Source organism: Enterocloster sp. HCN-30185, from assembly GCF_037890305.1.
Taxonomy (GTDB): domain Bacteria; phylum Bacillota; class Clostridia; order Lachnospirales; family Lachnospiraceae; genus Enterocloster.
On record NZ_JBBKBT010000016.1, the window covers coordinates 1 to 56430 of the forward strand.

The following is a 56430-nucleotide window of genomic DNA, read 5'->3' on the forward strand; positions in this document are numbered from 1 at the left end:
CCGCCAGCTACCCTTTTGTGGACTTGCCATCTGGGGACACCTTGCCTTGCAAGCTGTTCCCAGCCGACAAGTTTCATAAAATATGCTATCTTTTCGATAGCCAATGAAGTATAATGAAGATGACAACAAATCGGAATTTGGAGGAACTTATGATGAAAAAAATGATAATGGCATTATGTATATTCATTTGTGCGTTTACTTTAGTTGCGTGTTCTGGACAACAAACAAACGAACCACTTACTTTAGGTGTCAATGCGATAATAACAGAAATTGATAAAGAAAATAAAATCATAACCACAAAAGATAGCGGAGAAGAAGGTGTTTTAGGGGATGATTGCCTTATTGATTGTTCCCAAATTCCTATGATTTATTGTAATTATGATACACAAGATGTTATAGATATAACACTTGATGATTTACAGGTGGGGGACGAAATCATTTTGACTATTCGGAGTTCAGAAATAGAAAATCTTCAAAAGGAAGATGACAATAAAGCAAAAATAGCAGTTGAACAATTACAATTAGGTACACAGAGAATTAAATAATTCCCAGTTTGTTATTCCACACACATCGGGTCAACTTGCCCCGAACTTTTACAACTAAATACCCGCCGCCCACACAGCGGCACACCGAGCAGGAAATCTGAAAAAAGGTCTCCTGCTTTTTTTTGCCCAAAATGAGGTGGTAAAACGCCACCCCATCCACCAAGCGTAGAAAGGAGGGACACGAAATGCCCTGTCCACACAATGAAATCACGATTGTGCAGCGCAGCCAGCGACAGTCTGCGGTTGCCGCCGCTGCTTACCAGAGTGGCGAAAAGCTGTTCTGTGAATACGACCAGCAAGTGAAGCACTACCCGGAAAAGCGTGGCATCGTCCACAATGAAATCCTGCTCCCGGCAAATGCCCCGCCGGAGTATGCAGACCGCAATACCCTATGGAACGCCGCCGAAGCGGTGGAAAAGCAATGGAACTCCCAGCTTGCAAGGAGGTGGGTGCTTACCATCCCAAGAGAGATACCACCCGACCAGTACGCTGTCCTTGTCAGGGAGTTTTGTGAACAGCAGTTTGTTTCCAAAGGCATGATTGCTGACTTTGCCATCCATGACCCCCATCCGCCGGGACACAACCCCCACGCCCATGTCCTGCTCACTATGAGGGCAATGGACGAACATGGAAAATGGCTTCCCAAGAGCCACAAGGTTTATGACCTTGATGAAAACGGGGAACGGATAAAGCTGCCGTCCGGCAGGTGGAAAAGTCACAAGGAGGATACGGTTGACTGGAACGACCAGAAGTATTGTGAAATCTGGCGGCATGAATGGGAGGTTATCCAGAACCGCTATCTGGAAGCTAATAACCGCCCGGAGCGTGTGGACTTGCGTTCCTATGCCAGACAGGGGCTTGATGTTGTCCCTACTGTCCATGAGGGGGCTGCTGTCCGGCAGATGGAAAAGCGTGGTATCCAGACGAATATCGGCAACCTGAACCGGGAAATCAGAGCCGCCAACAGTCTGATGAAGTCCATCCGGCAGCTTATCCAAAACCTCAAAGGCTGGATTACCGAGCTGGGCGAAAAACGGAAAGAGCTGCTTGCACAAAAAGCGGAGGAGGAAGCGACACTTCTTCCCAATCTGCTGATGAAGTATATGGAGATACGCAAGGAAGAACGGAAGGACTGGACAAGGGCTGGACAAAACCGGGGGACTTCACAGGACTTAAAGGCAGTCAGCGAATCCCTGTCCTATCTCCGGCAAAAGGGGCTTTCCACTGTGGAGGACTTAGAAGCATTTCTGGAATCTTCCGGGAAATCAGCCGCAGATTACCGCAATCAGATGAAGCCAAAGGAAGCCCGAAGCAAAGTGATTGACGGGATTCTTGCCAGCCGGACAGACTGCAAGGAATGTAAGCCTGTCTATGAGAAGTACCAGAAGATATTTTTTAAGAAAACAAAGGAGAAATTCAAACAGGAACACCCGGAGGTTGCCCGGTATGCGAAAGCCGCTGCCTACCTTGCCAAGCACCCAGATGATAAGGACAGTACCCAAAAGGAGCTGCAAGAGGAGCAGGAAACGCTTCTTAGCGAAATCGCAGAGCTGAAAGTACCGCTGACCGAGGTACAGGCTGATTTGAAGAAGCTGCGGGACATCCGCTACTGGGTACGGAAAGCCACCCCCGGCACAGAGGAAAGCAAAGAGCTGCCCAAGAAACAGCCTATCAAAGAAGTCTTGCAGGATAAGGCTGACGAGAAAAAAGCACAAAGAACTGTCCCGGCACAGACAAAACACAAACAACAGGATATGGAACTTTAACAGGCACTTGCCATTTTCAATCAGAGAATGTCAGGTGCTTTTCTTTTTTTCAAGGAGGGATAGATTTGAATGTATTTGAAGCTGTGAAGCAGTCCGTTACAACAAGACAGGCTGCGGAGCATTATGGAATCCATGTAGGTCGAAACGGGATGGCTTGCTGCCCGTTCCATAACGATAAGACCCCAAGCATGAAGCTGGATCAGCGTTACCACTGCTTCGGCTGCGGTGCAGATGGGGATGTGATTGATTTTATCGCCGCCCTGTATGGGCTGGGAAAGAAAGAAGCCGCCATACAACTGGCACAGGACTTCGGGCTTTCCTATGAAGACTGGAAACCGCCGGGAAAGGCAAAAAAGCCCAAGCCTCGGCAGAAATCCCAGGAGGAACAGTTTCAGGAGGCAAAGAACCGATGTTTCCGTATTCTTGCCGATTATCGCCATCTGCTGATGGCATGGAGAACGGACTACACCCCACACTCGCCAGAGGAAGTCTTTCATCCCCGGTTTGTGGAAGCCTTACAGAAGCAAGCCCATGTGGAATATCTGTTGGATGTGCTGCTGTTCGGGGAAACAGAGGAAAAAGCGGCTTTGATTACGGACTACGGAAAGGATGTGATACAGCTTGAACAGCGAATGGCAGAGCTTGCAGCCGCAGACGCAGCAAGAACTAAAAAACACCATGAACGCCATGCAGCCGCCCCAGAGCGTTGAGGAAATCAAGGCGGGGCTGGAAACTACCGAGAAAGGCGGTGTCCGTCAGAGCATACGGAACTGCCTGACCGTATTCCAGCGTGACCCGCTGCTTTCCGGGGCTATCGCATACAACATCCTGACTGACCGCAAGGACATCATAAAGCCCATCGGCTTCCACAGAGAAAGCACCACCCTGAACGATACGGACATGAAGTATCTGCTTCTTTATCTGGAAGAAACCTACGGGCTTACCAATGAGAAAAAGATTGATAATGCCATCGGGATTGTGGCGAATGAAAACAAGTACCATCCCATCCGGGACTATTTAAGCGCCCTTGTGTGGGACGGTACAGAACGAATCCGTTTTTGCCTGCGACATTTTCTGGGGGCTGACGCAGACGATTACACCTATGAAGCGTTGAAGCTGTTCCTGTTGGGTGCAATCTCACGAGCCTTTCAGCCGGGGTGCAAGTTTGAAATCATGCTCTGTCTGGTAGGCGGTCAGGGGGCTGGCAAGTCCACCTTCTTCCGTCTGCTGGCAATCCGGGATGAGTGGTTCTCCGATGATTTGCGGAAGCTGGACGATGACAATGTGTACCGCAAGCTACAAGGTCACTGGATTATTGAAATGTCGGAAATGATGGCAACCGCAAACGCCAAGAGCATTGAGGAAATCAAGTCATTTTTAAGCCGGCAGAAAGAGGTTTACAAGATACCCTATGAAACCCACCCGGCAGACCGCCCCCGTCAGTGCGTGTTTGGCGGCACTTCCAATGCCCTTGACTTCCTGCCTCTTGATCGTTCCGGCAACCGCCGCTTTATCCCGGTCATGGTGTACCCGGAGCAAGCCGAGGTTCACATTTTGGAGGACGAAGCTGCTTCCAGAGCCTATATCGAGCAGATGTGGGCGGAAGCGATGGAGATTTATAAAAGCGGCAGGTTCAAGCTGGCGTTCAGCCCTGCCATGCAGCGGTATCTCAAAGAACACCAGCGGGATTTTATGCCAGAGGACACCAAAGCCGGGATGATACAGGCGTATCTTGATAAGTACACTGGGAGCATGGTCTGCTCCAAGCAGCTGTTCAAGGAGGCGCTGAACCACCCCTTTGACGAGCCGAAGCAATGGGAAATCCGGGAAATCAACGAGATTATGAACCAGTGCATTGACCGCTGGCGGTACTTTCCGAACCCAAGAATGTTTTCCGAATATGGCAGACAAAAGGGCTGGGAGCGTGAAAACCCGGCAACGGACTCCAGCAACCCGTCTGAAAAAATAATGGACGGTTTTGTGGAGGTCACAGAACAGATGGAGCTTCCATTCTGAAAATGACAGCCCGTTGCACCCCCTGTTGCTATCCCGTTGCCGAGCCGGTTGCCGGGGAAAAACCCTTATTTCCGGGATTTTCTCCCTTATAACAACCAAAACAACAGAAAAATAAAAGAAAAGTATAAATAGTAACCATCGCCAGATTGAGATTGTTTGCAAGATCTTTTGAAGCCCGTTGCCGGACTTCGTTGCCGACACCCTCTGTCTGGCTATTTTCATGTATGGAGGATAACTGCCTATGGCGAATAATAAGCTGAATATTGAAGGAAAAAATTACTCGGATATTCCGGTGTGGCGTAGATATACGCTTACCATTGAGGAAGCAGCCAGATATTATCATATCGGCGAAGGAAAATTGAGAACGCTTATTGACACACATCCCAATGAGGATTTTTATGTGATGAACGGCAATCGTGCCCTCATTAAGCGTGAGAAATTTGAGAGGTATCTGGATCAGGCTACTGCTGTGTAAACAGAGCTGACAGATTTACCGATTTCACATGATATAACTATGCGGAGAGCTGGATTTGTGCTATGATAAGAGTGCAAGTCTGGCTCTCTTTTTTTGAAAGGAGAGTTCACGATGAGTGAGAAAAGACGAGATAACCGTAATCGGATTTTGCGAGAGGGCGAGTACCAGCGTAAAGATGGGAGGTATCGGTTCCGCTATATTGATGAGGACGGAAAAGAGAAAAATGTATACAGTTGGCGTTTGGACAAGAATGACCCAATGCCAAAAGGGAAGAAGCGGGAGCCTTCCCTGCGTGAGAAAGAAAAACAGATTGAAGCGGATTTGTTTGACCGTATCGTAACCAACGGTGGCAACTATACTGTTTTGGAACTGGTAGAAAAGTATGTTTCATTGAAAACAGGAGTTCGTCACAATACGGTTGCCGGATATAAAACGGTCATCAATATGCTGAAAAAAGAGAGTTTTGGGAATCTGCGAATTGATAAGGTGCGTTTGTCAGACGCCAAGGCATGGTTGATTAAGCTCCAACAAATTGATGGGCGGGGATACAGTTCCATTCATTCTATCCGGGGAGTCCTCAGACCAGCATTTCAGATGGCGGTAGACGATGATTTGCTTCGTAAAAATCCATTTGAATTTGAGCTTGCATCTGTCATTGTCAATGATTCTGTTACCAGAGAAGCGATTACCCGAAAGCAGCAGCGAGATTTGTTAAAGTTTATTCAGGAGGATAAGCATTTCAGCAGATACTATGATGCAATCTATATTCTTTTTCACACAGGGCTTCGTATCTCAGAGTTCTGTGGGCTGACGGTTTCAGAAATCGAGTTTGGAGAAATGCGTATCAAGGTAGACCATCAGTTACAGCGTACTGCACAGATGCAGTATGTAATTGAAGAACCAAAAACAGATAAAGGCATCCGCTATGTGCCGATGACGGAAGCTGTCGCAGCGTGTTTTCGAAGAATCATTGCCAACCGAAAGACACCAAAAGTTGAACCGATGGTGGAAGGATACGCTGGATTTTTATTTTTGGATAAAAACGATATGCCGATGGTTGCCCTTCACTGGGAGAAGTACATGGAGCATATCATTCAGAAATACAACAGGATTTACCGTATCCAGATGCCGAAAGTTACCCCTCATGTATGCAGGCACACCTTTTGCTCTAATATGGTAAAATCCGGGATGAATCCGAAAACCTTGCAGTATATCATGGGTCACGCAGACATCAGTGTAACCTTGAACACTTACACCCATGTGAATTTTGATGATGCAAAGGAAGAAGTATATCGGATAGCGAATAGTTAAAAAAGCCCGTTGGTAAGGACGCTTGCTTTACCAACGGATTTACCAAGATTGCAGGGAAAAACACAAGAAAATACGAGAAGATTTGAGAAGATACCTTGAAAAGAAAGGAAAACTCAAAAGTCGGAAAACCCTGAAATATCAAGCGTTTGAGAAGAAATACAAGACTTAAATGGAGATATAAAAAGATGATTAAAGTATTATTTATTTGCCACGGCAACATCTGCCGCTCCCCCATGTGTGAGAGTGTCTTCACCCACATGGTTAAGGAAGCCGGTTTGGCAGATCGATTTCTGATCGACTCAGCTGCGACCAGCACAGAGGAAATAGGAAATCCGGTTCATTGGGGAACGGTAAACAAACTAAAGGAGGTTGGGATTCCGTTAGTCCCCCACAGGGCAAAGCAGATCCAAACAGCAGATTATGATAAATTTGACTATATCATAGGTATGGACACAGCAAATATACGCAATCTCAACCGGATGTTAAAAGGAGATCCAAAGGGAAAGATATACAAGCTCCTTTCCTTTGCAGGTTCAGGAAGAGATATTGCAGATCCGTGGTATACGGGTAATTTTGATGAAACGTATTTAGATATAATGGAAGGCTGCAAGGGATTTCTGAAATATCTGAAAGACAACAGAGAAATTGTTTGAGTTTTTTACGCTGTATTGTATCCTGCACCTTGGCTTCCATCAATCAGTGGATAAGGGAAAACGTGTATCCCTTATCTGCTGATGGCAGCATACTGCAAAATGCGGAAACCCAGGAGAAATTGAAAGACGAAGAGAGCACTGCAAAATCATCAGATTCAGGTGATTGAGCAGTGCTCTCTTTTATAAAATTCAGATAGAGAAAATACCAAACATTCCGCAGTGATTACTCTTCCAATGCTCTGAGCGCCTTCTTAAACTGGAAGAAGAACAGCACAGCAGTGAAGCTGACTGCAAAGAAATCAGCGATCGGCTCTGCCAGATATACGGCAGTAGTCGGATCGGAAGGCATAAACTTAGGAACCAGATAGATCAGAGGCAGCAGCAGGATGAACTTACGCATAACAGCGACCAGGATGGAAGCCTTTGCATTGCCGATAGCAGTGAAGGTCATCTGGCAGGCCATCTGGATGCCGAAGAGGAACATACAGGCCATATAGATCCGCAGTGCATGCTTGGTAAAGTCGATCAGAGCCGGGTCTGAGGTGAACATGGCGGCAAATGCCTGAGGAGCAAGCATGACGCCCAGCCACAGCAGGGATGCATAGGATAAGCTCAAGGCGAGAAGCAGTTTATAGGCTGAGCGTACGCGCCCAGTGAGCTTTGCGCCGTAGTTGTAGCTGATGATGGGCTGTGCGCCCTGGCCCAGGCCCTGTAAGGGCAGCATGGCAAACTGCATGACGCTGGTTAAGATGGTCATAGCGCCGACTGCGATGTCGCCGCCGTACTTTAACAGGGAGGAGTTAAAGCATACGGAGATTACGCTTTCACTGGACTGCATGATAAAGGTGGACAGTCCCAGCGCAAGGCTTGGCATGATAATGGAACGGGTAAGCTTTAAATTGGAAGCTTTGATCTTTAAGAAGGTCTTTTTTCCGAAGAGGAAGGCCAGCACCCAGGTACAGGATAATGCCTGTGATAAGATAGTTGCCAGAGCCGCGCCGCGTACTCCCATTCCAAATACAAAAATGAAAATCGGATCCAGGATAATATTTGCTGCCGCACCGATCATAACGGAGAGCATGCCTGTTTTTGCAAAGCCCTGGGCTGTGATAAATGCATTCATACCCAGTGTGAGCTGTACGAAAATAGTTCCCAGAGCGTAGATATTCATATAGGCTACGCCGTATTCTACGGTATTTTCACTGGCGCCGAAAGCCAGAAGAAATTCACGGTTCCACATTAAAAGAACAGCGGTAAGAACAGCGGAGATAATCAGCTGAACGGTAAAGCAGTTGCCCAGTGTTTTTTCAGCCGCTTGTTTATCGTCCTGTCCCATAAAGATCGAGGCTCTGGGAGCGCCGCCGTTTCCAACCAGAGCAGCGAATGCGGACACGATCATAATAAGGGGCATGCAGACACCTACTCCTGTAAGGGCCAGAGCGCCGTTTTCAGGAATGTGTCCTATGTAAATGCGGTCTATGATGTTGTAAAGCATGTTGATGATCTGAGCAGTAACAGTAGGAAGAGCCAGCTTTAAAAGAAGCTTTCCCACAGGCTCTTTTGCCAGAAAATCTTTGTTGTCATTCATGTGTACTCCTGCCTTTCATAGCATTTTTTGCGTTTTCCATGAGCCGTTTTGAAAGAATCTGGTAGCAGGCAAACTCTTCTTTGGAAAATCCCTGAAACAGATATCCTCTGTATTCATCCATAAGCGTATCTACATCAGCAGTAATGGAGTGTGAGGCGGGCAGCAGAGCCAGGTGGATCCGGCGTCTGTCATGGAGATCCGGGATTCTCTTTAAGAGCCCTTTCTGTATCAGGCTTTCCACAGCCTGGGAGACATTTCCTTTTGAGAGCATCCGAAGCTCCGTGATGTCGGCCGCAGTATCTTTCCCCGGATTATTGTGGAGAAATGTGATGACATTTGCCTCGATCAGAGTCAGTCCATAGGTTTCAGAGAGCTGTTTTAGCAGGCTGTCCTGAAACTTCATGGCAGCCCGGATACCTAAAAGAAAATCAGTGTTTGAGGTCATTGGATCCTCCTTTTACATAATAAAAGGTTCTAAATAAAAAGGTTTTAAAAAGAACTGTTCAGAAAAATAATTATACACTCTACAGTCTATTTGTCAAGAGGGGGAAGACATGGTATAATAGAGCAAAACGCCAGGGCAGGGAGTGACAGACAGCGTATGCAGATATTAAACCAGGATATAAAGGACGGTTCATTTAAAAAGGCCTACCTTCTGTTTGGTGAAGAGGCATTTTTGAAAATGAGCTATAAGAACCGTTTAAAGGATGCAGTGACAGCTGGAGATACCATGAACTTTAACCATTACGAGGGAAAGGGAATGGATATAAATGAGATTATCGGCATTGCAGATACCATGCCTTTTTTTGCAGAGCGCAGGCTGGTGCTGATAGAGGACAGCGGCTGGTTTAAGGGCGGAGCAGGAGGAGAGGAAATGAGCGCTTATATGGAGCATATTCCCGATACCACCTGTCTTGTGTTTGTGGAAACAGAGGTGGATAAGCGCAGCAAGCTTTTTAAAGCCGTGAAAAAATACGGTTATACAGCGGAGCTTGGCCGTCAGGATGCGTCGCAGCTTGGCCGTTGGGCTGCCGGCATCCTGTCAAAAAATGGGAAAAAGATCACCGGGCGCACCATGGAGTTTTTTTTAAGCAAAACAGGGGATGATATGGAAAATATCAGCTCAGAGCTGGAAAAGCTGATCAGCTATACCCTGGGTCGTGATGTGATCACTGAGGAGGATGTGGAGGCTATCTGTACCACTCAGGTGAGCAACAAGATTTTTGACATGATTACGGCTATTGCCAACCGTCAGACGCGAAAGGCTATGGATCTTTATGAGGATCTGCTTACCTTAAAGGAGCCGCCTATGCGGATTTTATTTCTGATCGCAAGGCAGTTTAACCAGATCCTGCAGGTGAAGGAGCTGATGGGGCAGGGCATGGATAAGAGTACCATTGCTTCTAGGATGAAGCTTCAGCCCTTTGTGGCAGGAAAAATCATGCTGCAGGCAAAGACATTTTCAAGGGAACAGATCCTTTCCTATGTAAATCTTTGTGTGGATGCAGAGGAAAGCGTAAAGACAGGCCGCCTGACAGACCGTCTGGCAGTAGAACTTTTGATTGCAAAAACGTATTAAAGGAGGAAAATGGAATGGAAGAACTTCAGTTAGATGCGATTAGAAAACAGACAAAAGATGTTTTGAGGGAGCTTATGGAAAAGGCAGATCTGAAGCAGGGGCAGATTCTGGTTGTGGGCTGTTCCTCCAGTGAAATCGGGAGCTTTAAGATTGGCTCTCATTCCAGCGGAGAAATCGGGCAGGCGGTTTATGAAGCTCTTTATGAGGAGCTAAAACCTGCGGGCATTTATCTGGCCGCCCAGTGCTGTGAGCATTTAAACCGGGCGCTTATATTAGAGGAGGAGGCCGCGTTAAAATACGGATATGAGCCTGTCAATGTGGTTCCTCAGCTAAAAGCAGGAGGCTCCTTTGCTACGGCGGCTTATCATACCCTGGAGCATCCGGCGGCAGTGGAGCATATCCGAGCTCATGCGGGAATCGATATCGGAGATACCCTGATCGGGATGCATTTAAAGGATGTGGCAGTTCCAGTGCGGATTTTAAACAGAGAAATTGGAGGCGCCCATGTAGTTTGTGCCAGAACACGCCCTAAGTTTATCGGCGGAGAAAGAGCACGTTATGATGAAAGGAAGCTGTAAGCAAAAAAATCCCTCCGGTGGGTTAATCCGGAGGGATTTTAAATATCTCTATAAAATTAAGCCAGAGTGTTAACAGCCTTGGTCACGCGGGACACCTTGCGGGCAGCATTGTTCTTGTGATATACGCCCTTAGTGCAGGCCTTGTCGATCTCTGTGATAGCAGCCTGTAATGCAGTCTGAGCAGCAGCCTTATCTCCAGCAGCAACAGCAGCCTCTACCTTCTTGATCGCAGTCTTAACCTTGGATCTGATTGCCTTGTTTCTTGCAGCCTTAGTCTCGTTTACTAAGATTCTCTTCTTTGCAGATTTAATGTTAGCCAATGAAATACACCTCCGTTCGGTTTTCTCTTCTTAATCGTTGTGTTTTCCATCAAAGCCTGGACACGGACAGTTCAATGTAAACATACTATTACATTTTAGCGAATGATTTTGGGAATGTCAAGCGGAATTTGGTGTTTTTTGAAGTTTTAGGGAATATTTTTTTGAAATGAGTGGAAAATAAGATGGATCGCAGTTTCTCTTTTTGCGCCGTACCCGCAGCTGAGGGTGGATGGCCTTTGGAAATACTGCAAAATGTGGAAATTCAAATGGATCGAAGAAAAAGACAGGAGGCACAGGAATGGGAAGTTCCGAAAATAAGCAGGCTGCAGCCACATTTTCCTTTCAGATACGCACAGATCTGGCTCTGGAAGATAAAGAAAGTTTTGAAGGTGATGGGGGTGAGATCCCGGGGGTTGTATTAAAGGAAAGAACCAGAAAAGAAGGTGCGGTCAGAATGACAGAAGTGAAGATACTGAATGCTCAGGGAGCCAGAGCGATGGGAAAGCCGGAAGGAACGTATCTAACGCTGGAAGCAGATGAGCTGCAGACGCCGGATGAGGATTGTCACAGCAGAGTGGTGGATGAACTGGCCATGCAGTTGAATGAGCTGATGAAACGGGCAGGATGGGAGAAAAAGGAAAATCCGTCCCTGCTGGTGGTCGGCCTTGGAAACCAATCCGTAACCCCGGATTCTTTAGGACCCCGAACCGTGGGAAATCTCAGAGTGACCGGCCATCTTCTTTCGGACAGGACAGAGAAGAAACAGCCCTATCCATGCCTTTGCGCCATTGCTCCAGGCGTTATGGCCCAGACGGGGATGGAAACGGCTCAGATTCTGCATGGGATCATAGGAGAGACATCACCTGATCTGGTGATTGCCATTGACGCATTGGCAGCACGCAGCGTCCGCCGCCTGTGCACAACCATACAGCTTACAGATACGGGAATCCATCCGGGCTCCGGAGTAGGCAATCATCGTCACAGTCTCACAAAAGAGAGCCTGGGAGTACCGGTGATCGCTATTGGAGTGCCGACGGTGGTGGGGGCGGCTGCCATTGTGCAGGATACGATTTCAGCCCTTCTTGCGGTTTTGGAGGAAAATGAATGCGCAAAAGGCACAGGATCGTGGATACGCCAGATGGATACAGAGGGGCAGTATGAACTGATCCGGGAGCTTCTGGAGCCGGAATTTGGGCCTATGTATGTGACGCCGCCGGATATTGACCAGTCTGTTCAGCAGCTAAGTTTTACCATTTCGGAAGGTATTCACCGGGCTGTGTTTGAGCTGTGATTCCGGCGGCAGATGCTGTCATTTTTTTCTTTGTTTTGGCATACCATAGGATACAGCACTTTGGCAAGGTGTAAAAAGGACAGGCGGGACCGGGTATGGGGATGAAAAGGAACGGAAGGAGAGGGCCGGTGAGGATATGTCTCATGGGCCTTGCGGCTGCGGGAACCGTATGGGGAGCCGTCTATATGATAAAAAACAGCAGAGCCGTCCTTACGGCGGTTCCCTGGGAGCAGCAGGTTCGGATGGCCGGGGAAGAACTGGCAGCGCTTCTGTGGCATCAGGCTGCGCCTTATGAGATGACGGGGAAAAATTCCAGGAACATAACGGAGCAGGACGGCAGTAATACGGATCAGGCTGTAAAGATCGCCTGGGAAGATGCAGACCCTGTTTTCAGGAATCATATGCAGGCACGTTTATTTTACAGGGAGCACCAGTATCTTGACCGGTACGGAGATGAAACAACAGGGGAGAAGCAGCATGAAGAAAGAAAAAAGGCCTCGCAGGGGAGCATGGCTCACGGCTTAGAGGAAAGCCCCGCAGAAAGCTTCGGGGAAGCGTTAGAGGAAACCGCAGCCAGTGTTTCAGGCTCTGCCCTTTCCCTGGCAGGAAGCCTTCCTCTGCCGGTAACAGGAACACTTTATCAGCTTCAGCAGCTGGAGGATTTTGACTTTCTCATGAAGCATTTTTACAGCGTACATACCTCTACCACAGCAGGCCGCGATCTGTTTAACGGTCCGGCACTTTTAAGCCATGATGTGACATTAGATAAAGAAGGGGAAGGGCCGCAGATCCTTATTTACCATACCCATTCTCAGGAGGCCTTTAAGGATTCCGGCCCTCAGGGGCGGACCATTGTGGAAGTGGGAGATTATCTGGCAGAACTTTTGACGCAGAAGGGCTACCGGGTTTACCATGACACGTCGGTTTATGATCTGCAAAGTGGCGTTTTGGATCGGAGTAAGGCCTATAATTATGCACTGGAAGGCGTAAACCGTATCCTGCAGCAGAATCCTTCCATTCAGGTAGTTCTGGATCTTCACAGGGATGGCGTTTCGGAAAATCTCCACATGGTTTCCGACATCAATGGAAAGCCCACGGCGCAGATCATGTTTTTTAACGGCCTCAGCCGTACGCCGGAGGGAAAAATTGCCTATCTTCCCAATCCTTATCTGGCAGAAAACCTTGCATTCAGCCTGAAAATGCAGCTGGGAGCACAGGCGTATTTTCCAGGATTTGCCAGAAAGATCTATTTAAAGGGACTGCGCTATAATCTCCACCTGCGGCCTAAGTCTGCTCTTATTGAAGCGGGGGCTCAGACGAATACATTTGAAGAGGTAAAAAACGCCATGGAGCCCCTGGCACAACTTTTGGATATGGTGTTGCAAGGGGAGTGAAAAAAAGGTATAATGGCAGATATATTTTAATTTGAAAGAAGACGAGGATAAAGAATGGCAACGATTGACCAGAGTAAAATACGAAATTTTTGTATCATCGCCCATATTGATCACGGCAAGTCCACCCTGGCTGACCGTATTATTGAAAAAACAGGGCTTTTAACAAGCAGAGAGATGCAGGAGCAGATCCTGGACAACATGGACCTGGAGCGGGAGAGAGGCATTACCATCAAATCTCAGGCAGTGCGTACCGTATATAAGGCAAAGGACGGGGAGGAATATATTTTTAACCTGATCGACACTCCCGGACATGTAGACTTTAATTATGAGGTTTCCCGCAGTCTGGCAGCCTGCGACGGAGCCATCCTGGTAGTGGATGCGTCCCAGGGCATTGAGGCTCAGACGCTGGCAAATGTCTATCTGGCTCTGGATCATGATCTGGACGTATTTCCGGTTATCAATAAAATCGATCTTCCAAGCGCCGACCCGGATCATGTGGAGGCGGAGATAGAGGATGTGATTGGTCTGGAGGCTCACGATGCGCCCCGTATTTCCGCGAAAACAGGACTGAATATCGAAGATGTTCTGGAGGCCATTGTGCACAAGATCCCGTCTCCCAAGGGAGATCCCGATGCTCCTCTTCAGGCGCTGATCTTTGATTCTATTTATGATTCTTACAAAGGTGTAATTATTTTCTGCCGTGTGATGGAAGGCACGGTAAAGAAGGGAACCCGTGTGCGGATGATGGCCACGGGGGCAGAGGAAGAGGTAGTAGAGGTCGGATACTTCGGCGCAGGCCAGTTTATTACCTGCGACGAGCTCAGCGCGGGAATGGTAGGCTATATTACCGCCAGTATCAAAAATGTCCGCGATACCCGTGTGGGCGATACGGTTACAGATGCCGTCCGTCCCTGTGAAAGCCCCCTTCCGGGCTATAAAAAGGTAACGCCTATGGTTTACTGCGGACTTTATCCTGCAGACGGTGCCAAATACAATGACTTAAGAGACGCCCTTGAAAAGCTTCAGCTAAATGATGCTTCGCTTTTCTATGAACCGGAGACCTCTGTGGCTCTTGGCTTTGGCTTCCGCTGCGGTTTTTTAGGCCTGCTTCATCTGGAAATCATTCAGGAGCGCTTAGAGAGGGAATATAACCTGGATCTTGTGACAACGGCTCCGGGCGTAGTATACCGGGTATATAAGACGAATGGTGAGATGATCGAGCTTACCAATCCATCCAATCTGCCGGATCCCAGTGAAATTGAATACATGGAGGAGCCTATTGTAAGCGCGGAGATCATGGTAACGACCGAATATGTGGGCTCCATTATGACTTTGTGCCAGGAGCGCCGGGGCGTATATCTGGGAATGGAATACATTGAAACCACCCGTGCCCTTTTAAAATACGAGCTTCCCTTAAATGAGATCATCTATGACTTCTTCGATGCCTTAAAGTCGCGGTCCAGAGGATATGCCTCCTTTGATTATGAGTTAAAGGGCTATGAACGGTCTGAGCTTGTGAAGCTGGATATTCTGGTAAACAGAGAGGAAGTGGACGCTCTTTCCTTTATTGTACATTCTGCCTCGGCCTATGAAAAGGGACGCAGGATGTGCGAAAAATTAAAGGAGGAGATTCCGCGCCACTTGTTTGAAATCCCCATTCAGGCAGCCATCGGTGGAAAGATAATTGCCAGAGAGACGGTAAAGGCAGTCCGTAAGGACGTGCTTGCAAAGTGCTACGGCGGCGATATTTCACGAAAGAGAAAGCTTCTTGAAAAGCAGAAGGAAGGCAAAAAGCGGATGCGCCAGATCGGAAATGTAGAGATTCCGCAGAAGGCGTTTATGAGCGTTCTGAAGCTGGATGAAGAGTAAGAGAAAAAGCGAGACAGTCACCCTATGATAAATGCAAATAAAAATACCATTGAGCTGTATATCCATATCCCGTTTTGCGTGAAAAAGTGTTTTTACTGCGATTTTCTCTCCTTTCGGGCTCTGGCTGCAGACCATGAGGCTTATGTGGATCAGCTGGTAAGAGAAATCCGGGCCAGAGGAGCCTTCTGCAGTGAGCTTACGGTATCCACGGTTTTTATCGGCGGCGGTACCCCTACGGTTATGGAACCGGAACTGATCCGGCGGATCATGGAGGCCGTAAAGGAAAACTTTACATTGGAGCCGGATGCGGAGATTACGATCGAGGCCAATCCGGGTACTCTTTTATACAACAAGCTTCCTGTGTACCATGACTGTGGCATCAACCGCGTAAGCATCGGCCTTCAGTCGGCAGATAATCAGGAGCTTAAAAACCTGGGCCGGGTTCATTCTTTTGAGGAGTTTTTAAAGAGCTATCAGAGCGCAAGAATGTCTGGCTTTACCAATATAAGCGTGGATCTTATGAGCGGGATCCCTGGCCAGACGCTTGAATCGTGGAAAAATACCTTAAAAAAGGTAACGATGCTCAAACCGGAGCATATTTCCGCATACAGCCTGATCATAGAGCAGGGAACGCCCTTCTGGGAACAGTATGGGCCGGGAATGGGCGGCTGCCGGAGAGAAAATGTCCTTCCTCTTCCGGATGAAGATACGGAAAACAGGATTTACCATCTTACAAGGGATTTTCTGGGAGAGATGGGCTATCAGCGCTATGAGATTTCAAACTATGCAAAGCCTGGAAAGGAATGCCGCCACAATATAGGCTACTGGACAGAGGTGTCCTATCTGGGACTGGGCCTGGGGGCATCTTCTTATATGGACGGCTGCCGCTTTTCCAATGAAAAGGATCTGAGGCGTTATCTGGCCCTGGATCTGGAGCATGACTGTGGGGAAGGTCTGAGAGAACTGGCTGGGCCGGTGGAGCAGCTTTCAAGAGAGGCCCGTATGGAAGAATTTATGTTTCTGGGCCTTCGGATGACGAGAGGGGTATCGGAAATGGATTTCGTAAGACTGTTCGGAGTGAAAATGGAAACGGTCTATGGAGCGGTGATCGAACGGCTTATGGCCAATGGTCTGCTGAAAAAAGAAGGAGTATGGCTGTCACTTACAGAATGGGGCATGGATGTGAGCAATTTCGTACTCAGCGAATTTTTGTTGTCTTAGAGAAGGGAGCATATGTATGGGGAAATATATCATGGCTCTGGATGCGGGGACTACCAGCAGCCGCTGTATCCTGTTTGATCAGAACGGGGAGGTCTGCAGCCTTGCTCAGAAGGAATTTACCCAGTATTTTCCAAAACCCGGCTGGGTGGAGCATGACGCCAATGAAATCTGGTCGACTCAGCTGGGAGTGGCAGTGGAAGCTATGTCAAAGATTGGCGCCTCGGCTGGCGATATTGCTGCTATTGGCATCACCAACCAGAGGGAGACAGCCATTGTATGGGATAAGGCTACCGGAGAGCCCATTGGTCCGGCAATCGTGTGGCAGTGCCGTCGGACTGCGGCTTATTGCGACGAATTAAAGGCAAAGGGACTGACAGAACTGATACGCCAAAAGACCGGTCTGGTCATTGATGCCTATTTCTCTGCTACCAAGCTGAAATGGATCCTGGATCATGTGCCCGGAGCCAGAGAGAGGGCCGGGCGGGGAGAACTGCTTTTTGGAACCGTGGAAACCTGGCTTATCTGGAAGCTTACAAAGGGAGCCGTTCATGTGACCGATTACTCCAACGCTTCCAGGACCATGCTGTTTAATATCAATACGCTTACCTGGGATAAAGAAATCCTGGAGCTTTTTGACATACCGGAACAGATGCTCCCAAAGCCAAAGCCCTCCAGCTGTATTTACGGCATGACAGGCCGGCAGTTTTTTGGAGATCCGATTCCGATAGGAGGCGCGGCGGGAGATCAGCAGGCCGCTCTTTTCGGCCAGACCTGTTTTGAGCCGGGCGATGCGAAAAATACATACGGCACAGGCTGCTTTCTCCTTATGAATACAGGAGACCGGCCGGTATTTTCAAAGAGCGGCCTTGTGACAACGATCGCGTGGGGGCTGGAGGGAAATGTAACCTATGCGTTGGAGGGGTCTATTTTTGCTGCTGGAGCAGCGATCCAGTGGCTGAGGGATGAGCTGAGGCTGATCGGATCAGCGGCAGATTCAGAATATATGGCCGAAAAGGTAAAGGATACCAATGGCTGTTATGTGGTGCCGGCTTTTACGGGTCTGGGAGCACCGCATTGGGATGCCTATGCCAGAGGCGCCATTCTGGGCCTTACCCGCGGGGTGAATCGGTATCATATTATCCGCGCGACTCTGGATTCCCTCTGTTACCAGACCAATGATGTGCTGGAAGCCATGAAGATGGATCTGGGACAGGAGGTGAAACGGCTGAAGGCAGACGGAGGGGCCAGCGCCAACAACTATCTGCTGCAGACTCAGGCAGATTTAACCGGCGTCCAGGTAGACCGCCCGGCCTGTGTGGAAACAACCGCCATGGGAGCTGCCTATCTGGCAGGTCTTGCAGTGGGATTCTGGAAAAATAAGGAAGAGATCGCCAGAGGATGGAAAGCGGATCGCAGCTTCTTCCCAAAGATTGAAGAGGAAGTCCGGTGCAGGATGCTTAAGGGCTGGCAGAAGGCGGTACGCTGTTCCTATGGCTGGGCAAAAGACGGGATTTAAGAAGTTCAGATAAAAAATTCCAGTAAAAATACAGCTGTGCAGGCTGCAAGGGATACATGAAAAAGACTTTTTCCCTTCCAGGCCAGCAGGACGGCCACGGCCAGAGCTGCGGCTCCGCCTGCCGCAGAGCGGGTGGCATAGAGGATGGCCGGAAAGGTCATGACGGAGAGCGTCACATAGGGAACATAATATAAAAAAGAACGAAGAAAGGTATTTTTGATTTCTTTTCGTATCAGTGTGAGCGGCAGCAGTCGGATCAGATAGGTCACTGCTGCCATTACTGCTATATAGACATAAATATTCCGATTCATTTAAGCTTCCTCCTTTACAGGGCAGATCAGGGCGGCTCCTCCGGCGATAACAAAGGTCAAAAGGATGATCTTAAATCCGGATGAAATGGTATTTAATACCGGGATCAGGGTAAATACAAAGCTGGCTGTCATGGAGAGCAGGACCACAGCCCGAAGGATCCTGTTTTCTCTTGCCGGAGGTACGATGATCGCCAGAAACATTCCATAGAGGGCCACGCCCAGGGCATTTAAAAGCCGTTCCGGAAGCAGACTGCCGGAGAGCGCGCCTAAAAGCGTTCCTAAAGTCCAGCCCGGCACAGCGGCGCTCATCAGCCCGTAGCTGTAAAAGGGGCTTAAGGTTCCAGGATGACAGACCGACACGCCGAAAATTTCATCCGTCACCCCATAGGCCATGAGAAAACGATGGAATAAAGGCATCTTATGATCCAGCTTCTGGGAAAGGGAGCAGGACATAAGGCAGTAGCGCAGGTTGATCACAAGCTGCACCGCGGCCATTTCCAGATAAGAGGAGCCGGCGGTTATGATGCCAAGGCCGGCAAACTGGCCGGCGCTTGTAAGATTGGTAAGGGAGATAAGCACAGACTGGAAAACAGAGAGGCCGGAGCTTACCGCCATGATGCCGAAGGTAAAGGATACAGCCAGATAACCGAGGCCGATAGGGATGCCGTGGATCAATCCGGAATAAAAAGGACGTTTCTGCTGATTCATACTCCTGTTCCCCTCCCTTATATCGATTTCCAGAGGATATCCCGGTTGACGGTCTGATAAAACAGGCGCCGGATTTCCTTTGGATCCTTTGTTTGTCCCAGAATCCACATGGTCTTTGTCACTGCTGCCTCCAGAGTCATGTCATAGGCTTCCAGCAGGCCGAATTCCTGCTTGATATTTTTGCCTACCTCATATACGGACATATTGCTGCCCTCATTTGTGACCTGTGTGGTCATGATTACCGTTTTTCCCAGGCTGGTCCAGCGTCCCACGGCCCGATGGTAATCTCCTCCGTCATAGGAGGGAAGGCCGCCTACGCCGAAGGATTCAATGATAACAGCGTCATAGTGTTCTGCCATATAGTCAAGAAGGGAGGCGTCCATGGAAGGAATCAGCTTTAAAAGCCCCACATTGGGATTTAAATGGCAAAAAAACTGCACCGGCTCTTTTAAAAGCTCCTTGTCATCCAGATAAAAAAGGATATGCTCCTCCTGGATCGTGGCAATATAGGGAAAATTGATACTGGAAAAGGCGTTGTAGCTCTTGGTGCGCTCCTTTTTTCCGCGGGTGCCTGCGATCACCTTGCCGTCGAATACGATATTGACCCCATGTGCGTTTGGGTGAGAGGCGAAGCGAAGGCTGTCCGCAAGATTGGTTCTGGCGTCTGTGTTTTCCATATCGATAGGCTTTTGGGCTCCGGTGATCACAATGGGCTTTGCAGAATTGCGGATCAGATAGGAAAGGGCAGCGGCCGTGTAAGCCATGGTGTCTGTACCGTGGGTGATCACAAAGCCGTCATAATCTTTGTAATGTTCCTCAATGGCCTTTTCAATGGTAAGCCAGTGGGAGGGCTGTATGTTAGTGCTGTCAATATTTAATACCTGGATCGAATCAATGCTGCAGAACGTCCGGCTGTCCGGGACAAAGGAAAGGATTTCTTCTGAGGAAAGAAGGGGCATTAACCCATGGGACGTACGTTTGCAGGCAATGGTGCCTCCAGTGCCAAGAAGCAGGATGCGTTTCATAAAATATAAATCTCCTTATCAATAACCGGCCGGCCTTTAAAGCCCAAACCGGAGAGTCTGTCTGTATTCTAACGATTCTCTTACGATTTGTCAATTTTTTCATTCCCTTATTTGAATATGACAGTAAATATGATACAATAAAGATATCTTTCCTCAAAAGCGGGTACAGCCAGCTATAATGGGGAATCATATCCGTGCGGAGTGTACAGACAGCTTTCCGGCACGGCTGCAGAAAGGAGGAAAAGCAGATGACCTTATTTTGGATTGCGGCATTTATCGTGCTTACAGCGGCAGAGGCGCTTACCGTTTCCCTTACTTGTATCTGGTTTGCAGGGGGAGCGCTTGCGGGGCTTTTGGTTCAGGTTCTGGGAGGCAGCGTGAAGCTGCAGCTGGCTTTGTTTGCAGCCGTTTCCTTTGCGCTGCTCCTTCTGGTGCGGCCTCTGGCGGCAGGAATCCTAAAGCCGAAGGAGACACGGACCAACACAGACGGGCTCATTGGCAGAAAAGTGGTGGTTAAGGAGACCATCGACAACGTCCGGGGAACAGGAAGCGTATCCTTAGCCGGAGAAACCTGGCTGGCACGTTCGCTCCATGAGGACCGGATCCTTACGCCCGGTACAGCTGCTGTGATCCGGGAGATCCGGGGCGCGAAACTATTTGTAGAACAGGAAAATGAATAAGGAGGGATTTTATGTTAGGTATGATAGGAGGTTTTATGGCGTTTATTATTGTTGCAGTTGTAATTCTGGTGATTCTTTCATCCTGTATCCGCATTGTTCCTCAGGCACAGGCCCTGGTAGTGGAACGTCTGGGCGGTTATCTGGGAACCTACGGAGTGGGCATCCATTTTCTGATCCCCTTTATTGACCGGGTGGCAAAGAAGGTAAACTTGAAAGAGCAGGTGGAGGACTTCCCGCCGCAGCCGGTGATCACAAAGGACAATGTTACCATGCAGATCGATACAGTGGTATTCTTCTACATTACCGATCCGAAAATGTATGCATATGGTGTGGAGCGTCCGATCCTTGCTATTGAGAACCTGACAGCTACTACTTTGAGAAATATTATCGGCGATCTGGAGTTAGATGAAACACTGACTTCCAGAGAAACCATCAATGCCAAGATGCAGGAATCCCTGGATCTGGCGACGGATCCCTGGGGTATCAAGGTTACCCGTGTGGAGCTTAAGAACATCATTCCCCCGGCAGCTATTCAGGAGGCCATGGAGAAGCAGATGAAGGCAGAACGTGAGCGCCGCGAGGCTATCTTAAAGGCAGAGGGCGAGAAGAAGTCCATGATCCTGGTAGCAGAGGGAAATAAGGAGTCTGCCGTTTTAAATGCGGAGGCTGAAAAAGAGGCGGCCATCCTTCGGGCAGAAGCAGAGAAGGAAAAGAAGATTAAGGAGGCTCAGGGACAGGCGGAGGCTATCCGTACCGTACAGAAGGCTACGGCAGAAGGAATCCGCTACATCCGGGAAGCGGGAGCCGATCAGACCGTGCTGCAGCTTAAGAGTCTGGAGGCCTTTGCGGCGGCTGCCAACGGCAGAGCCACCAAGATCATCATTCCTTCTGAAATCCAGGGAATTGCAGGTCTTGTAAAGTCAATTGCAGAGGTAGCAGGAGACGGAGCTGCTGAGAAGTAAGCAGATAAAGAGATAAAGTACCCGTCAACGAGGAGATAAACAAATGAGTGCGGAGCAAAAAGTCCAAAAGACAAAAGCAAATGGAATTACAGAGGGAAGTATTTTCGGACAGCTGCTGCTGTTTTTCTTCCCTATTTTATTCGGAACCTTTTTTCAGCAGCTTTATAATACGGCAGATGCTGTGGTAGTAGGCCGCTTTGTGGGAAAACAGGCTCTGGCGGCAGTAGGAGGAACCACCAGTACGCTGATCAATCTGATGGTGGGCTTCTTTGTGGGGCTGTCCAGCGGCGCTACTGTGGTCATCTCGCAGTATTACGGTGCAAAAAAGGCCGACAAGGTCCACTGGGCCGTACATACCTCAGTTGCTTTTTCGGTCATAGGAGGCGTTCTTTTTATGGCAGTAGGACTTGTGGGGGCCAGATGGGCTCTCACAGCCATGCATACACCTGAGGACGTAATGGATCATGCAGTAACCTATATCAGGATCTATTTTCTGGGGATGGTTCCTAATCTTCTGTACAATATGGGAGCCGGCATTCTCCGTGCAGTGGGAGATTCCAGACGGCCGCTGTATTTCCTCATAGGGAGCTGTTTTGTAAATATTATCCTGGATGTGGTTTTGGTGGCAGTGCTCCGGATGGGAGTGGCCGGTGCTGCTCTGGCAACCATTTCTTCCCAGCTTTTTTCAGTGATCCTGGTAATTCTCTGCCTGACCCGCACACAGGATATGTATAAGGTGGAGTGGAGAAAAATCCGTATTGACAGCCGGATGCTGCAGAGGATCATACGCATCGGTATTCCGGCGGGAATGCAGTCTGTAATGTATAACATTTCCAACATTATTATCCAGGCCGGTGTAAATAATCTGGGTACAGACAATGTGACTGCCTGGGCAACCTACGGAAAGGTGGACGGCCTGTATTGGATGATGATCAATGCTCTGGGAATATCCGTTACTACCTTTGTTGGACAGAACTACGGAGCAAGGCGGATGGACCGGGTGAGAAAGGGAGCAGGCGCCTGTATGGTGATCGGCGTGGTGCTTACGGCCATTGTCTCGACAGCGCTGTATTTCTGGGGATACCTGTTTATTGAGCTTTTTACCTCGGATCCTCAGGTACAGCTCATCAGCCAGAGCCTGATCCGTTTTATGGTTCCCACCTTTATTACCTATATCACCATTGAGATCCTTTCCGGTACCTTAAGAGGCGTGGGTGATGCCTGGATGCCTCTCATTATTACCGGTGTAGGCGTGTGTCTGGTGCGTGTGATCTGGATTATTTTTGCACTGCCGCATTTCAATACCATTCTTGCAGCTGCCTTTTGTTATCCTATGACCTGGGCTTTAACCTCAGCAGCCTTTGCGGTGTATTATTACTTTTTCAGCAGCCTAAAGAGGGTAAACTTAAAGAAAATTTTTTTAAGGCATCAGTATAAATAGGAAAATGGCGGAAAAACTTCCTGTATCAGTAAAAAAGCAAAAGCAGGAGGTTGGCTTATGACGTCAGGAGAGGTTATTTTCAATAATGTGGAGGAAATTGTGCACTTTGTGAATCAGGCGGAAAAGATCCGCTGGGATGTGGATGTCTGTCTGGGAAGCTGTATTGTGGATGGAAAATCCCTTTTGGGGGTTATGAGCTTCGGTACAGGCAAAAAACTTAAGATAGTGATCCACAACTAAAGAAGAAAGGGAAGCAGTGCCAATGATACAGGAAATCGGTGAAGGCAGGTTTAATCCTGTCTATATGAGAAAAAATCCGCAGGAGGATGATATCCTGCTTCATTATGAATACAATAAGGTAATGCTTATCAAGGAGGGGGACAGATACCGTCTCCCTGCTTTTAGGGATTTAAAGGGAGAGGAAGATGCTGTGGAAAGCGTTTCATACCTCTTTTCTATTGATTCCAAAGGGTATTATCTGGCAGATACGTTTCAAATGCCGGAATTTGGCGGCTTTGTTATGGAGGGACTGCAGATCTTCCGCTCCTTTGAACCCATGGAGGACGGCTTTGCGGGAATTACGGGGAGCCAGATTTACCGTTGGAGAGAGAGCCGCAGGTTTTGCGGCTGCTGCGGGGGAAAGATGGCTCCGGGAGAGAAAGAGCGTTCCATGGTATGCTCTGCGTGCGGCCATACAGAATATCCCAAGATCAGTCCGGCAGTGATCGTGGCGATCCGGAATGGGGATCGGCTGCTTATGTCCAGGTATGCCAGGGGAGCTTACCGTCATTATGCTCTGATCGCAGGCTATCTGGAAATCGGAGAGACCTTTGAGGACTGTGTGAAGCGGGAAGTAATGGAAGAGGTGGGACTGAAAGTCAAAAATATCCGTTACTATAAGAGTCAGCCATGGGCTTTTTCCGATACGGTGATGATCGGCTTTGTGGCAGATCTGGACGGAGACGATACCATACGGCTCCAGGAAGAGGAACTGTCGGAGGCCGGCTGGTTTACAAGGGAGGAGATCATAGAGTATCCGCCCTATATCAGCGTAGGCCATGAGATGATGAAAGCATTTAAGGATGGAAAAATCTAATGAAAGAAAAAAAGTACATATTATTTGATCTGGATGGCACTCTGACCGATCCGAAGGAAGGAATTACAAAGGCTGTCCAGTATTCTCTGGCACATTATGGCATAGAAGAAACAAATCTGGATATGCTCTGTCCCTTTATAGGTCCGCCTTTAAGGGATAGTTACATCAATTTTTACGGTTTTTCCCAGGAAAAGGCCACAGAGGCCATTTCCGTGTATCGTGAGTATTTCTGCCGGGAGGGCTGGGCGCAGAATAAGGTGTATCCGGGAATACCGGAGCTTTTGGGAGCATTGAAAAATGCGGGAAAGAAGCTGTATGTGGCGACCTCCAAGCCGGAGCCCTTTGCAGTTCAGATCTTAGAGCATTTTGGGCTGGCTGGATTTTTTGACGGCATCGGCGGTGCTGATCTGGAGGAAACCCGCGTGAGAAAAGGTGATGTGATTTCTTATGTAAGAGAGCGCTTTGGTCTTTTAAGGGATGAAACAGGCCGTGGTCTGGCGCCAGATATCGTGATGGTGGGAGACAGGGAGCATGACATCATAGGAGCTGGGGAGCAGGGGCTGGAGAGCATTGGCGTGCTCTATGGTTACGGAAGCCGCAGGGAACTGGAAGAGAGTGAGGCGGCACGGATTGCAGAGTCGGTAGAAGCGCTGAGGGCAATTCTCCTTGGTGAAATGTTATAACTTCTGTTCATAATTGCCATTCCTATTATACATTTGACAAATAAAATAATGGTTGCTATGATAAAAACTAATATATGGCACAGGGAATTTTCAGACAAATCCTGCTTCTGGCAGGGATGGGAAATGACCGGCTGATATGGAGGAATAAGATATGATGGATGACAGAATCGTGTTGTCGCTTCTGGTAGACAATACGGCCGGCGTTCTGGCCCGTGTAGCAGGCCTGTTCAGCCGCCGGGGCTACAACATTGAGAGCCTGACCGTAGGCGTCACTGCAGATCCGAGATATTCCAGGATGACCGTTGTTTCTCTGGGAGACCAGACGGTTCTTGAGCAGATCAAGAACCAGCTGGACAAGCTGGAGGACGTAAGAGACATTAAGGAATTAAAGCCGGATCGTTCCGTATACAGAGAACTGATGATGGTTAAGGTAAGGGCAAGCGCTCAGGATCGCCAGGCCATCAGTGCGATTTCCAATATTTTCCGTGCAACCATCGTAGATGTGGGAAGGGATTCCCTGACGGTCATGCTGACAGGAGACCAGTCAAAGCTGGATGCCCTTATCAATCTGTTAGAGGATTACGAGATTCTGGAGCTGGCCCGTACCGGACTGACCGGACTGGAGCGGGGAAGCGAAGATATCCGATACCTGCCATAAAATACAACGTCTCAAGGAGGATATTTATATGTCAAAGATCTATTATCAGGAAGATTGTAATTTATCCATGCTGGATGGACAGACCATTGCCATCATCGGTTACGGCAGCCAGGGTCATGCCCATGCGCTGAACTTAAAGGAATCCGGGTGCAATGTGATCGTAGGCCTGTATGAGGGAAGCCGTTCCTGGAAGAGAGCCCAGGAGCAGGGCTTTGAGGTTTATACAGCGGCAGAGGCTGCAAAAAGGGCAGATGTGATCATGATCCTGATCAATGATGAGCTTCAGGCGGACATGTATAAGAAGGACATTGAGCCAAACTTAAAGGACGGCGCTATGCTGATGTTTGCCCACGGCTTTAATATCCACTTTGGCTGCATTAAGCCGCCTAAGAATGTAGACGTTACCATGATCGCTCCCAAGGCTCCGGGTCATACCGTGCGCAGTGAGTATCAGGCAGGAAAGGGAACTCCCTGTCTGGTGGCAGTAGAGCAGGACTACACAGGAAAAGCTTTAGACCGCGCTCTTGCATACGGCCTTGCCATCGGCGGTGCCAGAGCAGGACTTTTAGAGACTACCTTCCGCACAGAGACAGAGACAGACCTTTTCGGAGAACAGGCAGTCCTCTGCGGCGGCGTATGCGCTCTGATGCAGGCAGGCTTTGAAACTCTGGTAGAGGCAGGATATGATCCCAAGAACGCATATTTTGAGTGTATCCATGAGATGAAGCTGATCGTAGATCTGATCTATCAGTCCGGCTTTGCAGGAATGCGCTATTCCATTTCCAATACGGCAGAGTATGGAGACTACATCACTGGACCGAAGATCATTACAGAAGATACAAAGAAGGCTATGAAGAAGATCCTCACAGATATCCAGGACGGAACCTTCGCAAAGGACTTCCTGCTTGATATGTCTCCCGCAGGCCGTCAGGTACACTTTAAGGCAATGAGAAAACTGGCTTCCGAGCATCCGTCTGAGAAGGTAGGCGAAGAGATCAGAAAGCTTTACAGCTGGAACAATGAAGAAGATAAGCTGATCAACAACTAATAACGCATCAATTAGAAAACGGAGCAGATATCCCAAAAGAGGGAACCGTCAAACAGACGGCCTCTTTTGGGATATTTTGGAATTTAAAGTGTTCACCCGCCTTTGAAGCCTTTCTGGCAACCGGAGGAACAGAGGAAGAATGTGTTGGGAGCAGAGTATGAGAGGATTGTAAATGAGGCAGTCATTGTTCAGATCCCGCAGAAAGAGCAGGAAACAGGAGTGAAGTTCTGGAATGCAGAGGAAGGCGGTTTTGACGGAATTACAGAGGAAACTGATTTTTATCTTAATGAAGCGGGAGCCCCCGTAGTGGTGTTTGCACCCTATGAGATTGCACCGGGAGCAGCAGGAACCGTGGAATTTGTGATCAAATAGCCCAAAATACAGCTGTCGGAAAACGTACATTTCTCCGGCAGCTGTTATGCTTAATAAAGAAATTCCAGAAATGTTTTTAAAGCCATGGCCTGATTATTGGAATGGTAGGCAAAGCCGATGGTTCTTCGATGGATGGCATTTTTCAGAGGAACTTCCACTAAAGTTCCGTTGTCAAGCTCCTTTTGTACCAGTTCCCGTATGACACAGGCTACACCCAGACCGATCTTTGCAAATTCGATCAGCAGATCCATAGTTGTAACCTCCAGAACCTGATGGGGAATAATGGAATATTCTTCCAGATATTTATCCACATGGATCCGGGTCATGTTGCTCTGATCCAAAAGCATGATATTTCCCGTTTCAAAGATATCCGCATCCTTTCCTTCCCGCAGATAGAGATTTTCCAGGTAAGAAGGCGTAGTGACAAAGGTATCCTGAATATCCATAACGGGAATAAAGGTCAGATCCCTGTGAGAAGCCGGTTCTGCGATCAGGCCCAGATCCAGCTTGTGCTGTTCCAGACCGGCGATGGTTTGAGCAGTAGACTGGCCTTCAATGGAAATCCTCATGTGTGGGTACTGGTCGATAAAAGTCTTCAGATAAGGAAGGAGCACATATTTACAAAGGGTATTGCTGACGCCGATGCGGAGATGGCCGATGTCAAACTCCTGGATCCGCTTTAATTCCTGTTCTCCTCTGGTCAGGGCCTCAAAGGCTTCCTTTGCATATTCAAAAAGGACCTGCCCTTCTGCTGTCAGCTGCACGCCTCTGGAGCTGCGGGTGAAAAGCGGGATACCGATGCTGTCTTCCAGCTTGCTGATGGCTTTGCTGATGGCAGGCTGGCTGATATAGAGTTCCTTGGCAGCTTTTGAAATGTTTCCTGCTTTGGCTACCTCGTAAAAGATTTTATACTGTGAAAGGTTCTGTTCCATGGTAAACACTCCTGTATAACATTTTTTCATATACACCATTCATATTATGTATTTTTATTATAGCAACAGATATGATAGAATGTAAAGCACAGATTAAAAACAGATGGGGCTAAATGAAAAGCGCCCTGGTGAGGAGGATGAAGCAATGGGAATGACCATGACCCAGAAGATATTGGCCGCTCATGCGGGACTTGCAGAGGTGAAAGCGGGACAGCTGATCGAAGCGGAGCTGGATTTGGTGCTTGGAAATGACATCACCTCTCCGGTTGCCATCAATGAGATGAAAAAGATGAACCGTCAGACGGTTTTTGATAAAGATAAAATTGCCCTTGTAATGGATCACTTTATTCCGAACAAGGATATTAAATCAGCAGAAAACTGCAAATGCTGCAGAGAGTTTGCCTGCCGCCATGAGATCAGCAACTATTTTGATGTGGGTGATATGGGAATCGAACACGCACTTTTGCCGGAAAAAGGTCTGGTTGTGGCTGGTGATGCGGTGATTGGAGCGGACTCCCATACCTGCACCTACGGAGCGTTGGGAGCTTTTTCTACGGGAGTGGGGAGCACGGATATGGCGGCAGGAATGGTAACGGGAAAGGCCTGGTTTAAGGTGCCTTCTGCCATCCGCTTTGAGCTGGTTGGAAAGCCCTCCAAATGGGTATCAGGCAAGGATGTGATCTTACATATCATCGGCATGATCGGTGTGGACGGTGCCCTGTACCGCTCCATGGAATTTACGGGAGAGGGCATTAAGAATCTGTCCATGGATGACCGCTTTACCATCTGCAATATGGCCATTGAGGCCGGTGGAAAGAACGGTATTTTCCCTGTGGATGAGACTGCTCTCCAGTATATGAAGGAGCATTCCAAACGGGAATTTACGGTATATGAGGCGGATGAGGATGCGGAGTATGATGAGACCTATGTGATCGATCTATCCCGGTTAAAGCCAACGGTATCATTTCCCCACCTTCCCTCCAATACCAGAACCATCGATCAGGTAGGCGAGGTGAAGATCGATCAGGCAGTAATCGGCTCCTGTACCAATGGACGGATTGATGATATCCGGGCGGCAGCTGAGATCTTAAAGGGAAAGAAGGTTGCAAAGGGTGTGCGCTGTATTGTGATCCCTGCGACGCAGGCCATCTATCTGCAGGCCATGAGAGAAGGGCTGCTTGAAATATTTATTGAGGCTGGGGCAGTGGTAAGCACTCCCACCTGCGGCCCCTGCCTGGGCGGTTATATGGGCATTCTGGCGGCCGGTGAAAGATGTATTTCCACTACAAACCGCAATTTCGTTGGCCGTATGGGCCATGTGGATTCAGAAGTATATCTGGCAAGCCCGGCGGTAGCCGCAGCCAGCGCCGTGGCAGGAAAGATTACGGCTCCCGAAGCAGTGATGTAAGGCTGCCGGGACGATCTGGTTTTACAGTCCTAAAAAAGAAGGGAGATTACCATGAAAGTATGCGGACATGTTTTTAAATACGGCGATAATGTAGATACGGATGTAATTATTCCGGCTCGTTACTTAAATGCCACAAAGGGCGAGGAGCTGGCGAAGCACTGTATGGAGGATATTGACCGTGAATTTGTAAATAAGGTGCAGCCGGGGGATATTATTGTGGCAGAGAAGAACTTTGGCTGCGGATCATCCAGGGAGCACGCACCCCTGGCCATCAAATGTGCCGGGGTCAGCTGTGTGATCGCAGAGACCTTTGCCAGGATTTTTTACCGCAATTCCATCAATATCGGCCTGCCCATTATCGAGTGTCCTCAGGCGGCAAAGGCCATCAGTGCAGGAGATAAGGTAGAGGTGGATTTTGACAGTGGCGTGATCACCAATATCACCAGAGGCGAGGTCTATAAAGGCCAGTCTTTCCCGCCCTTTATGCAGGATATCATACAGGCAGGCGGACTGGTTGCGTATATTAACGCAAAGTAGCCATTTCTTTTGCAAGCCTTAAAAATTCCGCCATTTCCCGGGTGACCCATTTGTCCCGGTGATAGACGATCTGGCGCCAGATCTGGATGTGAAAGTCCCTGGCAGTAAGGATGCAGAGGCGGCCTTCCTTTACCGCCTGCCGGATGGTAAATTCCGGGAGAAAGGAGATTCCCTGATTCTGCTGTAAAAATTTAAGGATAAAGTCTGTGTTTCCTGTTTCCAGAAAGGGATGCAGCCGTTTGTATTCAGATGCCAGATACTGGTCCAGTATGAACCGGTAGCTGGCATTTTTTTCTGTAAGGACAAAGGGGTAGGAGAGAATTTCATCTAAGGAAAGCTCTCCTTTTTTTGCACTTAAGGGGTGGTCTGCAGAGGCGGCAAAAAGGATCTGCTCCGGCTGCTCCATGACCTTTTCCCATTTGGGATCGTAGATCCGTTTATCCAGAAAATAGACAATGTCAATTACATTGGCATTCATCTGCTCTAACAGGCGGTCCGGGGAGTCTGTGATAATATTTACGTTTACCTTCGGGTGCAGTCTGTGGTATTCGGTCAGAAGATCCGGGAAAATGGAGCTGCAGATGGATTCAATGGTTCCAAGGCACAGCTGCCCGGTGAGCTCCGTGGGATTTGCCATAGCGTCTTTGGCCTGAGCCAGATCCCGTATGATGGCAGAGGCGTATTCATAGAAAACCTGTCCCTGATGGGTCAGGGTGGTCTGCTTTCCAATGCGGTCAAAGAGATGGACTCCCAGCTCCTGTTCCAGCTGCTTGATCTGAATAGTGACAGCTGCCTGAGAGTATCCCAGCTGCCTGGCGGCTTTTGAAAAACTCTGAAGTTTGGCTGCCTGTAAAAATGTGACGATTTCCCGAAATTCCATACCGATTCCTTCTTTAATTAAAAATATTTTAATCATATATTTAAAATGTTAAAATTTACAAAAATATATGGATATGATACAGTAAAATTAAAGAGAATGCAAGAGGTTGGATTTCCCATTTGGCAGTATGGCTGTAAAATGTGAAAACTCAGAACGGTTTAACTTCAGGAGGAAGGGGCACATGGAGAAGAGGGATGCAAAATATGCAGCGTATGTTCAGACATTAAAGGAGGAATTGGTTCCGGCAATGGGGTGTACGGAGCCGATTGCCCTTGCTTATGGAGCTGCCAGGGCCAGAGAGGTGCTGGGGGAAATGCCGGACCGGGTGGTTGTAGGAGCCAGCGGCAGCATTATTAAAAATGTGAAATCTGTAATTGTGCCGAATACAGACCATTTAAAGGGCATTCCGGCAGCCGCGGCGGCAGGGATTGTGGCAGGAGATGCAGATAAGGAGTTAGAGGTAATTGCCAGTGTAAGCAGCGAGCAGACTGCGCAGATGAAGGAATTTATGGAGCAGGTTCCCATTACAGTAGAGCATATTGACAATGGGATCACCTTTGATATTGTGATTACCCTTTATAAGGGCGTTTCCTATGCCAGAGTGCGGATCGCAAATTACCATACCAATATTGTTCTGGTAGAGAAAAACGGAGAGATCCTGGAAAAGAAGCCGGTAGCCGGAGAATCTGAGGACGGGCTTACGGACCGGAGCCTTTTGAATATGAAGGACATTCTGGATTTTGCCCGGACTGTGGACATCGAGGATGTAAGAGAGGTGCTGGAGCGCCAGATTGATTATAACTGGGCCATCGCAGAAGAGGGGATCCGGGGAAATTACGGAGCCAATATCGGAAGCGTTCTTTTGGATATGGAAGGAGAAAGCGTCCGTGTCCGGGCAAAGGCTATGGCGGCGGCGGGGTCTGACGCCAGAATGAATGGCTGTGAGCTGCCTGTGATCATCAATTCCGGCAGCGGCAATCAGGGGATTACGGCATCCGTTCCCGTAATTGTATATGCGAAAGATATGAAGGTAAGCCATGAAACCCTGCTGCGGGCGCTGACCCTTTCCAACCTGACGGCCATCCACCAGAAAACAGCCATCGGAAGGCTTTCTGCCTACTGCGGTGCTGTCAGTGCGGGAGCGGGAGCAGGGGCAGGAATCGCTTATCTTCATGGCGGAGATTACAAAGAAATCGTACATACGGTGGTAAATGCCCTTGCCATTGTGTCCGGAATTGTCTGCGACGGAGCGAAGGCTTCCTGCGCGGCAAAGATTGCTTCTGCGGTAGATGCAGGCATTTTGGGATATCAGATGTATATTCGCGGCCAGCAGTTTTACGGCGGTGACGGCATTGTCACAAAGGGAGTAGAGGAAACGCTTAAAAATGTGGGCCGCCTGGGAAAAGAAGGAATGAAGGCTACGAATGAAGAAATCATCCGGATCATGATCGGAGAATAAAATCAGGAAATAAAAAAGGCTCTGCATACGCTGTGAAAGCAGATCACAGCGTAAGGCAGAGCTTTTTTGCGGAAACAATCAGTCATTATCCGGCAGAAGCTTGATCGTTACCATGATAAATTTGACAAATTCTCCTTCTTTTAATTCAATATCATCTGCATGGCTGCAGGGCGGGATGTCGCAGGTGTCCTCCAGCTCTACGGTGATCCAGTCTCTGGCCGCATCTCTTGCATTTTCTACTGCGTCCTCCAGATCGGGTCCGTCGGCTTCGCAGCATTCCAGATCTGGGAAATATGCGTGAAAGCCTTTATCCTCTTTGTGAGGGGTAAAAACAGCAGGATATGTAAATGTCATTGAAAAATACCTCCGGTTTGTGATAAAACGTATTATAGCGCGGTTCTGGTTATTTGTACAGAACAGAAAGGAATGAAAAATAAAATTATGAAGCTGCGTGTAATATCATTTATCAAAAGGGAAACGATCCTGACCGTTTCCTTTTTCCTTGCCCTCTTATCCTGTTTTCTGGTAAAGCCGGACAGGGAGTATCTGAGGTATTTTACTTCTAATATGGGAACGATGATCATTCTGTTCTGCCTGATGGCAGTGGTAGCGGGTCTTGGAAGCCTGGGCGTGTTCCGGTATCTGGGAGAGCGGCTTTTGGAACGGATCCGGTCTCAGGGAGGGATCATGCTTCTTCTGGTGTTTTTGTGTTTTTTTGGCAGTATGCTTATTACCAATGATGTGGCGCTGATCACCTTTGTTCCCTTTGGGATCATGATTCTTGAAATGGCGGCCATGAGAGAAAAAATCTGCTGTACGGTTACGCTGATGACAATCGGAGCCAATCTGGGCAGTATGTTTACCCCTATGGGAAATCCGCAGAATCTTTACCTGTATGGCTTATCCGGCATGAAGCTGCTGGAATTTCTTTTCCTGATGCTTCCGCTTACGGCGGCTGCGGCTCTTCTTTTGGCTCTCAGTGTGGTATTTTATTCAAAGAAGGGGAAAATTAAGCTTCAGATGGAAGAAAAGACGGAAAGGCCGGATCTGGTGCGGACGGCTTTTTATGTGTTTTTATTTCTGCTCTGCCTTCAGACGGTAAACGGAACACTTCCGGCAGAGATACTTCTGATCCTTATACTGGCAGCTGTGGCGGCAGGCGATAAACGGTTGTTTGCAAAGGTGGACTATTCCCTTTTGCTGACCTTTTTATGCTTCTTTGTGTTTATTGGAAATATAAACCGGTTTGGCCCTTTTCGCGAACTGGCGGTAAGAGTGATCTCAGGTCATGAGCTGGCAGCCTCTGTCATAATGAGCCAGGTGATCAGCAATGTGCCGGCAGCTCTGCTTTTGTCCAATTTTACACAGCAATGGGAGCTTTTAATTGTGGGGACGAATCTGGGCGGCTTGGGAACGCTGATCGCTTCTATGGCAAGTCTGATCTCCTATAAGCAGATTGCTGCCCGATATCCGGAAAAGAAAACGGCGTATCTGAGGACGTTTACATTCTGGAATGTGATCTTTCTGGCTGCTTTGTGGATCATGGCTTCCGTTTTGTGACTGCATTATGGATAAAAATGGCAAAAGAAAAATATTTCGTTTATATCACAAACTTGAAAAATAATTCTCATGTGGTATACTGATGGTATCATTTAACGGTTGATATAACAGGAAAGATTTACGCCTTATTTTGAGGCAGACAATCGGAAAAGGAGATAACGATGCGTATTCAGGGAAAAAAGATGTGGATTGCAGGTCAGTTTATGGCAGCACAGCTTTTGATTGAGGAAGGAGTGATCCGCCAGGTTCTTCCTTACGGGGAGAAAGAGGCGGATGAGGATTACGGGGATAACCGCGTGCTTCCTGGCTTTATTGATATTCACACCCACGGTGCTTACGGATATGATACAAACGACGCCAGACCGGAGGGGCTTAGAGAGTGGATGAGGAGGATCCCGGAGGAGGGCGTAACCTCGATTCTCCCAACGACAGTGACCCAGATGCCGGATGTTCTTACGGCTGCGGTAGCCAGTGTGGCAAAGGTAGTGGAAGAGGGATACGAGGGTGCGCAGATTTTGGGGATCCATTTTGAAGGCCCCTATCTGGACATGGATTACAAGGGCGCCCAGCCTCCGGAAGCCATTGCCGTGCCTTCTGTAGAGCAGTTTCAGATGTATCAGGAGGCGGCTAAGGGCCTGATACGCTATATTACCCTTGCGCCGGAGCATGATCCGGATCACAGACTGACCCGGTACTGTGCTTCAAACGGCGTGGCAGTAAGTATGGGCCATTCCTCTGCTTCCTATGAGAAGGCCCTTTTGGGAATTGCCAACGGAGCCACCTCCATGACTCATGTATACAACGGTATGACGCCCTACCATCACCGTAATCCGGGACTGGTGGGAACGGCGCTTCGGGTTCGTGATATTTACGGCGAGGTGATCTGTGACGGCTGTCATTCCCATCTGGCTGCGTTAAACAATTTCTTTACGGCTAAAGGGCGCGATTATGCCATTATGGTCAGCGACTCTCTCCGGGCCAAGCATTGTCCTCCGGGAGGCAATTACCAGTTAGGAGGCCATGACATTGAAATCGGTGAGGACGGACTGGCCCGGTTAAAGGGTACTTCTACTATTGCGGGAAGCACCCTGAGCATGAATAAGGGGCTTAAGATCCTGATCGAAGATGCCATGGTTCCGGTGGATGCAGCCATAAATTCCTGCACCTTAAATCCGGCCCGCTGTCTGGGCGCTGACCGCACCAAGGGACGGATCGCAGCAGGCTGTGATGCAGACCTGGCGGTACTTGATGGGGATTACAATGTGATCCAGACCTGGTGCCGGGGAAAGAAGATGCTGTAGGCTGAGAAAATACCGGAAGTTACGGCTGTTTTCGCAAAAAAGGGCTTGCATTTCCTCTGGTCTGATGGTATAGTGTAAATGATAACAGATAGTTTTACTGATAATAAGAGTGGGCGACGGTCCACTCTTTCGTATTGTAAGGGAAAAGAAAGGTGGTGGAATGATGGCAAAGAAGGAAAGCTATGAGAGCAGAGTGGAAGCATTCCTCCTTCCGCTGATGGAAGAGAATCATTTTGAGCTGGTAGACGTGGAATATGTAAAGGAAGCGGGAACCTGGTATCTGCGGGCGTACATTGACAAGGAAGGCGGCATTGCCGTAGATGACTGTGAGGTCATCAGCAGACAGCTGGGGGACTGGCTGGACAAAGAGGATTTTATTTCCGAAAGCTACATTCTGGAAGTAAGTTCTCCCGGACTGGGACGTCCTTTAAAAAAGGAAAAGGACTATGTGCGCAGTATGGGCAAGGAAGTAGAGGTTCGTCTTTACAAGGCCATCGACCGGCAGAAGGAATTTACCGGTATTTTAAGCGCATATGATGATAAGACGGTGACTCTGTCCATGGAGGACGGAAGTACCCAGACATTTGAAAAGGCGGGGATCGCGCTGATCCGGCTGGCGTTTGATTTCTAAGGCATAGATAGGAGGATAATCATGAACAAGGAACTGTTAGAGGCGATGGAGATATTGGAGAAAGAGAAAAATATCTCTAAGGATACCATGATCGAGGCGATCGAAAATTCCCTTATTACCGCCTGTAAGAATCATTTCGGAAAAGCTGACAACGTAAGAGTGGCGATGAACCGGACCACAGGGGACTTTGCCGTATATGCGGAGAAGGAAGTTGTGGAAGAGGTAGAGGATTCCATTATGGAGATCAGTCTGGCAGATGCCCGTATGATCAGCCTCAAGTATGTGATCGGGGATACGGTACAGGTACCGCTTGATTCCAAGAAGTTTGGCCGTATTGCCACACAGAATGCAAAGAATGTAATCTTACAGAAGATCCGTGAGGAGGAGCGCAAGGCCCTTTACAATGACTATTACAGCATGGAAAAGGATGTTGCTACGGGTATTGTACAGCGTTACCTGGGCAGAAACATCAGCATCAATCTGGGCAAAGTAGATGCGATTTTAAATGAGAGCGAGCAGGTAAAGGGAGAAACCTTCCGTCCCACAGAGCGTATCAAGGTATATATCCTTGAGGTGAAGGACACCACCAAGGGCCCCAGGATTTCTGTATCCAGAACCCATCCGGATCTGGTAAAGCGTCTGTTTGAGGAGGAAGTATCCGAGGTTCATGACGGTACTGTAGAGATCAAGGCAATCGCCCGCGAGGCAGGCTCCCGTACAAAAATCGCCGTTAAGTCCAACGAGGCCGGGGTCGATCCTGTAGGCGCATGCGTAGGTGTAAACGGAGCCAGAGTCAATGCCATTGTAAATGAGCTGAGGGGCGAAAAGATCGACATTATCAACTGGGACGAAAATCCGGCCTATCTGATCGAAAATGCCTTAAGCCCTGCAAAGGTTATCTGCGTAGTGGCAGATGAAGAGGCAAGAGAGGCTCAGGTGATCGTGCCTGACTATCAGCTGTCCTTAGCAATCGGTAAAGAGGGACAGAACGCCAGACTGGCAGCCAGACTGACAGGCTTTAAGATTGATATCAAGAGCGAGACTCAGGCAAAGGAAATGGGACTCTTCGAGCAGATGGGCTTACAGTACGGCGACGGTCCGGCTCCTGTTTATGAGGAAGAAGGCTGCGGAAACGAAGAGGAGTACGAAGCTTCCGGGGAAGACGCCGCTCAGGATGACTACCGGGAAGAGAGCAGCGAACAGTAGGATTGGAGTGATAGAGAGTGAGTGGAAAGAAGATCCCTCTGAGGCAGTGTATCGGCTGCGGTGAGATGAAGAGCAAGAAAGAAATGATAAGAGTGATAAAAACCGCTGAGGACCAGATCCTGTTGGATGCCACAGGCCGCAAAAACGGCCGGGGCGCTTACCTGTGTCCATCCATGGAATGTCTGAAAAAGGCCGTAAAGAGCCGCGGGCTGGAACGCTCCTTTAAAATGGCAATCCCCAAAGAGGTATATGAAGCTCTGGAAAAGGAGATGGAAGAACTTGGTAAACAGTAAAAAGCTGCTGAGCCTGATCGGCCTTGCAACCAGGGCCAGAAAGGTGGTCAGCGGAGAGTTTTCAACGGAAAAGTCCGTTAAAAGCGGCAGATCCCGCATGGTGATCGTATCAGAGGAAGCTTCGGACAACACAAAGAAAATGTTCACAAATATGTGTGCTCACTATAAAGTCCCGATCTATCTGTTTGGTACAAAGGATGAACTCGGTCATGCCATGGGGCAGGAGTTTCGCGCTTCTCTCTCTGTGGAGGATGCAGGGTTCGCAAAGTCAATGGCAGCACTGATGAATGTAAATGGAGGTAGTTTGAATGAAAGTAAGTGAACTGGCAAATGAACTGGGCAAAACCAGTAAAGAGGTATTAGATATAGTGAAGCAGAAGGATCAGTCTGCCTCTCTGTTTGCTGCATCCAGCTTATCCGGCGACCAGGAAGCCATGGTGCGGGCGGCAGTGAGCCAGAAAAAGGAAGCTCCAAAGGCTTCTGAAAACGGTGCAAAGGCAGAACCTGCAAAGAAGAAGCTGACCGCTGTATTCCGTCCACAGAACGCACAGCAGCAGATAAAGCGTCCTGTTCCAAAGCAGGCTCCGAAAAAGGAAGCTCCTGTCTCAGCAGCTTCCGAAGCAAAGGCTCCTGCAGCAGCGAGACCAGAGGCTCAGCCTGAGGAGAGAACCGGGACAAGAGAGAACCGCAGCCGTGATACAAGAGGCGAGATGCGCAGCCAGAACCGTGACGGACGCACTGGAGCCGGCAGAGGCGAAGGAAGAGTCCGCGATACAAGAGACGGCCGTCAGGGCGGTTTTGGAGGAAACAGAGAAGGAAGCCGTGATGGAAGAAGCGGCGGCTTCGGAAACAGAGAAGGGAACCGCGATGGAAGAAGCGGCGGCTTCGGAAACAGAGAAGGAAACCGTGACGGAAGAAGCGGCAGCTTCGGAAACAGAGAAGGAAACCGTGACGGAAGAAACGGCAGCTTCGGAAACAGAGAAGGAAACCGTGATGGAAGAAGCGGCAGCTTCGGAAACAGAGAAGGGAACCGCGATGGAAGAAGCGGCGGTTTCGGAAACAGAGAAGGAAACCGTGACGGAAGAAATGGCGGTTTCGGAGGAAACAGAGACGGCCGTCAGGGCGGTTTTGGAAACCGTGACGGAAGAAGCGGCGGTTTTGGTCAGGATAAGGACAGAGATTCCAGAAGTACGGGAAACCGTGACAGCCGCAGAGGAAACGGAAGAGACGCAGGACGTTCTTCTTCCTTTGACAGCCCGATCCAGACAAAGCCAAGCAGTACCCGTCAGACCAATAAGAACGCTCATAAGAATGACCGTTTCGACAAGAGAGATCGGGAAGAGGACGGCAAGAAGGCACCAAAGACAGGAAAGGGAGCTTTCATTATGCCGCAGCCTAAGAAGGAAGAGGCCAAGGTGGAGGATATTAAGACGATCACTCTGCCTGAGCGCTTAACTATCAAGGAGCTGGCAGATAAGATGAAGCTTCAGCCGTCTGTTATCGTAAAGAAGCTGTTCTTAAAGGGCCAGATGGTTACCTTAAACCAGGAAATTGACTATGAGCAGGCTGAAGAGATTGCAATGGAGTTTGATGTACTCTGTGAGCAGGAAGAAAAGGTAGATGTGATCGCAGAACTCTTAAAGGAAGACGAGGAGAAGGCGGAAGATATGGTTCCTAGACCTCCTGTAGTCTGCGTTATGGGCCATGTTGACCATGGTAAAACCTCTCTTCTGGATGCGATCCGCAAGACAAATGTAACTGCAAGAGAGGCAGGCGGCATCACCCAGCATATCGGTGCTTCCGTGATCGAGATCAATGACAGAAAGATCACCTTCCTTGATACACCGGGACATGAGGCGTTTACCGCCATGCGTATGAGAGGCGCTCAGTCTACGGATATCGCTATCCTGGTTGTAGCGGCAGACGACGGCGTGATGCCACAGACCGTAGAGGCCATTAACCATGCAAAAGCGGCAGGAGTTGAGATCATTGTTGCCATCAACAAGATCGATAAGCCAAGCGCCAATATTGATAAAGTAAAGCAGGAGCTGTCTGAATATGAGCTGATCCCTGAGGACTGGGGCGGCAGCACGATTTTCGTGCCGGTTTCCGCACATACCAGAGAGGGCGTAACGGATCTTCTGGAAATGGTGCTTCTGACAGCAGACGTTCTGGAGTTAAAGGCAAATCCAAACCGTAAGGGAAGAGGCCTTGTGATCGAGGCGGAGCTGGATAAGGGCAAGGGTCCTGTTGCTACGGTGCTGGTACAGAAGGGAACCCTTCGTGTAGGCGAGACCATTGCCGCCGGTTCCTGTTACGGAAAGATCCGTGCCATGATGGACGACAGAGGACGCCGTGTAAAGGAAGCAGGGCCTTCCACACCGGTTGAGATCCTCGGTTTAAATGACGTTCCTCAGGCCGGAGAAGTATTTGTTGCAACTGAAAATGAAAAAGAGGCAAGAAGCTTTGCAGAGACCTTCATTTCCGAGGGCAAGAACAAGCTCATCGAGGATACGAAGGCGAAGCTGTCTCTGGACGATCTGTTCAGCCAGATCAAGGCAGGAAACGTAAAGGAACTGCCTCTGATCATCAAGGCAGACGTACAGGGTTCCGTAGAAGCTGTAAAGCAGAGCCTTACAAGACTCTCAAACGAAGAGGTAGTGGTAAAGGTAATCCATGGCGGCGTAGGTGCGATCAACGAGTCCGACGTAACTCTGGCATCTGCTTCCAATGCGATCATCATTGGCTTCAATGTGCGGCCTGATGCCACAGCTAAATCCATTGCAGAGCGTGAAAAGGTAGATCTTCGTCTCTACAGGGTTATCTACCAGGCCATTGAGGACGTAGAGGCAGCTATGAAGGGTATGTTAGACCCTGTATTTGAAGAAAAGGTCATCGGCCATGCGGTAATCCGCCAGCTGTTCAAGGCTTCCGGCGTGGGAACCATCGCGGGCTCCTATGTGCTGGACGGAAAGTTCCAGAGAGGCTGCAGCTGCCGTATTACCCGCGAGGGAGAGCAGATTTACGAAGGACCGTTAGCATCCTTAAAGCGTTTCAAGGATGACGTTAAGGAAGTAGCGGCAGGCTATGAGTGCGGTCTTGTATTTGAGAAATTCAACGACCTTAAGGAAGATGACGTAATCGAGGCTTACACCATGGTAGAGGTGCCAAGGTAAGAGCCGTTTCGGGTAATGCATACCGGAAAGGAAATATAAATGCGTAAAAACAGCATCAAGAACACAAGGATTAACATGGAGGTTCAGAGGGAATTAAGCGAGATCATCCGCTCCGGAATTAAGGATCCGCGCATCCATCCCATGACCAGTGTGGTTGCCGTGGAAGTGACCCCTGATTTAAAATACTGCAAGGCATATATCAGTGTTCTGGGCGACGAGGAAGCAGCGAAGGCGACCGTTGAGGGCCTTCGCAGCGCCTCTTCCTATGTGCGCAGAGAGCTTGCAAGAAGAGTGAACCTGCGCAATACGCCGGAAATCAAATTTATTCTGGACCAGTCCATTGAATATGGCGTAAATATGTCAAAACTGATTGATGAAGTGACAAAGGATCTCCATGACGAGGATGAGGAGGGACTGTAAATGACGGTTCTGGAACAGATGCTGGAGCAAACCGGATCGGTCGTTATTTTAGGCCATGTAAGGCCGGACGGCGACTGTCTGGGTTCGACTCTGGGACTTTATCACTACATTCAGACCAATTATCCGGCCATCCGGGCAGCGGTATATCTGGAAGAAAGCTCACCGAAGTTTGGATATCTCGCAGGCTATGATGCGATCCTCCATGAAACAGATGAGGAACGCTATGAGCTTTGCATCTGTCTGGACTGTGGAGATGAAGAACGGCTGGGATCCTTTGGCGTTTTTCTTGCCAATGCGTCAAAGAGTCTGTGTCTGGATCACCATATTACCAATACCCGCTTCTGCGAGGTAAATCTGGTATCTGAAAATGCAAGCTCTACCTGCGAGGTCCTGTTTGAACAGCTGGATGAGGAAAAGATTGATAAAGCTGCGGCCGAGTGCCTGTATACAGGCCTGATCCATGATACAGGAGTATTTAAATACTCCTGTACCAGCGCCCGTACCATGGAAATCGCGGGAAAGCTGATGGCAAAAGGGATTGACTTCGGCTCTATTATCGATAACAGCTTTTATAAAAAGACCTATGTCCAGAACCAGATTCTGGGCCGTGCTCTTCTGGAAAGCATTACCTTTTTGGACGGAAAATGCATTTTCAGTGCTCTGCGTCAGTCGGAAATGGAGTTTTATGGGGTAAATGGAAAGGATATGGACGGCATTATTGACCAGCTGCGTCTTACCGAAGGCGTGGAGGTAGCCATTTTCATGTACCAGACCGGCCCTCAGGAATTTAAGGTAAGCCTCCGTTCCCAGAATGCGGTAGATGTAAGCAGGATCGCATCCTACTTCGGCGGCGGCGGCCATGTGCGTGCAGCGGGCTGTACCATGTCTGGAAGAATCCATGACGTAGTCAATAATCTGTCGCTCCACATCGCCAAGCAGTTAGATGCAGCCGGCCCTCAGGAGGAATAAATGTACCACGGGATTATCAATGTATATAAGGAGCCGGGCTACACATCCCACGATGTGGTGGCCCGGCTCAGAGGGATTTTAAAGCAGAAAAAAATCGGCCACACCGGAACGCTGGATCCGGCGGCAGAAGGTGTGCTTCCGGTATGTTTAGGAATGGGCACAAGACTGTGCGATATGCTGGCAGACCGGACAAAGACCTACGAGGCAGTGCTTCTTTTAGGCTGCTCCACAGATACGCAGGATACTACAGGAACGATCCTTACAGAGAACCGGGAAAAAGCCCTGGCTCTGGATCCGGAGACGGCAGAGAAAGTGATTCTGGGATTTAAGGGAGATTATGACCAGATCCCCCCCATGTATTCCGCCTTAAAGGTGGACGGGAAAAAGCTCTGCGACCTGGCCCGTGCAGGAAAGGAAGTGGAGCGGAAGGCCAGAAGAGTACAGATTCTGGAGATTTCCATCTTAAATATGGAGCTTCCCAGAGTATCCATCCGGGTTACCTGCTCCAAAGGCACCTACATACGGACCTTGTGCGACGATATCGGAAGAGAACTGGGCACAGGGGGATGTATGGAGCATCTTCTCAGGACAAGAGTGGATCGTTTTTTAGTGGAGGACAGTCTGAAGCTGGATGAGATCGAACAGCTGAGAGACATGGATGGCCTTGAGGAGAAAATTTATACGGTGGAGGAGGCGCTGGAGACTTATCCGGCGGTCTATACTCTGCCGGAAGGAGATAAAAATCTCAAAAATGGAAATCCCTGCTTTAGGCAGCAGCTGGATCTTTTAAGAGACGGCGCGCCGGAAATCTGGGAAGATGGGGATCGGTTCCGGTTTTACAACAGCGAAGGCAGATTCAAGGGAGTTTATCAGTATCAGGAAGAAAAACATTGGTGGAAGCCCTGGAAAATGTTTGACCTGGATCCGGATACCTTTAAGGGGGCAGCCAGACCATGAAATACATCGCAGATACCACAGAGTTTCAGATCACAGAACCTACCATCGTAACACTGGGGAAATTTGACGGCAGGCACCGGGGCCATCAGAAGCTTCTGCGTGCCATGAAGGATTTAAAAGGCAAAACAGGCTGGGCTACAGCCATTTTCACTTTTTCCATTGCACCTGCAGTTGTGATGAAGGGAGAGCCGGAAACGGTGATCACTACCAGCCTGGAGCGCCGACGAAACATGGAAAAGATGGATATTGATTATCTGGTGGAATATCCATTTGACGATCAGGTGCGGCGAATGGCCCCGGAGGATTTTGTTGTTCAGATCCTGTCCGGCCGGATGAAGGCGGCTGCCATTGTAGTAGGCCCGGACTGCAGCTTCGGCTATCAGGGAGCAGGGAATGCAGAGCTTTTAAGAAAGCTGGCAGCCTCCTGCGGCTACAGCCTTTATGTCATTGAAAAAGAGCAGGATGAAGACCGGCACAGGGATATAAGCAGCACCTACATCCGGGAGGAGCTGGCCTGCGGAAACGTAGCCAAGGCCAATGAGCTTTTGGGAGAACCCTATGCCATCCATGGGAAGGTGGTTCACGGGAATCATATCGGAGGCGCGGTTCTGGGATTTCCAACCGCCAATCTGATCCCTCCCGCCATTAAGCGCCTTCCCAGGTACGGCGTTTACGTTTCGAGAGTTCTGGTTGATGGTGTCTATTATCAGGGAGTTACAAATATTGGGAAAAAGCCCACGGTAGAGGGCAACAATCCCCCCGGAGCCGAGACATATATCATGGGTCTGGACCGGGATATTTACGGAAGCACCATAGAAGTGCAGCTTTTGGATTTTATCAGAGGAGAACGAAAATTTGATTCTCTGGAAGAACTAAAGGAGCAGATCAGCCGGGATAAGGAGGCTGCGGCGGGATTTTTTGAGAAAAAATTCAAATAAAAAGAGTTTACAATCCCCGCACCCTATGCTATACTAAATCGGTATGAACAGACGCCGATGCCCCGTTGTCCGGTGACTCCAGCCGGCAGCCTGGTTTACGGTTAGATTCAGTAAAATTATTTTAACAGGAGGAAATTACCATGATTTCTAAGGAAAAGAAGGCACAGATTATCGCAGAGTACGGCCGTAAGGCTGGAGACACAGGTTCACCAGAGGTTCAGATCGCTATCCTCACAGAGAGAATCACAGAGCTGACAGCACATCTGCAGCAGAATCCAAAGGATCATCATTCCAGACGCGGTCTGCTGATGATGGTTGGTCAGAGAAGAGGTCTTCTGGACTACTTAAAGAAGACAGATCTGGAAGGCTATCGTGCACTGATCGAGAAGCTGGGCATCAGAAAGTAATTCATGAAACATCAGGGTGGAGCGCAAGTTCCACCCTGTTTTACACCAGAAAACAGGATTGGACGCAGAAGGTTCACTCCGGGATTGCTGATGTGTTCCAAAGGATTCTTTGGCCCAGATCAGTAGTTTCGGCGTCTTTCTGCACCTGTGATAAGACCTGGCGTTGGCATTAAAAAAGAAAAGGAGACAAACCATGTTTAAAAGTTTCAGTATGGATCTGGCTGGCCGTAAGCTGACCGTAGAGATCGGCAGAGTAGCAGCTCAGGCAAACGGCGCTGCATTTATGCATTACGGCGATACCGTTGTTCTTTCTACCGCAACTGCATCCTCAAAGCCCAGAGAGGGCATTGATTTCTTCCCTTTAAGCGTAGAATATGAGGAGAAGCTTTACGCAGTAGGCAAAATTCCGGGTGGATTTAATAAGAGAGAGGGAAAGGCTTCTGAAAATGCCATTCTGACCTCCCGTGTGATCGACCGCCCCATGCGCCCTCTGTTTCCGAAGGACTACCGCAATGACGTAACTCTGGACAACGTAGTTATGTCTGTAGATCCGGAGTGCAGCCCTGAGCTGACTGCCATGCTGGGTTCTGCCATTGCAACCAGCATTTCCGATATTCCCTTTGACGGCCCCTGCGCAACGACTCAGGTAGGCTTGATCGACGGCGAATTTATCATTAACCCAACTGCTGACCAGAAGCGCGTATCCGACCTGGCTCTGACCGTAGCATCTACCAGAGAAAAGGTGATCATGATCGAGGCCGGCGCCAATGAGGTTCCCGAGCAGACAGTGATCGACGCTATTTTCAAGGCCCATGAGGTAAATCAGGAGATTATCCGCTTTATTGATACCATTGTGGCAGAGTGCGGAAAGGAAAAGCACACATACGAGAGCTGTGCCGTACCGGAGGAGCTTTTTGCTGCCATCCGCGAGCTGGTTCCGCCTCAGGAGATGGAAGAGGCTGTATTTACGGATGACAAGCAGACCCGTGACAAGAACATGGATGCCATCACAGCCCGTCTGGAAGAGGCATTTGCAGAAAATGAAGAGTGGCTGCCTTTAGTAGGAGACGCCATTTACCAGTATGAGAAAAAGACCGTCCGCAAGATGATCTTAAAGGATCACAAGCGTCCCGACGGCCGTGCCATCGATCAGATCCGTCCGCTGGCAGCTGAGATCGATCTTCTGCCCAGAGTACACGGTTCCGGTATGTTCACCCGCGGTCAGACTCAAATCTTAAATGCCTGCACCCTGGCGCCTTTATCTGAGGCTCAGAAGATTGACGGCATGGATGTAAATGAGACAAGCAAGCGTTATATGCATCATTATAACTTCCCCTCCTTTTCTGTAGGTGAGACAAAGCCAAGCAGAGGACCGGGCAGAAGAGAAATCGGACACGGCGCTCTGGCTGAGAAGGCACTGGTTCCTGTGCTTCCAAGCGAGGAAGAGTTCCCATATGCGATCCGTACCGTATCTGAGACCATGGAGTCCAATGGTTCCACCTCTCAGGCAAGTATCTGTGCGTCTACTCTGTCCTTAATGGCAGCAGGCGTACCGATTAAGGAGATGGTAGCGGGTATTTCCTGCGGTCTGGTAACAGGCGAGACCGATGATGATTATATCGTTCTCACCGATATCCAGGGTCTGGAGGACTTCTTCGGCGATATGGACTTTAAGGTAGGCGGTACAAAGAACGGTATCACAGCCATCCAGATGGATATTAAGATCCACGGCCTTACACGCCCCATTATCGAGGAGGCCATTGCCAGAACAAGACAGGCCAGAATGTACATTCTGGAGGAAGTGATGAAGCCTGTGATTTCTGAGCCGAGAAAGCATTTAAGCCCATATGCTCCAAAGATCAAGCAGATCACCATTGATCCTCAGAAGATCGGTGATGTGGTAGGAAAGCAGGGCAAGGTAATCAACAAGATCATCGAGGAAACCGGCGTTAAGATTGACATTTCCGATGAGGGTTCTGTAAATGTATGCGGTACGGATGAGGCTATGATCGACCGTGCCATTGCTATCATCACCAGCATTGTAACGGACATTGAGGCCGGTATGGTATTTACAGGCAAGGTTGTACGCATCATGAACTTCGGCGCCTTTGTACAGCTGGCTCCCAATAAGGACGGTATGGTGCACATTTCCAAGCTGTCCGATAAGAGAGTGGGCAAGGTTGAAGATGTGGTAAATATCGGAGACGAGGTTACTGTAAAGGTAACAGAAGTAGATAAAATGGGCCGTATTAACCTGACCATGAGACCAAGCGATCTGGCAGAATAAAGATGGACCGTAAAAAGGCAGTGCTTCCCGGAGGCATTGCCTTTTGCAGAAAAATGAATGATTGCTAATAAAATAACGGGAGGAACAGACCATGAAAGTAAGAACAAGGTATGCACCCAGCCCTACAGGCCGTATGCATGTAGGAAATTTGAGAACAGCGCTTTACGCCTATCTGATCGCAAAGCATGAGGGCGGAGATTTTCTTTTAAGAATTGAAGATACAGACCAGGAACGCTATGTAGAAGGAGCTGTAGACATTATCTACCGCACCATGGCAGAAACCGGCCTGATCCACGATGAAGGTCCCGACAAGGACGGCGGCTGCGGCCCTTATGTACAGAGTGAGCGCCAGGCCTCCGGCATCTATATGGAGTATGCAAAGAAGCTGGTTGAAAAGGGAGAGGCTTATTACTGCTTCTGTACTCCGGAGCGTCTGGAATCTCTGAGAACGAATGTAAACGGCGAGGAGATCATGTCTTATGACAAGCATTGCCTTCACCTGTCCAAAGAGGAGATCGAGGCCAATCTGGCAGCCGGAAAGCCATTTGTAATCCGCCAGAACAATCCTACCACAGGAACAACCACCTTCCATGATGAGATTTACGGAGATATTACTGTAGATAACTCAGAGCTGGATGATATGGTTTTGATCAAGTCCGACGGCTATCCCACCTACAATTTTGCCAATGTAGTAGACGATCATCTGATGGGAATTACCCATGTAGTCCGCGGAAATGAGTACCTTTCCTCCTCACCAAAGTACAATCGTCTCTATGACGCTTTTGGCTGGGAGGTTCCGGTATACGTTCACTGTCCGTTGATCACGGATGAGAACCATCATAAACTCAGCAAGCGCAGCGGCCATTCCTCCTTTGAGGATCTCATCGATCAGGGCTTTGTATCAGAGGCTGTGGTAAACTATGTAGCTCTGCTTGGCTGGTCCCCTGAGGGAAATCAGGAGATTTTCTCCCTGGAGGATATGATCCGGGAGTTCGATTACCGCCGTATGAGCAAGTCACCGGCTGTATTTGATATGACAAAGCTGCGCTGGATGAACGGCGAATACATTAAGTCCATGGACTTTGACCGTTTCTATGAGATGGCAGAGCCCTATATCCGCAGAGTGATCAAAAAGGATCTGGATCTGAAAAAGATCGCTGCCATGGTAAAGACAAGAATCGAGGTATTCCCCGATATCGAAGGCCATATTGATTTCTTTGAAACTCTTCCTGAGTATGACACAGCTATGTATACTCATAAGAAGATGAAGACAAACAGCGAAACATCCCTTCAGGTATTAAAGGATGTTCTTCCCCTTTTAGAGGCACAGGAGGATTACTCCAATGACGGGCTTTACGAGCTTTTGTCCAAATATGTCAGCGATGCAGGCGTAAAGACAGGTTTTGTTATGTGGCCTATCCGCACTGCTGTATCCGGAAAGCAGATGACGCCTGCAGGAGCCACCGAGATTATGGAGGTTCTTGGCAAAGAGGAGTCATTAGCCCGCATCCGCAGGGGCATTGAACTGCTGGAGGCATAAAATGTCATTCAGCGAAGCACAGAAAAGGGCCATCCGCCACAAAGACGGACCGGCTCTTGTACTTGCAGGACCCGGTTCGGGGAAGACTACGGTCATCACCAACCGGGTCCGTTATTTAACGGAAAAATACGGTGTCCAGGCTGGGAGCATTCTGGTGATTACCTTTACCAGGGCAGCCGCTAGAGAAATGAAGGAACGGTATGAGAAAATGACGGGCCAGGGTTCCAGAGTGGCCTTTGGCACCTTTCATTCCGTGTTTTTCCTGATTTTAAAGCTGGCTTACGGGTATCAGGCTTCAAATATCGTAAGGGAAGAGCAGAGGATCCGTTTTATCAGAGAGCAGGCAGAGCGTATGCAGTTGGATCTGGAGGATCCGGCAGAATTTACGGCATCCGTTTTAAGCGAGATCAGCATGGTAAAGGGAGAAATGATGCCTCTTGCGCATTATTATCCCAAAAGCTGTTCCGAAGAGGTTTTTAAGGCACTGTATGAGGGCTATGAGGATCAGATGCGGCGGGAAAAGCTCCTGGATTTTGACGATATGCTGTCCATGTGCTATGAGCTTTTTAAGGCCCGGCCGGATATCCTTACTGCCTGGCAGAAGAAGTATCAGTATATTCTCATTGATGAGTTTCAGGACATCAACCGCGTTCAGTACGAAATCGTAAAAATGCTGGCTCTTCCTCAGAATAACCTCTTTATTGTAGGAGATGACGATCAGTCGATCTACCGCTTCAGGGGTGCAAGGCCGGAGCTGATGCTGGGCTTTGAGAAGGATTATCCCGAAGCGGAGCGGATCCTTTTAGATATCAATTACCGCTCAGTCAGCACGATTACGGAAAGCGCCGGAAAGGTTATCAGCAATAATAAGACCCGTTTTCCAAAGGAAATCTGCGCGCTCAGAGGAACAGGGCGGCCGGTGGACATCTGTCTGTGGCCGGATCCGGTAAATGAAACGCTGGCAATCGTGTCCCAGCTGCGGGACTATGCCCAAATGGGGATTCCATACGAAGAGATTGCCGTTTTGTACCGCACCAACCTGGGGCCAAGACTTCTGATCGAAAAGCTCATGGAGTACAATATCCCTTTTCATATGCGGGATACAGTCCCCAATCTCTACGAACACTGGATTGCAAAGAACCTGTTTTCCTACATAAAAGCAGCCAGGGGCGATTTGAGCCGTGCCAACGTGATGACCTTTATCAACCGCCCGGCCCGGTATATCAGCAGGGATGCGCTGGAAGGCAGCAGGATCAGCTGGGAGCAGGTAAAATCTTTTTATCAGGATAAAAACTGGATGCTGGACCGGATTGAACAGCTGGAATACGATCTTTCCATGCTTGCGGATATGGCGCCGGCCGGTGCGGTAAACTATATACGCAAGGCCATTGGATACGATGATTATATCCGTGAATATGCTCAGGAGCGGCGGTTAAAACCAGAGGAATTCTTTGAAGTGCTGGACGCCCTTCAGGAAAGCGCCGGAGGCTTTAAGACATGGGACGCCTGGTCTGCTCACATGGAAGAATATAAAGAAGAGCTGCTCCGTCAGGCAGCAGACCGAGAAGCCAGGGGCGAGGGAGTCAGCCTAATGACTATGCACAGCTCTAAGGGACTGGAATTTAAGGTTGTGTATATTCTGGACGCAAATGAAGGCGTTACGCCCCATCACAAGGCAGTGCTGGATGCGGATCTGGAAGAAGAACGGAGAATGTTCTATGTAGCTATGACCCGTGCAAAGGACCGGCTTCATATCTTTTATGTAAACGAGAGGTTTCATAAAAAGCAGACTGTATCGCGGTTTGTGGAGGAAACAGGGCTTCTGGATACACATTCTGAGACGAGACGGGAAGCGGAGAAGGAAAGAAACCAGAAACGAGGATTTGAATGGAAAATAAAAATGAGAGAACCGGTTTGATCCATATTTACTGCGGCGATGGAAAAGGAAAGACCACAGCCGCCATAGGAGCCGCCATCCGGGCTGCGGGCAGAGGCTTTCGCGTACTGGTGCTGCGCCTGTTAAAGACAGATGACTCCGGGGAGGTAAATGCCCTTCAGAACATTCCCGAAATCCATGTGCTTCCCTGTGTGCGCTCCTTCGGTTTTTCATGGAACATGACGCCGGAGCAGAAAGAGAAAGCGGCTGTCTATTATTCCGAACAGATGGAAAAAGCCTGGAAAATGGCCCTGGAAACGGATGAAAACGGAATACCTGCCTTTGACCTTCTGGTAATGGACGAAGCCATCGGCGCCTGCCGCCAGGGCTTTATCTGCGAAGAACGCCTCTTGGAGCTTTTAAGAACCCGTCCAGCTTCTTTGGAGGTCATCCTCACAGGACGCGGCCCCTCAGAAGCACTTTTAAATGCAGCCGACTATGTAACAGAAATGGCCCTGCGTCGCCACCCCTATGAAAGAGGAATCGGGGCGCGGGAGGGGATAGAATATTAGGAACCGTAGAGCGCGCATTTTAGTGTGCCTTTGTGTCTGGTGCTCAGGGTGACTTTGGAGGCTGTTAGAAAACCTTTGGGGATCGAATTTTTCGTTAAGAGCCATATCAAACTTGTCTGAGCGCAGCGAGTTTTCGATATGGCTCTTGCTTTTAGAAAAATTTTAGCCCCTTAGGTTTTCTTATAGCCGGAAACCGAAACTCTGATCACCAAACACAAAAGAGCGCTGTAAAATGCGCGCTCTCCGCTTAAGAACCTCTTGCAATTTTTTCCAGACTCTGATACATTGTAAGTGGTAAACAGATCATATCTGAGAAAGGAAACCCAATATGGCAGACGAGAAGAATTTAAATGAAGAAGAGGAAATGACAGTTACCCTTACCCTGGATGATGACACCGAGGTGGAATGTGTCGTTCTTACAATTTTTACAGCAGGCGAGAGGGATTATATTGCTCTTCTTCCTATGGAGGGAGAGGACTCTGAGGAAGGCGAAGTATACCTGTACCGCTACAGCGAGACAGAGGACGGAACTCCTGTTCTGGACAACATCGAGGACGATGATGAGTACGAGATCGTAGCAGATGCTTTTGACGAGATGTTAGACGATCAGGAGTACGATGAGCTGGTAGGAGAGGACGAGGTAGAATAGGCTCCTTTCCTGAAGTTAAAGTTTCATAGCAACGGATTTAAAAGACTGTCCTGGCTGAACAAAACGGCCGGACAGTCTTTTTTGTTATGGTGATGAGGAAAATGGCTGTCTGAACCTGTGAAACTTATGTGAAAACGTAGAAATGCCCTGTTTTTTCTGCTAAAATGGTATCATCATCAGATATGGAAACAGGAGGAGCCGGCCATGAACGGATTAAAAATACTGGTAGTAGATGACGAGGCCAGAATGCGCAAGCTTGTAAAAGACTTTCTTGCGAACAAGGGGTTTTATGTGGAAGAAGCAGGAGACGGGGAAGAGGCCGTTGATAAATTTTTTGCCCAGAAGGATATTGCTTTGGTGCTTTTAGATGTAATGATGCCGAAAATGGACGGCTGGGAGGTATTAAAGACCATACGCAAATATTCCCAGGTTCCGGTTATCATGCTCACAGCCAGAAGCGAGGAACGGGATGAGCTTCAGGGCTTTTCTCTGGGCGTGGACGAATACATTTCAAAGCCATTCAGTCCTAAAATCCTGGTGGCCCGCGTGGAGGCGATTCTGCGCAGATCCAATGCCTCCGGAGGAGATGCTTTAAGCGTTGGAGGTATTCTGATTGATAAGGCGGCCCATCAAGTAACGATAGACGGCAAAGAGGTGGAGTTAAGCTTTAAGGAGTTTGAGCTTCTTTCCTATTTTGTAGAAAATCAGGGAATTGCTCTTTCCAGAGAGAAGATTTTAAATAATGTGTGGAATTATGACTATTTTGGTGATGCCAGAACCATTGATACCCATGTGAAAAAGCTTCGCAGCAAGATGGGCGATAAAGGCGATTATATCAAGACCATCTGGGGAATGGGATATAAATTTGAGGTGAGCGGACAATGAAGCGTTCCATCCGTTTTCGTTTTACGACGCTGTTTATCGGGATGCTGGCAGCCGTCCTGCTTGCAATCTGGGTGATCAACAGCTTTTTTCTGGAGCAGTACTATATCAATGATAAGGTGAAAATCCTTCAGGATGCCTATGAACAGCTCAATGACTGTGCGGTAGAGCAGGCGCTGGAAGGGAGAAATATTATTGATGACCTGCCAAGTTTCTATTCCAAGGACGGAGAACAGACCGAGGTAAGCCGGATGCTGCGTGTTATGAATGAACAGTACAATACAACGGTGGTGCTGATTGACAGCTTAAATGACCGTACCTTTCCCACATTCTGGGATAACCGGCTTTTATCCGATCTGGTCCGTCAGTATATTTTAGGCAGATCAATGCCGGATACAGAAGCCATTATTTCTGAGGAAAATTATAAAATAGAAAAAAGATATGATAAACATAACAATGGATATTATCTGCAGAACTGGGGCTTTTTTGATGACAACAGAACCATTTTTATTATGTCCATGCCTATTGCCAGTATCCATGAGAGTGTGGCCCTGTCGAATCGTTTTATGATCTATGTGGGAAGCGCAGCCCTTGTGCTGGGAGCCGTATTTATGTATTTTGCGGGAAAAAGGATTACTTCGCCTATTTTGTCCCTTGCAGCCTTATCTGAACGGATGTCCGAGCTGGATTTTGATGCCAGATATACGGCGGATTCTCAGGATGAGATCGGTGTGCTGGGCCGGAGTATGAATACCCTTTCGGAAAAGCTGAAGGAAACCATAGGGGCTTTAAAAACAGCCAATAATGAGCTTCAGCAGGACATTGAGGAAAAGATACGGATTGACGAGGCACGCAGGGATTTTATTGCCAATGTATCCCATGAGCTTAAGACGCCTATTGCATTGATTCAGGGATATGCGGAGGGCCTTACAGAAGGCATGGCAGAGGACCCGGAGAGTCGTGATTATTACTGCGAGGTGATCATGGATGAGGCCGGGAAAATGAACAAGATGGTAAAGCAGCTTCTTACCCTGACCGCCCTGGAGTTTGGAAATGACAAGCCCGTCATCGAGCAGTTTGACCTTACAGGGCTGATTCATGGAGTGCTTTCCTCCGCATCCATTCTGCTTCAGCAAAAAGAGGCAGAGGTGGAGTTTGAGCCTTCAGGGCCGGTGATGGTATGGGCGGATGAATTTAAGATTGAAGAAGTCATAACCAATTATCTGAATAATGCCATGAATCATTTGAATGGAAAACGAAAGATAAAAATCCGTTTGGAAAAGCATGAAAATGAAGTGACTGTCTTTGTCTTTAATACAGGAAACCACATTCCAGAGGAGGATCTGGATAAGCTCTGGACGAAATTTTATAAGGTTGATAAAGCCCATACCAGAGAATATGGAGGGAGCGGCATTGGCCTTTCCATTGTGAAAGCCATTATGGATTCCCACCATAAGGCCTGCGGGGTCAGAAATGCAGAGGAAGGCGTAGAGTTCTGGTTTACCTTAGACTGCAGCCTGTAGCAGGCATCTTGTGAAAAACAGAGAAGCATTATTTGCGTATTTCGTCAAAGTTTTACTTGTATAACAGCATGGAATCCTGTATGCTGTAGTTATAGAAATTTTAAATCATGTGATGACACAGGAGGAAGATTTATGAAACAGGACATGATTGTCATTTTGGATCTGGGAAGTACAGAGAATACTGTGCTTGCCAGAGAAATTCGTGCCATGGGTGTATACAGCGAGATTTATCCCCATGACATTACGGCAGAAGAGTTAAAGGCACTTCCAAATGTAAAAGGTGTTGTGATCTACGGAGGACCAAACCATATTGTAGACGGCGTACGCATTGATGTAAATGAGGAAATCTACAGCGCCGGTTATCCGGTTATGTCCATTGACCATGAGCCTGCAAAGTGTCAGGAAGCTTATGGCACCTGGGAAGAAGCTCTTCCTCACCTGAGGGCCTTTGTGTTTGATACCTGTCATGCAGAGGCAAATTGGAATATGAAGAACTTCGTAGAGGATCAGATTGAATTGATCCGCCGTCAGGTAGGTGACAAGAAGGTTCTTTTAGCTCTTTCAGGCGGTGTTGACAGTTCTGTTGTGGCAGCTCTTTTGATCAGAGCTATCGGCAAGCAGCTTGTCTGCGTGCATGTAAATCACGGCCTGATGAGAAAAGGCGAGTCAGAGAGTGTGATCGAGGTATTTAAAAATCAGATGGATGCAAACCTGATCTATGTAGATGCGACAGAGCGTTATCTCACAAAGCTGGAGGGCGTAGCCGATCCGGAACAGAAGAGAAAGATCATCGGCGCCGAGTTTATCCGTATTTTTGAGGAAGAAGCAAGAAAGCTGGAGGGAATCGAATTTCTGGGTCAGGGAACCATTTACCCGGATATCGTAGAGAGCGGAACCAAGACTGCCAAGGTTGTAAAGTCCCACCACAACGTAGGAGGACTCCCGGAGGATCTGCAGTTTAAGCTGGTTGAGCCTCTGCGCCAGCTTTTTAAGGACGAGGTTCGTCAGTGTGGTCTGGAGCTGGGACTTCCTGATGAGATGGTGTTCCGTCAGCCATTCCCGGGTCCTGGTCTGGGTGTACGCTGTCTGGGAGCAATTACAAGAGAACGTCTGGAGGCTGTCCGAGAATCCGACGCTATTTTACGTGAAGAATTCCACAATGCCGGACTGGACAAGAAGGTATGGCAGTACTTTACCGTAGTGCCGGATTTCAAGTCTGTCGGAGTCCGCGACAATGCAAGAAGCTTCGAGTATCCTGTGATCATCCGTGCTGTCAACACCATAGACGCCATGAGCGCTACTATCGAGCAGCTGGAGTGGCCGGTGCTCTTAAAGATTACAGACCGCATTTTGAAAGAAGTGAAAAATGTAAACCGTGTCTGCTATGATTTGAGCCCGAAGCCTACGGCTACGATTGAGTGGGAATAAGCAAAAAGTGGATATGAGGGCCCGCAAAGGCGCATAAACACTGGGTTTTTGATTTTCAAATTCCCCATTTGATAGCAGATTGATAGCACTCGTCAAATCCCGATTTATTGAGTTTGAAAAGAAAAATCGGGTGGCTTGCGAGTAGCCTAAAAATCCTCATCTTTTTATTCATAAGTAAAAGGTCTAACTGATTTTTGTTGATCAGTTAGACCTTTTTTATTTTGCTCTCATTTATCTGAATTTTCTGATTTTGTGCAACAAATGACCTTTCCCGTGGCCTACAAGTGAGGGGGTTAGATCAGATCCTCCGGCGGCACCTTGGCGCGGATCTGGCTGCTGTCGTACTCCGGGTAATGGTAGCGCCAGCTGTCGTACTCCTCCTGAGAGATCTCTCCGGCCTCCAACTTGGCGGCCTGTTCCCACCAGGTCCATAGCATCTCGTGCAGTTGGGCGGCGTCCTTGTTCTTCCGAACATCGACCTTCAAGCAGACCTCTCCGTCCATCTCACCGATCTTGAGCCCATAGTTATCCTCAAGGGTGAACAAGGTGTGCATCAGCCCTACATAGGAGTCTATATCCGGGACAGAGAGTGCATGAGGCGAGACATCCAGCACCTCAGCCAGAGCAGTTGTCAGGTCTGCCTTAGGGGTTCTTGATCCTGTTTCGTACTGTGCAAGGCGCACATCAGCAGACTTCTCCGGGAAGCCCAGTGACATGCCAAGATATTTTTGTGTCATCCCCCGCAGGAGACGGAAAAAGTGAATTCGTTCACCAATCGCCATATCATCAACTCCAATCTATGATTGTCCTTATTTGAAACATAGCATATTTGTTTAGTTTTGTCAAGATAATCTAAGCAAATTTATTTAATAATATTTCTTTCAAAACACTTGAACTAAACTTATATGTATAGTATTATAAAAACACTAAGCTAATAAGTTTAGATAATATAGAGAATCAAATGGACCATCAGATTTTTGGTTGCGAAACCGAGAAAAAGTGGCAGTAGAGAGTAAGGAGGTCTTTATGAAAAGCAAAATTAGCAGGCAGAAACGATCAACAAAGAAAGGAAGGTATTTATTATGGCTAATCAGATTTTTATGCGTGTCAACGAAGTGGCAGAGGAGTTGGGGATCTCCATTCCCTTTGCCTATAGGATCATTCGACAGATGAATGAGGAACTGGCTAAAACCGGCTGCATCACCATTGCCGGGCGAATTGACCGAAAGTTTTTCCACGAGAAATTCTATGGTACAAGATCTGAGACAGAAAGGAAGGAGAAATAATTATGGCAGCGTTCAAAAATAAGGACAATGGCACCTGGTATGTTCAATTTCGCTACACCGATTGGAAGGGTGAACGCCAGCAGAAGCTCAAGCGCGGCTTTGCCACCAAGCGAGAAGCGTTGGAATGGGAACGGGAGTTCCTGATGGAAAAACAGGCTGATGTGAACATGACCTTTGAGAGTTTTGTTGCTCTCTACGAGAAGGACA

General features: G+C 48.6%; 58 protein-coding genes (1 of these 58 only partly in view). 48 read left to right on the top strand and 10 right to left on the bottom strand.

The genetic code is table 11. The annotated features are described in order from the left end of the window. Positions 1-149 precede the first annotated feature (149 nt). The 7 genes from WKT10_RS13730 (at position 150) to WKT10_RS13765 (ending at position 6766) form a co-directional block, all read left to right on the top strand. On the top strand, positions 150-545 hold the full coding sequence (locus WKT10_RS13730; RefSeq protein ID WP_064786539.1) for a hypothetical protein: 396 nt from the start codon (positions 150-152) through the stop codon (positions 543-545). Positions 546-730: 185 nt separating this feature from the next. Further along, positions 731-2311 (top strand): MobQ family relaxase, encoded by a 1581-nt coding sequence (mobQ, locus tag WKT10_RS13735; RefSeq protein ID WP_340277811.1) that lies wholly within the window; start codon positions 731-733, stop codon positions 2309-2311. Between the two features lie 65 nt (positions 2312-2376). Beyond that, positions 2377-3021: a CHC2 zinc finger domain-containing protein gene (locus WKT10_RS13740; RefSeq protein ID WP_340277812.1), complete on the top strand. Its 645-nt coding sequence runs from the start codon at positions 2377-2379 to the stop codon at positions 3019-3021. Then, complete coding sequence (locus WKT10_RS13745; protein WP_340277882.1) at positions 2990-4327, top strand: VapE domain-containing protein; 1338 nt, start codon at positions 2990-2992, stop codon at positions 4325-4327. Before WKT10_RS13740 ends, WKT10_RS13745 begins: the two co-directional genes overlap by 32 nt. Before the next feature lie 241 nt (positions 4328-4568). Beyond that, positions 4569-4802: an excisionase gene (locus tag WKT10_RS13755; protein WP_008703749.1), complete on the top strand. Its 234-nt coding sequence runs from the start codon at positions 4569-4571 to the stop codon at positions 4800-4802. A gap of 111 nt (positions 4803-4913) precedes the next feature. After that, complete coding sequence (locus WKT10_RS13760; protein WP_340277818.1) at positions 4914-6113, top strand: tyrosine-type recombinase/integrase; 1200 nt, start codon at positions 4914-4916, stop codon at positions 6111-6113. 185 nt (positions 6114-6298) lie between these two features. Next, positions 6299-6766 (top strand): low molecular weight protein-tyrosine-phosphatase, encoded by a 468-nt coding sequence (locus WKT10_RS13765; RefSeq protein ID WP_340277820.1) that lies wholly within the window; start codon positions 6299-6301, stop codon positions 6764-6766. Positions 6767-6989: 223 nt separating this feature from the next. Here the strand turns inward: WKT10_RS13765 and WKT10_RS13770 are convergent, their stop codons facing one another. Together WKT10_RS13770 and WKT10_RS13775 are read right to left on the bottom strand one after the other, a co-directional pair. After that, positions 6990-8354 (bottom strand): MATE family efflux transporter, encoded by a 1365-nt coding sequence (locus tag WKT10_RS13770; protein WP_340277822.1) that lies wholly within the window; start codon positions 8352-8354, stop codon positions 6990-6992. Beyond that, entirely contained in the window at positions 8347-8799 is a 453-nt protein-coding gene (locus WKT10_RS13775; protein ID WP_066543894.1) for a MarR family winged helix-turn-helix transcriptional regulator, read from the bottom strand. Before WKT10_RS13775 ends, WKT10_RS13770 begins: the two co-directional genes overlap by 8 nt. 156 nt (positions 8800-8955) lie before the next feature. Here WKT10_RS13775 and holA point away from each other — a divergent pair, with 156 nt between their 5' ends. Together holA and WKT10_RS13785 are read left to right on the top strand one after the other, a co-directional pair. Beyond that, positions 8956-9933, top strand: coding sequence for a DNA polymerase III subunit delta (holA, locus tag WKT10_RS13780; protein WP_066543897.1), 978 nt, complete (start codon positions 8956-8958; stop codon positions 9931-9933). Positions 9934-9947: 14 nt separating this feature from the next. Then, positions 9948-10511 (top strand): TIGR01440 family protein, encoded by a 564-nt coding sequence (locus WKT10_RS13785; RefSeq protein WP_296038622.1) that lies wholly within the window; start codon positions 9948-9950, stop codon positions 10509-10511. Between the two features lie 56 nt (positions 10512-10567). Here WKT10_RS13785 and rpsT read toward each other — a convergent pair whose 3' ends face one another. Continuing rightward, complete coding sequence (gene rpsT / locus WKT10_RS13790; protein WP_066543900.1) at positions 10568-10831, bottom strand: 30S ribosomal protein S20; 264 nt, start codon at positions 10829-10831, stop codon at positions 10568-10570. A gap of 298 nt (positions 10832-11129) precedes the next feature. Here rpsT and gpr point away from each other — a divergent pair, with 298 nt between their 5' ends. The 5 genes from gpr to glpK all read left to right on the top strand — a co-directional run bounded on the left by gpr (position 11130) and on the right by glpK (position 18122). Further along, positions 11130-12122: a GPR endopeptidase gene (gpr, locus tag WKT10_RS13795; RefSeq protein WP_340277825.1), complete on the top strand. Its 993-nt coding sequence runs from the start codon at positions 11130-11132 to the stop codon at positions 12120-12122. Positions 12123-12217: 95 nt separating this feature from the next. Beyond that, a complete protein-coding gene (locus tag WKT10_RS13800; RefSeq protein WP_417046104.1) occupies positions 12218-13516 on the top strand; it encodes a stage II sporulation protein P in 1299 nt (432 codons plus the stop codon). A 54-nt stretch (positions 13517-13570) separates the two neighbouring features. Next, on the top strand, positions 13571-15385 hold the full coding sequence (lepA, locus tag WKT10_RS13805) for a translation elongation factor 4 (protein ID WP_066543908.1): 1815 nt from the start codon (positions 13571-13573) through the stop codon (positions 15383-15385). A gap of 24 nt (positions 15386-15409) precedes the next feature. Next, positions 15410-16606: a radical SAM family heme chaperone HemW gene (gene hemW / locus WKT10_RS13810; protein ID WP_066543910.1), complete on the top strand. Its 1197-nt coding sequence runs from the start codon at positions 15410-15412 to the stop codon at positions 16604-16606. Positions 16607-16622: 16 nt separating this feature from the next. Beyond that, on the top strand, positions 16623-18122 hold the full coding sequence (gene glpK / locus WKT10_RS13815; protein WP_337932628.1) for a glycerol kinase GlpK: 1500 nt from the start codon (positions 16623-16625) through the stop codon (positions 18120-18122). A gap of 5 nt (positions 18123-18127) precedes the next feature. Here the strand turns inward: glpK and WKT10_RS13820 are convergent, their stop codons facing one another. From WKT10_RS13820 to WKT10_RS13830, 3 genes are read right to left on the bottom strand one after another with little or no spacing between them, the layout of a single operon-like run. Further along, positions 18128-18433 carry an AzlD domain-containing protein gene (locus WKT10_RS13820; protein WP_337433652.1) on the bottom strand — a complete coding sequence of 102 codons (306 nt, stop codon included), beginning with the start codon at positions 18431-18433 and terminating at the stop codon, positions 18128-18130. After that, complete coding sequence (locus WKT10_RS13825; RefSeq protein WP_337433653.1) at positions 18434-19141, bottom strand: AzlC family ABC transporter permease; 708 nt, start codon at positions 19139-19141, stop codon at positions 18434-18436. Positions 19142-19158: 17 nt separating this feature from the next. Then, positions 19159-20166 (bottom strand): asparaginase, encoded by a 1008-nt coding sequence (locus WKT10_RS13830; RefSeq protein ID WP_337433654.1) that lies wholly within the window; start codon positions 20164-20166, stop codon positions 19159-19161. A 248-nt stretch (positions 20167-20414) separates the two neighbouring features. On the opposite strand from WKT10_RS13830, the gene WKT10_RS13835 reads away from it, so the two are divergent. From WKT10_RS13835 to WKT10_RS13875, 9 genes are all read left to right on the top strand, one after another. Beyond that, positions 20415-20846: an NfeD family protein gene (locus WKT10_RS13835; RefSeq protein WP_337932629.1), complete on the top strand. Its 432-nt coding sequence runs from the start codon at positions 20415-20417 to the stop codon at positions 20844-20846. An 11-nt stretch (positions 20847-20857) separates the two neighbouring features. Beyond that, complete coding sequence (locus tag WKT10_RS13840) at positions 20858-21808, top strand: SPFH domain-containing protein (protein ID WP_340277830.1); 951 nt, start codon at positions 20858-20860, stop codon at positions 21806-21808. Positions 21809-21851: 43 nt separating this feature from the next. Further along, entirely contained in the window at positions 21852-23249 is a 1398-nt protein-coding gene (locus WKT10_RS13845) for an MATE family efflux transporter (protein ID WP_340277832.1), read from the top strand. Between the two features lie 57 nt (positions 23250-23306). Further along, positions 23307-23489 carry an HPr family phosphocarrier protein gene (locus tag WKT10_RS13850; protein WP_066543926.1) on the top strand — a complete coding sequence of 61 codons (183 nt, stop codon included), beginning with the start codon at positions 23307-23309 and terminating at the stop codon, positions 23487-23489. Between the two features lie 22 nt (positions 23490-23511). After that, positions 23512-24345, top strand: coding sequence for an NAD(+) diphosphatase (nudC, locus tag WKT10_RS13855; RefSeq protein WP_340277834.1), 834 nt, complete (start codon positions 23512-23514; stop codon positions 24343-24345). Continuing rightward, complete coding sequence (locus WKT10_RS13860; protein WP_340277836.1) at positions 24345-25028, top strand: HAD hydrolase-like protein; 684 nt, start codon at positions 24345-24347, stop codon at positions 25026-25028. Before nudC ends, WKT10_RS13860 begins: the two co-directional genes overlap by 1 nt. A gap of 154 nt (positions 25029-25182) precedes the next feature. Next, the gene (gene ilvN, locus WKT10_RS13865; RefSeq protein WP_066544039.1) at positions 25183-25686 is read left to right on the top strand and encodes an acetolactate synthase small subunit; all 504 of its coding nucleotides are present in this window, start codon (positions 25183-25185) and stop codon (positions 25684-25686) included. A 28-nt stretch (positions 25687-25714) separates the two neighbouring features. Continuing rightward, on the top strand, positions 25715-26734 hold the full coding sequence (ilvC, locus tag WKT10_RS13870; protein ID WP_066543932.1) for a ketol-acid reductoisomerase: 1020 nt from the start codon (positions 25715-25717) through the stop codon (positions 26732-26734). Positions 26735-26878: 144 nt separating this feature from the next. Beyond that, positions 26879-27106, top strand: coding sequence for an RsiV family protein (locus tag WKT10_RS13875; RefSeq protein WP_340277838.1), 228 nt, complete (start codon positions 26879-26881; stop codon positions 27104-27106). Between the two features lie 50 nt (positions 27107-27156). Here the strand turns inward: WKT10_RS13875 and WKT10_RS13880 are convergent, their stop codons facing one another. Continuing rightward, positions 27157-28038, bottom strand: coding sequence for a LysR family transcriptional regulator (locus tag WKT10_RS13880; RefSeq protein WP_337932639.1), 882 nt, complete (start codon positions 28036-28038; stop codon positions 27157-27159). 145 nt (positions 28039-28183) lie between these two features. On the opposite strand from WKT10_RS13880, the gene leuC reads away from it, so the two are divergent. After that, positions 28184-29446 (top strand): 3-isopropylmalate dehydratase large subunit, encoded by a 1263-nt coding sequence (gene leuC, locus WKT10_RS13885; protein ID WP_317438708.1) that lies wholly within the window; start codon positions 28184-28186, stop codon positions 29444-29446. A gap of 51 nt (positions 29447-29497) precedes the next feature. Further along, positions 29498-29983 (top strand): 3-isopropylmalate dehydratase small subunit, encoded by a 486-nt coding sequence (gene leuD, locus WKT10_RS13890; RefSeq protein WP_066543937.1) that lies wholly within the window; start codon positions 29498-29500, stop codon positions 29981-29983. Here leuD and WKT10_RS13895 read toward each other — a convergent pair. Then, positions 29970-30863 carry a LysR family transcriptional regulator gene (locus WKT10_RS13895; protein WP_340277841.1) on the bottom strand — a complete coding sequence of 298 codons (894 nt, stop codon included), beginning with the start codon at positions 30861-30863 and terminating at the stop codon, positions 29970-29972. The genes leuD and WKT10_RS13895 overlap by 14 nt on opposite strands. A 181-nt stretch (positions 30864-31044) precedes the next feature. Between WKT10_RS13895 and WKT10_RS13900 the strand changes: the two genes are divergently transcribed. Beyond that, positions 31045-32322: an L-cysteine desulfidase family protein gene (locus WKT10_RS13900; protein WP_340277843.1), complete on the top strand. Its 1278-nt coding sequence runs from the start codon at positions 31045-31047 to the stop codon at positions 32320-32322. Positions 32323-32400: 78 nt separating this feature from the next. On the opposite strand, the gene WKT10_RS13905 is transcribed toward WKT10_RS13900, so the two are convergent. Then, positions 32401-32676 (bottom strand): type II toxin-antitoxin system HicB family antitoxin, encoded by a 276-nt coding sequence (locus tag WKT10_RS13905; protein WP_066543943.1) that lies wholly within the window; start codon positions 32674-32676, stop codon positions 32401-32403. Between the two features lie 87 nt (positions 32677-32763). Between WKT10_RS13905 and WKT10_RS13910 the strand changes: the two genes are divergently transcribed. The 20 genes from WKT10_RS13910 to guaA all read left to right on the top strand — a co-directional run bounded on the left by WKT10_RS13910 (position 32764) and on the right by guaA (position 54937). Next, positions 32764-33882, top strand: coding sequence for an SLC13 family permease (locus WKT10_RS13910; protein ID WP_337433661.1), 1119 nt, complete (start codon positions 32764-32766; stop codon positions 33880-33882). A 161-nt stretch (positions 33883-34043) separates the two neighbouring features. After that, positions 34044-35183, top strand: coding sequence for an N-acetylglucosamine-6-phosphate deacetylase (gene nagA, locus WKT10_RS13915; RefSeq protein ID WP_340277845.1), 1140 nt, complete (start codon positions 34044-34046; stop codon positions 35181-35183). 163 nt (positions 35184-35346) lie between these two features. After that, the gene (rimP, locus tag WKT10_RS13920; RefSeq protein ID WP_066543945.1) at positions 35347-35814 is read left to right on the top strand and encodes a ribosome maturation factor RimP; all 468 of its coding nucleotides are present in this window, start codon (positions 35347-35349) and stop codon (positions 35812-35814) included. Between the two features lie 21 nt (positions 35815-35835). Further along, entirely contained in the window at positions 35836-37020 is a 1185-nt protein-coding gene (gene nusA / locus WKT10_RS13925; RefSeq protein WP_340277847.1) for a transcription termination factor NusA, read from the top strand. Between the two features lie 17 nt (positions 37021-37037). Next, positions 37038-37313, top strand: coding sequence for an RNase P modulator RnpM (gene rnpM, locus WKT10_RS13930; RefSeq protein ID WP_066543949.1), 276 nt, complete (start codon positions 37038-37040; stop codon positions 37311-37313). Further along, positions 37270-37635: a L7Ae/L30e/S12e/Gadd45 family ribosomal protein gene (locus WKT10_RS13935; protein ID WP_407408316.1), complete on the top strand. Its 366-nt coding sequence runs from the start codon at positions 37270-37272 to the stop codon at positions 37633-37635. The genes rnpM and WKT10_RS13935 overlap by 44 nt, the downstream gene beginning before the upstream one ends. Further along, positions 37622-40489, top strand: a complete 2868-nt coding sequence (gene infB, locus WKT10_RS13940; protein WP_340277849.1) for a translation initiation factor IF-2 — start codon at positions 37622-37624, stop codon at positions 40487-40489. The genes WKT10_RS13935 and infB overlap by 14 nt, the downstream gene beginning before the upstream one ends. 39 nt (positions 40490-40528) lie before the next feature. Continuing rightward, positions 40529-40909, top strand: a complete 381-nt coding sequence (gene rbfA, locus WKT10_RS13945; RefSeq protein WP_066543953.1) for a 30S ribosome-binding factor RbfA — start codon at positions 40529-40531, stop codon at positions 40907-40909. Next, positions 40910-41878 carry a DHH family phosphoesterase gene (locus WKT10_RS13950; RefSeq protein WP_066543955.1) on the top strand — a complete coding sequence of 323 codons (969 nt, stop codon included), beginning with the start codon at positions 40910-40912 and terminating at the stop codon, positions 41876-41878. Continuing rightward, complete coding sequence (gene truB, locus WKT10_RS13955) at positions 41879-42835, top strand: tRNA pseudouridine(55) synthase TruB (protein ID WP_340277852.1); 957 nt, start codon at positions 41879-41881, stop codon at positions 42833-42835. Continuing rightward, positions 42832-43773, top strand: a complete 942-nt coding sequence (locus WKT10_RS13960; RefSeq protein ID WP_340277853.1) for a bifunctional riboflavin kinase/FAD synthetase — start codon at positions 42832-42834, stop codon at positions 43771-43773. Before truB ends, WKT10_RS13960 begins: the two co-directional genes overlap by 4 nt. A gap of 140 nt (positions 43774-43913) precedes the next feature. Further along, on the top strand, positions 43914-44180 hold the full coding sequence (rpsO, locus tag WKT10_RS13965; RefSeq protein ID WP_066543962.1) for a 30S ribosomal protein S15: 267 nt from the start codon (positions 43914-43916) through the stop codon (positions 44178-44180). Between the two features lie 193 nt (positions 44181-44373). Continuing rightward, positions 44374-46467 (top strand): polyribonucleotide nucleotidyltransferase, encoded by a 2094-nt coding sequence (locus WKT10_RS13970; protein WP_066543963.1) that lies wholly within the window; start codon positions 44374-44376, stop codon positions 46465-46467. A 91-nt stretch (positions 46468-46558) separates the two neighbouring features. Further along, positions 46559-48007, top strand: coding sequence for a glutamate--tRNA ligase (gene gltX / locus WKT10_RS13975; RefSeq protein WP_066543965.1), 1449 nt, complete (start codon positions 46559-46561; stop codon positions 48005-48007). Between the two features lies 1 nt (position 48008). Continuing rightward, the gene (locus WKT10_RS13980) at positions 48009-49925 is read left to right on the top strand and encodes an ATP-dependent helicase (protein WP_081422821.1); all 1917 of its coding nucleotides are present in this window, start codon (positions 48009-48011) and stop codon (positions 49923-49925) included. Continuing rightward, complete coding sequence (locus tag WKT10_RS13985) at positions 49895-50455, top strand: cob(I)yrinic acid a,c-diamide adenosyltransferase (RefSeq protein ID WP_340277856.1); 561 nt, start codon at positions 49895-49897, stop codon at positions 50453-50455. The genes WKT10_RS13980 and WKT10_RS13985 overlap by 31 nt, the downstream gene beginning before the upstream one ends. A 328-nt stretch (positions 50456-50783) precedes the next feature. After that, positions 50784-51104 carry a DUF1292 domain-containing protein gene (locus tag WKT10_RS13990; protein ID WP_066543967.1) on the top strand — a complete coding sequence of 107 codons (321 nt, stop codon included), beginning with the start codon at positions 50784-50786 and terminating at the stop codon, positions 51102-51104. 204 nt (positions 51105-51308) lie between these two features. Next, on the top strand, positions 51309-51989 hold the full coding sequence (locus WKT10_RS13995; RefSeq protein WP_066543969.1) for a response regulator transcription factor: 681 nt from the start codon (positions 51309-51311) through the stop codon (positions 51987-51989). Next, the gene (locus WKT10_RS14000; protein ID WP_066543970.1) at positions 51986-53509 is read left to right on the top strand and encodes a sensor histidine kinase; all 1524 of its coding nucleotides are present in this window, start codon (positions 51986-51988) and stop codon (positions 53507-53509) included. The genes WKT10_RS13995 and WKT10_RS14000 overlap by 4 nt, the downstream gene beginning before the upstream one ends. Positions 53510-53641: 132 nt before the next feature. Further along, positions 53642-54937, top strand: a complete 1296-nt coding sequence (gene guaA, locus WKT10_RS14005) for a glutamine-hydrolyzing GMP synthase (protein WP_317438686.1) — start codon at positions 53642-53644, stop codon at positions 54935-54937. A gap of 293 nt (positions 54938-55230) precedes the next feature. Here the strand turns inward: guaA and WKT10_RS14010 are convergent, their stop codons facing one another. Next, a complete protein-coding gene (locus tag WKT10_RS14010) occupies positions 55231-55719 on the bottom strand; it encodes a helix-turn-helix domain-containing protein (protein WP_340277859.1) in 489 nt (162 codons plus the stop codon). A 300-nt stretch (positions 55720-56019) separates the two neighbouring features. Here WKT10_RS14010 and WKT10_RS14015 point away from each other — a divergent pair, with 300 nt between their 5' ends. Both WKT10_RS14015 and WKT10_RS14020 read left to right on the top strand, forming a co-directional pair. Then, complete coding sequence (locus WKT10_RS14015) at positions 56020-56223, top strand: hypothetical protein (protein ID WP_002566189.1); 204 nt, start codon at positions 56020-56022, stop codon at positions 56221-56223. 2 nt (positions 56224-56225) lie between these two features. Continuing rightward, positions 56226-56430: the start of a site-specific integrase gene (locus tag WKT10_RS14020; RefSeq protein ID WP_340277869.1), read on the top strand. It continues 878 nt past the right edge of the window; only the first 205 of its 1083 coding nucleotides appear in the window; the start codon lies at positions 56226-56228; the stop codon falls past the right edge of the window.

What these genes read in the sequence shown, in the direction of transcription:
- WKT10_RS13990 (WP_066543967.1), top strand. Translation starts at nt 50,784, where the DNA reads ATGGCAGACGAGAAGAATTTAAATGAAGAAGAGGAAATGACAGTTACC.
- WKT10_RS13785 (WP_296038622.1), top strand. Translation starts at nt 9,948, where the DNA reads ATGGAAGAACTTCAGTTAGATGCGATTAGAAAACAGACAAAAGATGTT.
- leuC (WP_317438708.1), top strand. Translation starts at nt 28,184, where the DNA reads ATGGGAATGACCATGACCCAGAAGATATTGGCCGCTCATGCGGGACTT.
- WKT10_RS13745 (WP_340277882.1), top strand. Translation starts at nt 2,990, where the DNA reads ATGAACGCCATGCAGCCGCCCCAGAGCGTTGAGGAAATCAAGGCGGGG.
- rimP (WP_066543945.1), top strand. Translation starts at nt 35,347, where the DNA reads ATGGCAAAGAAGGAAAGCTATGAGAGCAGAGTGGAAGCATTCCTCCTT.
- infB (WP_340277849.1), top strand. Translation starts at nt 37,622, where the DNA reads ATGAAAGTAAGTGAACTGGCAAATGAACTGGGCAAAACCAGTAAAGAG.
- ilvN (WP_066544039.1), top strand. Translation starts at nt 25,183, where the DNA reads ATGGATGACAGAATCGTGTTGTCGCTTCTGGTAGACAATACGGCCGGC.
- WKT10_RS13880 (WP_337932639.1), bottom strand. Translation starts at nt 28,038, where the DNA reads ATGGAACAGAACCTTTCACAGTATAAAATCTTTTACGAGGTAGCCAAA.
- WKT10_RS13845 (WP_340277832.1), top strand. Translation starts at nt 21,852, where the DNA reads ATGAGTGCGGAGCAAAAAGTCCAAAAGACAAAAGCAAATGGAATTACA.
- WKT10_RS13900 (WP_340277843.1), top strand. Translation starts at nt 31,045, where the DNA reads ATGGAGAAGAGGGATGCAAAATATGCAGCGTATGTTCAGACATTAAAG.
- nudC (WP_340277834.1), top strand. Translation starts at nt 23,512, where the DNA reads ATGATACAGGAAATCGGTGAAGGCAGGTTTAATCCTGTCTATATGAGA.
- WKT10_RS13730 (WP_064786539.1), top strand. Translation starts at nt 150, where the DNA reads ATGATGAAAAAAATGATAATGGCATTATGTATATTCATTTGTGCGTTT.
- mobQ (WP_340277811.1), top strand. Translation starts at nt 731, where the DNA reads ATGCCCTGTCCACACAATGAAATCACGATTGTGCAGCGCAGCCAGCGA.
- WKT10_RS13835 (WP_337932629.1), top strand. Translation starts at nt 20,415, where the DNA reads ATGACCTTATTTTGGATTGCGGCATTTATCGTGCTTACAGCGGCAGAG.
- WKT10_RS13905 (WP_066543943.1), bottom strand. Translation starts at nt 32,676, where the DNA reads ATGACATTTACATATCCTGCTGTTTTTACCCCTCACAAAGAGGATAAA.
- WKT10_RS13995 (WP_066543969.1), top strand. Translation starts at nt 51,309, where the DNA reads ATGAACGGATTAAAAATACTGGTAGTAGATGACGAGGCCAGAATGCGC.
- WKT10_RS13935 (WP_407408316.1), top strand. Translation starts at nt 37,270, where the DNA reads ATGAAGCTCTGGAAAAGGAGATGGAAGAACTTGGTAAACAGTAAAAAG.
- ilvC (WP_066543932.1), top strand. Translation starts at nt 25,715, where the DNA reads ATGTCAAAGATCTATTATCAGGAAGATTGTAATTTATCCATGCTGGAT.
- WKT10_RS14015 (WP_002566189.1), top strand. Translation starts at nt 56,020, where the DNA reads ATGGCTAATCAGATTTTTATGCGTGTCAACGAAGTGGCAGAGGAGTTG.
- glpK (WP_337932628.1), top strand. Translation starts at nt 16,623, where the DNA reads ATGGGGAAATATATCATGGCTCTGGATGCGGGGACTACCAGCAGCCGC.
- WKT10_RS13960 (WP_340277853.1), top strand. Translation starts at nt 42,832, where the DNA reads ATGAAATACATCGCAGATACCACAGAGTTTCAGATCACAGAACCTACC.
- WKT10_RS13970 (WP_066543963.1), top strand. Translation starts at nt 44,374, where the DNA reads ATGTTTAAAAGTTTCAGTATGGATCTGGCTGGCCGTAAGCTGACCGTA.
- nagA (WP_340277845.1), top strand. Translation starts at nt 34,044, where the DNA reads ATGCGTATTCAGGGAAAAAAGATGTGGATTGCAGGTCAGTTTATGGCA.
- WKT10_RS13800 (WP_417046104.1), top strand. Translation starts at nt 12,218, where the DNA reads ATGGGGATGAAAAGGAACGGAAGGAGAGGGCCGGTGAGGATATGTCTC.
- guaA (WP_317438686.1), top strand. Translation starts at nt 53,642, where the DNA reads ATGAAACAGGACATGATTGTCATTTTGGATCTGGGAAGTACAGAGAAT.
- gpr (WP_340277825.1), top strand. Translation starts at nt 11,130, where the DNA reads ATGGGAAGTTCCGAAAATAAGCAGGCTGCAGCCACATTTTCCTTTCAG.
- leuD (WP_066543937.1), top strand. Translation starts at nt 29,498, where the DNA reads ATGAAAGTATGCGGACATGTTTTTAAATACGGCGATAATGTAGATACG.
- WKT10_RS13950 (WP_066543955.1), top strand. Translation starts at nt 40,910, where the DNA reads ATGACGGTTCTGGAACAGATGCTGGAGCAAACCGGATCGGTCGTTATT.
- WKT10_RS13820 (WP_337433652.1), bottom strand. Translation starts at nt 18,433, where the DNA reads ATGAATCGGAATATTTATGTCTATATAGCAGTAATGGCAGCAGTGACC.
- WKT10_RS13910 (WP_337433661.1), top strand. Translation starts at nt 32,764, where the DNA reads ATGAAGCTGCGTGTAATATCATTTATCAAAAGGGAAACGATCCTGACC.
- WKT10_RS13765 (WP_340277820.1), top strand. Translation starts at nt 6,299, where the DNA reads ATGATTAAAGTATTATTTATTTGCCACGGCAACATCTGCCGCTCCCCC.
- WKT10_RS13755 (WP_008703749.1), top strand. Translation starts at nt 4,569, where the DNA reads ATGGCGAATAATAAGCTGAATATTGAAGGAAAAAATTACTCGGATATT.
- WKT10_RS13840 (WP_340277830.1), top strand. Translation starts at nt 20,858, where the DNA reads ATGTTAGGTATGATAGGAGGTTTTATGGCGTTTATTATTGTTGCAGTT.
- truB (WP_340277852.1), top strand. Translation starts at nt 41,879, where the DNA reads ATGTACCACGGGATTATCAATGTATATAAGGAGCCGGGCTACACATCC.
- gltX (WP_066543965.1), top strand. Translation starts at nt 46,559, where the DNA reads ATGAAAGTAAGAACAAGGTATGCACCCAGCCCTACAGGCCGTATGCAT.
- WKT10_RS14010 (WP_340277859.1), bottom strand. Translation starts at nt 55,719, where the DNA reads ATGGCGATTGGTGAACGAATTCACTTTTTCCGTCTCCTGCGGGGGATG.
- WKT10_RS13830 (WP_337433654.1), bottom strand. Translation starts at nt 20,166, where the DNA reads ATGAAACGCATCCTGCTTCTTGGCACTGGAGGCACCATTGCCTGCAAA.
- WKT10_RS14000 (WP_066543970.1), top strand. Translation starts at nt 51,986, where the DNA reads ATGAAGCGTTCCATCCGTTTTCGTTTTACGACGCTGTTTATCGGGATG.
- WKT10_RS13770 (WP_340277822.1), bottom strand. Translation starts at nt 8,354, where the DNA reads ATGAATGACAACAAAGATTTTCTGGCAAAAGAGCCTGTGGGAAAGCTT.
- WKT10_RS13850 (WP_066543926.1), top strand. Translation starts at nt 23,307, where the DNA reads ATGACGTCAGGAGAGGTTATTTTCAATAATGTGGAGGAAATTGTGCAC.
- WKT10_RS13895 (WP_340277841.1), bottom strand. Translation starts at nt 30,863, where the DNA reads ATGGAATTTCGGGAAATCGTCACATTTTTACAGGCAGCCAAACTTCAG.
- WKT10_RS13985 (WP_340277856.1), top strand. Translation starts at nt 49,895, where the DNA reads ATGGAAAATAAAAATGAGAGAACCGGTTTGATCCATATTTACTGCGGC.
- rpsO (WP_066543962.1), top strand. Translation starts at nt 43,914, where the DNA reads ATGATTTCTAAGGAAAAGAAGGCACAGATTATCGCAGAGTACGGCCGT.
- WKT10_RS13860 (WP_340277836.1), top strand. Translation starts at nt 24,345, where the DNA reads ATGAAAGAAAAAAAGTACATATTATTTGATCTGGATGGCACTCTGACC.
- hemW (WP_066543910.1), top strand. Translation starts at nt 15,410, where the DNA reads ATGATAAATGCAAATAAAAATACCATTGAGCTGTATATCCATATCCCG.
- WKT10_RS13825 (WP_337433653.1), bottom strand. Translation starts at nt 19,141, where the DNA reads ATGAATCAGCAGAAACGTCCTTTTTATTCCGGATTGATCCACGGCATC.
- lepA (WP_066543908.1), top strand. Translation starts at nt 13,571, where the DNA reads ATGGCAACGATTGACCAGAGTAAAATACGAAATTTTTGTATCATCGCC.
- nusA (WP_340277847.1), top strand. Translation starts at nt 35,836, where the DNA reads ATGAACAAGGAACTGTTAGAGGCGATGGAGATATTGGAGAAAGAGAAA.
- WKT10_RS13760 (WP_340277818.1), top strand. Translation starts at nt 4,914, where the DNA reads ATGAGTGAGAAAAGACGAGATAACCGTAATCGGATTTTGCGAGAGGGC.
- holA (WP_066543897.1), top strand. Translation starts at nt 8,956, where the DNA reads ATGCAGATATTAAACCAGGATATAAAGGACGGTTCATTTAAAAAGGCC.
- rbfA (WP_066543953.1), top strand. Translation starts at nt 40,529, where the DNA reads ATGCGTAAAAACAGCATCAAGAACACAAGGATTAACATGGAGGTTCAG.
- WKT10_RS13775 (WP_066543894.1), bottom strand. Translation starts at nt 8,799, where the DNA reads ATGACCTCAAACACTGATTTTCTTTTAGGTATCCGGGCTGCCATGAAG.
- WKT10_RS13980 (WP_081422821.1), top strand. Translation starts at nt 48,009, where the DNA reads ATGTCATTCAGCGAAGCACAGAAAAGGGCCATCCGCCACAAAGACGGA.